This is a genomic window from Actinoplanes sp. NPDC049316 (genome assembly GCF_040677315.1).
In the GTDB taxonomy this organism is placed as follows: domain Bacteria; phylum Actinomycetota; class Actinomycetes; order Mycobacteriales; family Micromonosporaceae; genus Actinoplanes.
This window is the reverse complement of sequence record NZ_JBFAQM010000039.1, coordinates 1-53913: the sequence shown is the minus strand read 5'-3', so window position 1 is coordinate 53913 and position 53913 is coordinate 1. Positions and strand designations below refer to the sequence as shown.

The 53913-nt window shown below is 71.4% G+C and carries 68 protein-coding genes and 2 tRNA genes (1 of these 70 only partly in view); 40 read left to right on the top strand and 30 right to left on the bottom strand.

Annotated elements, in window-relative coordinates:
• On the bottom strand, positions 1 to 852 hold the start of the coding sequence (locus AB0K03_RS37090) for a transglycosylase domain-containing protein (RefSeq protein WP_364695440.1). Its footprint begins 1299 nt before the window's first position; 852 of the gene's 2151 nt are visible here — the first part of the coding sequence; it begins with the start codon at positions 850 to 852; its stop codon lies beyond the left edge, outside the window.
• A 63-nt stretch (positions 853 to 915) separates the two neighbouring features.
• On the opposite strand from AB0K03_RS37090, the gene cobC reads away from it, so the two are divergent.
• Genes cobC through AB0K03_RS37070 form a run of 4 tightly spaced genes read left to right on the top strand, consistent with a single transcriptional unit; the run spans position 916 to position 4635 of the window.
• Positions 916 to 1992: an Rv2231c family pyridoxal phosphate-dependent protein CobC gene (cobC, locus tag AB0K03_RS37085; RefSeq protein ID WP_364695437.1), complete on the top strand. Its 1077-nt coding sequence runs from the start codon at positions 916 to 918 to the stop codon at positions 1990 to 1992.
• Complete coding sequence (gene cobT, locus AB0K03_RS37080; protein WP_364695434.1) at positions 1989 to 3041, top strand: nicotinate-nucleotide--dimethylbenzimidazole phosphoribosyltransferase; 1053 nt, start codon at positions 1989 to 1991, stop codon at positions 3039 to 3041. Before cobC ends, cobT begins: the two co-directional genes overlap by 4 nt.
• Complete coding sequence (gene cobA / locus AB0K03_RS37075; protein WP_364695431.1) at positions 3038 to 4231, top strand: uroporphyrinogen-III C-methyltransferase; 1194 nt, start codon at positions 3038 to 3040, stop codon at positions 4229 to 4231. Before cobT ends, cobA begins: the two co-directional genes overlap by 4 nt.
• Before the next feature lie 29 nt (positions 4232 to 4260).
• The gene (locus AB0K03_RS37070) at positions 4261 to 4635 is read left to right on the top strand and encodes a VOC family protein (protein WP_364695428.1); all 375 of its coding nucleotides are present in this window, start codon (positions 4261 to 4263) and stop codon (positions 4633 to 4635) included.
• Here the strand turns inward: AB0K03_RS37070 and AB0K03_RS37065 are convergent.
• Positions 4624 to 6039, bottom strand: coding sequence for a trehalose-6-phosphate synthase (locus AB0K03_RS37065; protein WP_364695426.1), 1416 nt, complete (start codon positions 6037 to 6039; stop codon positions 4624 to 4626). The two genes, AB0K03_RS37070 and AB0K03_RS37065, sit on opposite strands and share 12 nt — an antisense overlap.
• Positions 6040 to 6168: 129 nt before the next feature.
• Between AB0K03_RS37065 and AB0K03_RS37060 the strand changes: the two genes are divergently transcribed.
• The 5 genes from AB0K03_RS37060 (at position 6169) to AB0K03_RS37040 (ending at position 10281) form a co-directional block, all read left to right on the top strand.
• A complete protein-coding gene (locus AB0K03_RS37060; RefSeq protein WP_364695423.1) occupies positions 6169 to 6690 on the top strand; it encodes a hypothetical protein in 522 nt (173 codons plus the stop codon).
• Positions 6691 to 6810: 120 nt separating this feature from the next.
• On the top strand, positions 6811 to 8487 hold the full coding sequence (gene ettA / locus AB0K03_RS37055; protein ID WP_364695420.1) for an energy-dependent translational throttle protein EttA: 1677 nt from the start codon (positions 6811 to 6813) through the stop codon (positions 8485 to 8487).
• A 6-nt stretch (positions 8488 to 8493) separates the two neighbouring features.
• Positions 8494 to 8901, top strand: a complete 408-nt coding sequence (locus AB0K03_RS37050) for a thioesterase family protein (RefSeq protein ID WP_364695417.1) — start codon at positions 8494 to 8496, stop codon at positions 8899 to 8901.
• A 3-nt stretch (positions 8902 to 8904) separates the two neighbouring features.
• A complete protein-coding gene (locus AB0K03_RS37045; protein ID WP_364695414.1) occupies positions 8905 to 9567 on the top strand; it encodes a hypothetical protein in 663 nt (220 codons plus the stop codon).
• 129 nt (positions 9568 to 9696) lie between these two features.
• Positions 9697 to 10281 carry a YbjN domain-containing protein gene (locus AB0K03_RS37040; RefSeq protein ID WP_364695412.1) on the top strand — a complete coding sequence of 195 codons (585 nt, stop codon included), beginning with the start codon at positions 9697 to 9699 and terminating at the stop codon, positions 10279 to 10281.
• A 54-nt stretch (positions 10282 to 10335) separates the two neighbouring features.
• Here AB0K03_RS37040 and AB0K03_RS37035 read toward each other — a convergent pair whose 3' ends face one another.
• From AB0K03_RS37035 to AB0K03_RS37020, 4 genes are all read right to left on the bottom strand, one after another.
• The gene (locus AB0K03_RS37035) at positions 10336 to 11595 is read right to left on the bottom strand and encodes a delta-60 repeat domain-containing protein (protein ID WP_364695409.1); all 1260 of its coding nucleotides are present in this window, start codon (positions 11593 to 11595) and stop codon (positions 10336 to 10338) included.
• A 56-nt stretch (positions 11596 to 11651) separates the two neighbouring features.
• Positions 11652 to 12041 (bottom strand): globin, encoded by a 390-nt coding sequence (locus AB0K03_RS37030; protein ID WP_364695406.1) that lies wholly within the window; start codon positions 12039 to 12041, stop codon positions 11652 to 11654.
• Positions 12038 to 13507, bottom strand: coding sequence for an MFS transporter (locus AB0K03_RS37025; protein ID WP_364695403.1), 1470 nt, complete (start codon positions 13505 to 13507; stop codon positions 12038 to 12040). The genes AB0K03_RS37030 and AB0K03_RS37025 overlap by 4 nt, the downstream gene beginning before the upstream one ends.
• Before the next feature lie 221 nt (positions 13508 to 13728).
• Positions 13729 to 14814: a mechanosensitive ion channel family protein gene (locus AB0K03_RS37020; RefSeq protein WP_364695486.1), complete on the bottom strand. Its 1086-nt coding sequence runs from the start codon at positions 14812 to 14814 to the stop codon at positions 13729 to 13731.
• A 226-nt stretch (positions 14815 to 15040) separates the two neighbouring features.
• Here AB0K03_RS37020 and AB0K03_RS37015 point away from each other — a divergent pair, with 226 nt between their 5' ends.
• Positions 15041 to 15583 (top strand): HNH endonuclease, encoded by a 543-nt coding sequence (locus AB0K03_RS37015; RefSeq protein ID WP_199516562.1) that lies wholly within the window; start codon positions 15041 to 15043, stop codon positions 15581 to 15583.
• Position 15584: 1 nt separating this feature from the next.
• Here AB0K03_RS37015 and AB0K03_RS37010 read toward each other — a convergent pair whose 3' ends face one another.
• On the bottom strand, positions 15585 to 16193 hold the full coding sequence (locus tag AB0K03_RS37010) for a class F sortase (protein WP_364695400.1): 609 nt from the start codon (positions 16191 to 16193) through the stop codon (positions 15585 to 15587).
• 202 nt (positions 16194 to 16395) lie between these two features.
• Positions 16396 to 16884, bottom strand: coding sequence for a hypothetical protein (locus AB0K03_RS37005; protein ID WP_364695398.1), 489 nt, complete (start codon positions 16882 to 16884; stop codon positions 16396 to 16398).
• 242 nt (positions 16885 to 17126) lie between these two features.
• On the opposite strand from AB0K03_RS37005, the gene AB0K03_RS37000 reads away from it, so the two are divergent.
• Both AB0K03_RS37000 and AB0K03_RS36995 read left to right on the top strand, forming a co-directional pair.
• Entirely contained in the window at positions 17127 to 17414 is a 288-nt protein-coding gene (locus AB0K03_RS37000; RefSeq protein ID WP_364695483.1) for a hypothetical protein, read from the top strand.
• Between the two features lie 70 nt (positions 17415 to 17484).
• Positions 17485 to 17892 carry a DUF5130 family protein gene (locus tag AB0K03_RS36995; protein WP_364695480.1) on the top strand — a complete coding sequence of 136 codons (408 nt, stop codon included), beginning with the start codon at positions 17485 to 17487 and terminating at the stop codon, positions 17890 to 17892.
• A 3-nt stretch (positions 17893 to 17895) separates the two neighbouring features.
• On the opposite strand, the gene AB0K03_RS36990 is transcribed toward AB0K03_RS36995, so the two are convergent.
• Positions 17896 to 18459, bottom strand: coding sequence for a Uma2 family endonuclease (locus AB0K03_RS36990; RefSeq protein ID WP_364695395.1), 564 nt, complete (start codon positions 18457 to 18459; stop codon positions 17896 to 17898).
• A gap of 132 nt (positions 18460 to 18591) precedes the next feature.
• Entirely contained in the window at positions 18592 to 21147 is a 2556-nt protein-coding gene (pepN, locus tag AB0K03_RS36985; RefSeq protein WP_364695392.1) for an aminopeptidase N, read from the bottom strand.
• Between the two features lie 127 nt (positions 21148 to 21274).
• On the opposite strand from pepN, the gene AB0K03_RS36980 reads away from it, so the two are divergent.
• The 5 genes from AB0K03_RS36980 to AB0K03_RS36960 all read left to right on the top strand — a co-directional run bounded on the left by AB0K03_RS36980 (position 21275) and on the right by AB0K03_RS36960 (position 24947).
• Positions 21275 to 21901, top strand: a complete 627-nt coding sequence (locus AB0K03_RS36980) for a DsbA family protein (RefSeq protein WP_364695389.1) — start codon at positions 21275 to 21277, stop codon at positions 21899 to 21901.
• A gap of 67 nt (positions 21902 to 21968) precedes the next feature.
• Positions 21969 to 22214, top strand: a complete 246-nt coding sequence (locus AB0K03_RS36975) for a hypothetical protein (RefSeq protein ID WP_364695386.1) — start codon at positions 21969 to 21971, stop codon at positions 22212 to 22214.
• 61 nt (positions 22215 to 22275) lie between these two features.
• Complete coding sequence (locus AB0K03_RS36970) at positions 22276 to 23466, top strand: DUF1015 family protein (RefSeq protein WP_364695383.1); 1191 nt, start codon at positions 22276 to 22278, stop codon at positions 23464 to 23466.
• The gene (locus AB0K03_RS36965) at positions 23467 to 24384 is read left to right on the top strand and encodes an alpha/beta hydrolase (protein WP_364695381.1); all 918 of its coding nucleotides are present in this window, start codon (positions 23467 to 23469) and stop codon (positions 24382 to 24384) included.
• A gap of 89 nt (positions 24385 to 24473) precedes the next feature.
• The gene (locus AB0K03_RS36960) at positions 24474 to 24947 is read left to right on the top strand and encodes a ribose-5-phosphate isomerase (RefSeq protein ID WP_364695378.1); all 474 of its coding nucleotides are present in this window, start codon (positions 24474 to 24476) and stop codon (positions 24945 to 24947) included.
• Between the two features lie 187 nt (positions 24948 to 25134).
• Here the strand turns inward: AB0K03_RS36960 and AB0K03_RS36955 are convergent, their stop codons facing one another.
• Together AB0K03_RS36955 and AB0K03_RS36950 are read right to left on the bottom strand one after the other, a co-directional pair.
• Complete coding sequence (locus tag AB0K03_RS36955) at positions 25135 to 25389, bottom strand: hypothetical protein (protein ID WP_364695376.1); 255 nt, start codon at positions 25387 to 25389, stop codon at positions 25135 to 25137.
• Positions 25390 to 25857: 468 nt separating this feature from the next.
• Positions 25858 to 27090 carry a GNAT family N-acetyltransferase gene (locus AB0K03_RS36950; RefSeq protein ID WP_364695373.1) on the bottom strand — a complete coding sequence of 411 codons (1233 nt, stop codon included), beginning with the start codon at positions 27088 to 27090 and terminating at the stop codon, positions 25858 to 25860.
• Positions 27091 to 27190: 100 nt separating this feature from the next.
• On the opposite strand from AB0K03_RS36950, the gene AB0K03_RS36945 reads away from it, so the two are divergent.
• Positions 27191 to 27952, top strand: coding sequence for a DNA-directed RNA polymerase II (locus AB0K03_RS36945; protein WP_364695370.1), 762 nt, complete (start codon positions 27191 to 27193; stop codon positions 27950 to 27952).
• A gap of 41 nt (positions 27953 to 27993) precedes the next feature.
• Here the strand turns inward: AB0K03_RS36945 and AB0K03_RS36940 are convergent, their stop codons facing one another.
• The 3 genes from AB0K03_RS36940 to AB0K03_RS36930 all read right to left on the bottom strand — a co-directional run bounded on the left by AB0K03_RS36940 (position 27994) and on the right by AB0K03_RS36930 (position 29369).
• Positions 27994 to 28515 (bottom strand): SRPBCC domain-containing protein, encoded by a 522-nt coding sequence (locus tag AB0K03_RS36940; protein ID WP_364695368.1) that lies wholly within the window; start codon positions 28513 to 28515, stop codon positions 27994 to 27996.
• A complete protein-coding gene (locus AB0K03_RS36935) occupies positions 28512 to 28832 on the bottom strand; it encodes a metalloregulator ArsR/SmtB family transcription factor (protein ID WP_364695367.1) in 321 nt (106 codons plus the stop codon). The genes AB0K03_RS36940 and AB0K03_RS36935 overlap by 4 nt, the downstream gene beginning before the upstream one ends.
• 162 nt (positions 28833 to 28994) lie before the next feature.
• A complete protein-coding gene (locus AB0K03_RS36930; RefSeq protein ID WP_364695365.1) occupies positions 28995 to 29369 on the bottom strand; it encodes a LapA family protein in 375 nt (124 codons plus the stop codon).
• A 148-nt stretch (positions 29370 to 29517) separates the two neighbouring features.
• Between AB0K03_RS36930 and AB0K03_RS36925 the strand changes: the two genes are divergently transcribed.
• The gene (locus AB0K03_RS36925) at positions 29518 to 30615 is read left to right on the top strand and encodes a CAP domain-containing protein (protein WP_364695362.1); all 1098 of its coding nucleotides are present in this window, start codon (positions 29518 to 29520) and stop codon (positions 30613 to 30615) included.
• A 98-nt stretch (positions 30616 to 30713) separates the two neighbouring features.
• Here the strand turns inward: AB0K03_RS36925 and AB0K03_RS36920 are convergent, their stop codons facing one another.
• A complete protein-coding gene (locus tag AB0K03_RS36920; RefSeq protein ID WP_364695359.1) occupies positions 30714 to 30896 on the bottom strand; it encodes a glycosyltransferase in 183 nt (60 codons plus the stop codon).
• Positions 30897 to 31172: 276 nt separating this feature from the next.
• Here AB0K03_RS36920 and AB0K03_RS36915 point away from each other — a divergent pair, with 276 nt between their 5' ends.
• The 9 genes from AB0K03_RS36915 to AB0K03_RS36875 all read left to right on the top strand — a co-directional run bounded on the left by AB0K03_RS36915 (position 31173) and on the right by AB0K03_RS36875 (position 36157).
• Positions 31173 to 32069, top strand: a complete 897-nt coding sequence (locus AB0K03_RS36915; RefSeq protein ID WP_364695356.1) for an SDR family oxidoreductase — start codon at positions 31173 to 31175, stop codon at positions 32067 to 32069.
• The gene (locus tag AB0K03_RS36910) at positions 32069 to 32428 is read left to right on the top strand and encodes an SRPBCC family protein (protein ID WP_364695353.1); all 360 of its coding nucleotides are present in this window, start codon (positions 32069 to 32071) and stop codon (positions 32426 to 32428) included. Before AB0K03_RS36915 ends, AB0K03_RS36910 begins: the two co-directional genes overlap by 1 nt.
• Positions 32429 to 33018: 590 nt before the next feature.
• Positions 33019 to 33543: a DUF6907 domain-containing protein gene (locus AB0K03_RS36905; RefSeq protein ID WP_364695350.1), complete on the top strand. Its 525-nt coding sequence runs from the start codon at positions 33019 to 33021 to the stop codon at positions 33541 to 33543.
• Entirely contained in the window at positions 33540 to 34286 is a 747-nt protein-coding gene (locus tag AB0K03_RS36900; RefSeq protein ID WP_364695347.1) for a DUF2637 domain-containing protein, read from the top strand. The genes AB0K03_RS36905 and AB0K03_RS36900 overlap by 4 nt, the downstream gene beginning before the upstream one ends.
• A 94-nt stretch (positions 34287 to 34380) precedes the next feature.
• Positions 34381 to 34569 carry a hypothetical protein gene (locus tag AB0K03_RS36895; protein ID WP_364695344.1) on the top strand — a complete coding sequence of 63 codons (189 nt, stop codon included), beginning with the start codon at positions 34381 to 34383 and terminating at the stop codon, positions 34567 to 34569.
• A 3-nt stretch (positions 34570 to 34572) separates the two neighbouring features.
• The gene (locus tag AB0K03_RS36890) at positions 34573 to 34755 is read left to right on the top strand and encodes a hypothetical protein (RefSeq protein ID WP_364695341.1); all 183 of its coding nucleotides are present in this window, start codon (positions 34573 to 34575) and stop codon (positions 34753 to 34755) included.
• A gap of 81 nt (positions 34756 to 34836) precedes the next feature.
• Positions 34837 to 35106 (top strand): hypothetical protein, encoded by a 270-nt coding sequence (locus AB0K03_RS36885; RefSeq protein WP_364695338.1) that lies wholly within the window; start codon positions 34837 to 34839, stop codon positions 35104 to 35106.
• Complete coding sequence (locus AB0K03_RS36880; protein ID WP_364695335.1) at positions 35103 to 35627, top strand: hypothetical protein; 525 nt, start codon at positions 35103 to 35105, stop codon at positions 35625 to 35627. The genes AB0K03_RS36885 and AB0K03_RS36880 overlap by 4 nt, the downstream gene beginning before the upstream one ends.
• Positions 35627 to 36157, top strand: a complete 531-nt coding sequence (locus tag AB0K03_RS36875; protein ID WP_364695332.1) for a hypothetical protein — start codon at positions 35627 to 35629, stop codon at positions 36155 to 36157. Before AB0K03_RS36880 ends, AB0K03_RS36875 begins: the two co-directional genes overlap by 1 nt.
• A 63-nt stretch (positions 36158 to 36220) precedes the next feature.
• Here the strand turns inward: AB0K03_RS36875 and AB0K03_RS36870 are convergent, their stop codons facing one another.
• Positions 36221 to 36424, bottom strand: coding sequence for a DNA-binding protein (locus AB0K03_RS36870; protein ID WP_364695329.1), 204 nt, complete (start codon positions 36422 to 36424; stop codon positions 36221 to 36223).
• Positions 36425 to 36591: 167 nt separating this feature from the next.
• Between AB0K03_RS36870 and AB0K03_RS36865 the strand changes: the two genes are divergently transcribed.
• Genes AB0K03_RS36865 through AB0K03_RS36855 form a run of 3 tightly spaced genes read left to right on the top strand, consistent with a single transcriptional unit; the run spans position 36592 to position 37297 of the window.
• Complete coding sequence (locus AB0K03_RS36865) at positions 36592 to 36849, top strand: hypothetical protein (RefSeq protein ID WP_364695326.1); 258 nt, start codon at positions 36592 to 36594, stop codon at positions 36847 to 36849.
• Positions 36846 to 37067, top strand: coding sequence for a hypothetical protein (locus tag AB0K03_RS36860; RefSeq protein WP_364695323.1), 222 nt, complete (start codon positions 36846 to 36848; stop codon positions 37065 to 37067). The genes AB0K03_RS36865 and AB0K03_RS36860 overlap by 4 nt, the downstream gene beginning before the upstream one ends.
• Positions 37064 to 37297 (top strand): hypothetical protein, encoded by a 234-nt coding sequence (locus AB0K03_RS36855; RefSeq protein ID WP_364695321.1) that lies wholly within the window; start codon positions 37064 to 37066, stop codon positions 37295 to 37297. Before AB0K03_RS36860 ends, AB0K03_RS36855 begins: the two co-directional genes overlap by 4 nt.
• Before the next feature lie 19 nt (positions 37298 to 37316).
• On the opposite strand, the gene AB0K03_RS36850 is transcribed toward AB0K03_RS36855, so the two are convergent.
• The 11 genes from AB0K03_RS36850 to AB0K03_RS36800 form a co-directional block, all read right to left on the bottom strand.
• Entirely contained in the window at positions 37317 to 37586 is a 270-nt protein-coding gene (locus AB0K03_RS36850) for a hypothetical protein (protein WP_364695318.1), read from the bottom strand.
• 51 nt (positions 37587 to 37637) lie between these two features.
• Positions 37638 to 37916 carry a hypothetical protein gene (locus AB0K03_RS36845; protein WP_364695315.1) on the bottom strand — a complete coding sequence of 93 codons (279 nt, stop codon included), beginning with the start codon at positions 37914 to 37916 and terminating at the stop codon, positions 37638 to 37640.
• Complete coding sequence (locus AB0K03_RS36840; RefSeq protein WP_364695312.1) at positions 37916 to 39880, bottom strand: phage tail tape measure protein; 1965 nt, start codon at positions 39878 to 39880, stop codon at positions 37916 to 37918. The genes AB0K03_RS36845 and AB0K03_RS36840 overlap by 1 nt, the downstream gene beginning before the upstream one ends.
• A 15-nt stretch (positions 39881 to 39895) precedes the next feature.
• Entirely contained in the window at positions 39896 to 40453 is a 558-nt protein-coding gene (locus AB0K03_RS36835) for a hypothetical protein (RefSeq protein ID WP_364695309.1), read from the bottom strand.
• On the bottom strand, positions 40450 to 40872 hold the full coding sequence (locus tag AB0K03_RS36830; protein WP_364695306.1) for a helix-turn-helix domain-containing protein: 423 nt from the start codon (positions 40870 to 40872) through the stop codon (positions 40450 to 40452). Before AB0K03_RS36830 ends, AB0K03_RS36835 begins: the two co-directional genes overlap by 4 nt.
• Before the next feature lie 3 nt (positions 40873 to 40875).
• Positions 40876 to 41619 (bottom strand): hypothetical protein, encoded by a 744-nt coding sequence (locus AB0K03_RS36825; RefSeq protein ID WP_364695303.1) that lies wholly within the window; start codon positions 41617 to 41619, stop codon positions 40876 to 40878.
• A gap of 137 nt (positions 41620 to 41756) precedes the next feature.
• Positions 41757 to 41969 (bottom strand): hypothetical protein, encoded by a 213-nt coding sequence (locus AB0K03_RS36820; RefSeq protein WP_364695300.1) that lies wholly within the window; start codon positions 41967 to 41969, stop codon positions 41757 to 41759.
• A complete protein-coding gene (locus AB0K03_RS36815; protein ID WP_364695297.1) occupies positions 41966 to 42430 on the bottom strand; it encodes a helix-turn-helix transcriptional regulator in 465 nt (154 codons plus the stop codon). The genes AB0K03_RS36820 and AB0K03_RS36815 overlap by 4 nt, the downstream gene beginning before the upstream one ends.
• Positions 42431 to 42516: 86 nt before the next feature.
• Entirely contained in the window at positions 42517 to 43245 is a 729-nt protein-coding gene (locus AB0K03_RS36810) for an ATP-binding protein (protein ID WP_364695295.1), read from the bottom strand.
• Entirely contained in the window at positions 43242 to 44144 is a 903-nt protein-coding gene (locus tag AB0K03_RS36805) for a hypothetical protein (protein ID WP_364695292.1), read from the bottom strand. Before AB0K03_RS36805 ends, AB0K03_RS36810 begins: the two co-directional genes overlap by 4 nt.
• A gap of 3 nt (positions 44145 to 44147) precedes the next feature.
• Positions 44148 to 44369: a helix-turn-helix domain-containing protein gene (locus AB0K03_RS36800; RefSeq protein WP_364695289.1), complete on the bottom strand. Its 222-nt coding sequence runs from the start codon at positions 44367 to 44369 to the stop codon at positions 44148 to 44150.
• A gap of 140 nt (positions 44370 to 44509) precedes the next feature.
• Here AB0K03_RS36800 and AB0K03_RS36795 point away from each other — a divergent pair, with 140 nt between their 5' ends.
• Entirely contained in the window at positions 44510 to 45226 is a 717-nt protein-coding gene (locus tag AB0K03_RS36795; RefSeq protein ID WP_364695286.1) for a helix-turn-helix transcriptional regulator, read from the top strand.
• On the top strand, positions 45207 to 46433 hold the full coding sequence (locus tag AB0K03_RS36790; RefSeq protein WP_364695284.1) for a site-specific integrase: 1227 nt from the start codon (positions 45207 to 45209) through the stop codon (positions 46431 to 46433). Before AB0K03_RS36795 ends, AB0K03_RS36790 begins: the two co-directional genes overlap by 20 nt.
• Positions 46434 to 46522: 89 nt before the next feature.
• Here AB0K03_RS36790 and AB0K03_RS36785 read toward each other — a convergent pair.
• Positions 46523 to 46593, bottom strand: a tRNA-Gly gene (locus AB0K03_RS36785).
• Positions 46594 to 46734: 141 nt separating this feature from the next.
• Here AB0K03_RS36785 and AB0K03_RS36780 point away from each other — a divergent pair.
• From AB0K03_RS36780 to AB0K03_RS36750, 7 genes are all read left to right on the top strand, one after another.
• A tRNA-Pro gene (locus AB0K03_RS36780) sits at positions 46735 to 46808 on the top strand.
• A gap of 40 nt (positions 46809 to 46848) precedes the next feature.
• Positions 46849 to 48198 carry a trigger factor gene (gene tig / locus AB0K03_RS36775; RefSeq protein ID WP_364695281.1) on the top strand — a complete coding sequence of 450 codons (1350 nt, stop codon included), beginning with the start codon at positions 46849 to 46851 and terminating at the stop codon, positions 48196 to 48198.
• A gap of 189 nt (positions 48199 to 48387) precedes the next feature.
• A complete protein-coding gene (locus AB0K03_RS36770; RefSeq protein ID WP_364695278.1) occupies positions 48388 to 49017 on the top strand; it encodes an ATP-dependent Clp protease proteolytic subunit in 630 nt (209 codons plus the stop codon).
• 11 nt (positions 49018 to 49028) lie between these two features.
• The gene (locus AB0K03_RS36765) at positions 49029 to 49691 is read left to right on the top strand and encodes an ATP-dependent Clp protease proteolytic subunit (RefSeq protein ID WP_249608932.1); all 663 of its coding nucleotides are present in this window, start codon (positions 49029 to 49031) and stop codon (positions 49689 to 49691) included.
• 276 nt (positions 49692 to 49967) lie between these two features.
• Complete coding sequence (gene clpX, locus AB0K03_RS36760; RefSeq protein WP_249608931.1) at positions 49968 to 51260, top strand: ATP-dependent Clp protease ATP-binding subunit ClpX; 1293 nt, start codon at positions 49968 to 49970, stop codon at positions 51258 to 51260.
• A 110-nt stretch (positions 51261 to 51370) separates the two neighbouring features.
• Entirely contained in the window at positions 51371 to 51901 is a 531-nt protein-coding gene (locus AB0K03_RS36755; protein WP_364695274.1) for a GNAT family N-acetyltransferase, read from the top strand.
• 293 nt (positions 51902 to 52194) lie between these two features.
• Positions 52195 to 52989 carry a carbon-nitrogen hydrolase family protein gene (locus AB0K03_RS36750; RefSeq protein WP_364695271.1) on the top strand — a complete coding sequence of 265 codons (795 nt, stop codon included), beginning with the start codon at positions 52195 to 52197 and terminating at the stop codon, positions 52987 to 52989.
• 145 nt (positions 52990 to 53134) lie between these two features.
• Here AB0K03_RS36750 and AB0K03_RS36745 read toward each other — a convergent pair whose 3' ends face one another.
• Positions 53135 to 53350 (bottom strand): hypothetical protein, encoded by a 216-nt coding sequence (locus AB0K03_RS36745; protein ID WP_364695268.1) that lies wholly within the window; start codon positions 53348 to 53350, stop codon positions 53135 to 53137.
• Positions 53351 to 53913 lie beyond the last annotated feature (563 nt).

Sequence of the window (53913 nt, the reverse complement as noted above, 5' to 3'; positions counted from 1 at the left end):
CGGGCTGGTCAGCTTCAGCTTGATCTTCGTCTTGCGCGCGGCGTCGGCCTGCGCCGCGGTGATCGAGCCCATCTTGCGCATCTGGTCGATCACGTAGTTGCGCCGTTCGGTGGCCGCGCTCCGGTCGTTGACGGCCGGGTCGTACGCCGTGGGCGCCTTGACGAGCCCGGCGAGCAGCGCCGCCTCGGTGAGCGTCAGCTGCTTGGGCGTCTTGGAGAAGAACACCTCGGAGGCGGCGAAGATCCCGTACGCGCGATGCCCGAAGTACGCCGAGTTGAGGTACCGCTGCAGGATCTCCTGCTTCGACACGCGCTTCTCGAGCTCGATGGCCAGGCGCATCTCCCGCAGCTTCCGCGCGGTGGTCTGCTCGGTGGCTTCCAGCGCCTCCTTGGGCGTCCGGGCGCCGTCGCGCAGCGCCATGCGGACGTACTGCATGGTCAGCGTGGAGGCGCCTTGGGAGACGCCGCCGGCCTGCTGGTTGGCGACGAACGCGCGGGCCACGCCCTTGGGGTCGACGCCGTTGTGCTCGTAGAACCGGGTGTCCTCGGACGCCACGATCGCGCTCGTGATGTACGGCGACATGTCCTCGATCTTCGTCGGCTTGCGGTGCTCCTCGTAGAACATGGTGAGCAGCGTCTTGCCGTCGCTCGCGTACACGTAGGTGGTCTGCGCGGAGGGCACGACCGTGAGCTGTTCCGGCATGCTCGCCAGCGCGTCGGCCCCGGTCTTGGCTCCGACGCCCGCCAGGGCGACCAGCGGGAAGACGAGACCGGCGATGGCGACGCCGGCGATCAGTCCGGCGCGGATGAGCGGGGCGAGTCGTCCAGCTTTGGCGAGTCCGGTCTTCGTCACCCCTCGAAGGTATGACAAAACGGCCGAAGTGAACTCCGGTTTCGCATCCGTCATGCTGACCCGGTGGAGAAGCACGGTCCCGATGAGCCCGTGGAGCTGGATCTGCACCATCACGGCGACGCGGAGGTGGCACCCGGCCTGGTCGACCTGGCGGTGAACGTACGGCGGCAGCCCCTCCCGGCGTGGCTGGCCGAGCCGATCAAGGCGTCCCTGAGCGACCTCGCGGCCTATCCCGACCCGACGCGCGCCACGGCGGCGACCGCGGCGAAACATCGGCGCGATCCCGCGGAGGTGCTGCTCACCGCGGGCGCGGCGCAGGCCTTCGTGCTCATCGCGCGGGCCGTCGAGGCGCGCCGGCCGGTGGTCGTGCATCCGCAGTTCACCGAGCCGGAGGCGGCCCTGCGCAACGCCGGCCGCGAGGTCGGTCGCGTGCTGCTGCGCGAGGAGGACGGCTTCCGGCTGGACCCCGCGCTGGTCCCGGAGGACGCCGACCTGGTGATCGTCGGCAACCCCACGAACCCCACCTCGGTGCTGCACCCGGCCGAGGACATCGTCAAGCTGGCCCGGCCGGGCCGGGTGCTGGTCGTCGACGAGGCCTTCGCCGACACGACGTGGGGCGAGGGGGAGGACGGCGAGCCCGAGTCGCTGGCGGGCCGCGCCGACGTGCCCGGCCTGATCGTCCTGCGCAGCCTGACCAAGACGTGGGGCCTGGCCGGCCTGCGGATCGGGTACGCGCTGGCCGCGCCCGGCATGATCGATCGGCTCGCGCGGGTCCAGCCGCTGTGGGCGGTGTCGACCCCGGCGCTGGCCGCCGCCGAGGCCTGCGCGTCGCCGCTGGCCGTGACAGCCGAGCGGGAGATCGCGGCGGCCCTCGCCGCCGAGCGGGCCCACCTCGTCGCCGGGCTGCGCAGCGTGCCGGAGGTCACTGTTGCGGGCGTCCCGGCCGCCGCCTTCGTCGCGCTGCGCCTGCCCGGCGCCGACCAGGTGCGTCTTGAGCTGCGCAAACGGGGGTACGCGGTCAGGCGCGGCGACACTTTTCCCGGGCTGGGCGCCGACTGGCTGCGAGTCGCCGTGCGCGACACTGCCACCAGCGACGCCTTCCTCGCGACGCTGACCGATGTGCTGAAGGAGCGACAGTGACCCTGGAGACGACCCTCGCCGCCATCGCGCCCCCCGATGAGCCGGCCATGGCCGCCGCCCGTGACCTGCAGTCCCGGCTGACCAAGCCGGCCGGCTCGCTGGGCGCTCTCGAGGAGCTGTCCGTACGCCTGGCCGGCCTCGCCGGATCCTGCCCGCCGCCGATCCCCGAGCCCGCGGCCATCGCGGTCTTCGCCGGCGACCACGGCGTGCACGCCCAAGGGGTGACGCCGTGGCCGCAGGAGGTCACCGCACAGATGGTGGCGAACTTCGTCGCCGGGGGAGCGGTGATCAACGCGTTCGCCCGGCAGACCGGCGCGTCGCTGATGGTGGTCGACGTCGGCGTGGCGATCCCGCTGCACGGCGGCGACAACCTGCTCGACGCGAACGTGCGGCGCGGCACCCGGGACCTGACCGTCACCGCCGCGATGACCGAGGACGAGGCGCGGGCCGCGCTGGAGACCGGCGTCTCGGTGGCCACGGCGCTCATCGACGGCGGCGCGAAGTGCCTGGTCACCGGCGACATGGGGATCGCCAACACCACCCCGGCGGCGGCGCTGGTGGCGGCCTTCACGGGCGCCGCGCCGGCCGGGGTCACCGGGCGCGGCACGGGCGTCGACGACGACACGTACGCGAAGAAGGTCGGCGTGGTCACCCGCGCCCTCGAGCTGCACCGGCCCGACCCGTCCCGGCCGCTTGCGACCCTGGCCGCCGTCGGCGGCCTGGAGCACGCGGCGCTGGCCGGCTTCATCCTCGGCGCGGCCGCCCGGCGGGTCCCGGTGGTGATCGACGGGGTCATCGCCGCGTCCGCGGCGGTCGTGGCGGCGGCTTTCGCGCCGCACGCGGTGGCCGCGATGGTCGCCGGGCACCGGTCGGTCGAGCCCGGCGCCACGGTCGCGCTGGCCCACCTGGGCCTCACCCCGCTGCTGGACTTGGGCATGCGCCTCGGTGAGGGTACGGGCGCCACGCTCGCCCTGCCCGTCGTCGCCGGCGCCGCCCGGGTGCTGCGCGAAGTGGCCACCTTCGACTCGGCGGGGGTCTCGGAGAAGTGAACCTCTACCCCTTGGCGCTGCGGCTGGAGGGCCGCCGGGTCCTCGTGGTGGGCGGCGGCGCGGTGGCGACCCGCCGCATGGCCGCCCTGTTGGCGACAGGCGCGCGGGTCGACGTGGTGTCGCCCGTGCTCACCCCGGCGCTGCGCGCTTACGTCGACGCCGGCCGCCTGACCTGGCACGAGCGCCGTTTCGAGCCCGCCGACGTGGACGGTGCCTGGCTGGTCCAGGTCGCGGTCGACGATCCCGGGGCGGCGGCGCAGGTGAGCATCGCGGCGGAGGAGCGCCGGGTCTTCTGCGTACGCGCGGACGACCGCGACGCCGCCACCGCCTGGACCCCCGCGGTGACCCGGCAGGGGCAGATCACGGTCGCGGTGACCGACGGCGGCGACCGGCGCAACGCGATGGCCCTGCGCGACCTCATCGCCGCCGCGCTGGAGAACAACGAGCTGACCGTGCGCGCGGCCGGACCGGGTCAGGTCTTCCTGGTCGGCAGCGGCCCCGGCGACCCGGAGCTCATCACGGTCAAGGGTCGCCGGCTGCTGAACCGGGCCGACGTGGTGGTCACCGACCGGCTCGTGCCCGGGATGCTCCTCGACGAGCTGCGCCCGGAGGTCGAGCTGGTCGACGCCGCGAAGATCCCGTACGGGCCGTCCGCCGCGCAGGAGGAGATCAACCGCATCCTCGTGGACCGCGCGCTGGCGGGCAAGTTCGTCGTACGGCTCAAGGGCGGCGACCCGTTCGTCTTCGGCCGGGGCGGAGAGGAGGCGCTGGCGTGTGCGAAGGCCGGCGTACCCGTGACTGTCGTGCCCGGGGTGACCAGCTCGATCGCCGCACCCGCGCTGGCCGGCATCCCGGTCACCCACCGCGGCGTGGCCCACGAGTTCACCGTGGTCTCCGGGCACGTCCCGCCGGAGAGCGACCAGTCGCTGGTGGACTGGGCGGCCCTCGCCCGGCTGCGCGGCACGCTGGTGGTGCTGATGGGTCTCAAGAACCTGCCGAAGATCGCGCAGCGGCTGCTGGCCGAGGGGCGGGCGGCGGACACGCCGGCCGCCGTGGTGCAGGAGGGCTCGACGACGTCCCAGCGGGTCCTGCGCAGCACCCTGGGGGAGGTCGCCGCGGCGACGGCCGCCGCGGGTCTGCGCCCGCCGGCCGTCGTGGTGATCGGCGATGTCGTTCCCGTGCTGGGATAGTCACCCTACGGATGGGGTAACGCATTCACATGAGTGAGCGACCGCAGATGACACTGGCGGGGGTCACGCTGGACGCCCCCGATGCGCGCGAGCTGGCGGCGTTCTACCAGCGGCTGCTGGGCTGGAGCGTCGTCCAGGACGAACCGGACTGGGTGACGCTCGGCGCGCCGGCCGGTGGGGCCGCGCTGTCGTTCCAGACCGAGAAGGCGTACGTGCGCCCGGTGTGGCCGGCCGGCCCCGGCGACCCCCAGATGAGCATGCACCTCGACGTCCACGTCGAGAATCTCGACGAGGCCTGCGCGCACGCCGAGAAGGCGGGGGCCACCCGGGCCGACTTCCAGCCGCAGGAGGACGTCCGGGTCTATCTCGACCCGGCCGGCCATCCCTTCTGCCTATTCCTCTGACGGCTGATCCTCGTCGGTCTCCGGCACGCCGAGCTCGTTGAGGAACGAGCGGGCCCACTCGGCGACGTCGTGCGTCCGCAGGTGCCGCTGCATGACGCGCATCCGGCGCTTCAGCTCGGCGGGCTCGGCGGCCACCGCCCGCAGCAGGGCGTCCTTGACCCCGTCCGGGTCGTGCGGGTTGCACAGGAACGCCTGACGCAGCTCGGTGGCGGCGCCGGCGAACTCGCTGAGCACCAGCGCACCACCGCGGTCCGAGCGGCAGGCGACGTATTCCTTGGCGACCAGGTTCATGCCGTCGCGCAGCGGGGTCACCATCATGACGTCGGCGGCGACGTACATCGCCGCGAGCTCCTGCTTGCTGTACGACTGGTGCAGGTAGTGCACCGCCGGCATGCCCACCTTGCCGAACTCGCCGTTGATCCGGCCGACCTCGCGCTCCACCTTCACCCGCAGGCTCTGGTAGTGCTCGACGCGCTCGCGGCTGGGCGTGGCGACCTGCACCATCACCGCGTCCGGCACCTTGAGCTTGCCGTCGGCGAGCAGCTCGCGGAACGCCTTGAGGCGCAGCTCGATGCCCTTGGTGTAGTCGAGCCGGTCGACGCCCAGGATGATCGTCTCCGGGTCGCCCAGCTCGGCCCGGATCTCCTTGGCGCGCGCCTGGACCTTCGGGTCGGCCGCCATCCGCTCCATCTCGGCGGTGTCGATGCTGATCGGGAACGCGCCGGCCTTGACCTTGCGGCCGTCGACCTGGATCGACTGGCCCTCGTAGCGCAGCCCCAGCAGGTGCCGGGCGAGGCGGACGAAGTTCTGCGCGGCGAGCCTCTGCTGGAAGCCGACCAGGTCCGCGCCGAGCAGCCCGCGCAAAATCTCGGCCCGGAACGGCATCTGCATGAACAGCTCGATCGGCGGGAACGGGATGTGCAGGAAGAACCCGATCCGCAGGTCGGGACGCATCTCCCGGAGCATCGCCGGCACGAGCTGGAGCTGGTAGTCCTGCACCCAGACGGTCGCGCCCTCGTCGGCCACCTCGGCCGCGGCCTTGGCGAAGCGCTGGTTGACCACCCGGTACGCCTCGCGCCAGCGCCGCTTGTAGACGGGCGTCTCGACGGCGTCGTGGTACAGCGGCCAGATCGTCGCGTTCGACTGGCCCTCGTAGTAGCGTTCGAGCTCCTCCGCGCTCAGCGGCACCGGGTGGATGTTGATCCCCTCGAGCTCGAAGGGCTCCGGCGCCTCGCCGTCACCGCCGGCCCACCCGATCCAGGTGCCGCGGTGCTGGACGAGCACCGGATGCAGGGCGGTGACGAGGCCGCCGGGACTCGGGCGCCATTGCCGCTCGCCGTCGACGATGACCTCGTCGACGGGCAGCCGGTTGGCGACTACGACGAAGGAACTTCGTTCGGCCACGCTGAGAGCACCTCCGGGTCGGTTTGGTTCCCCGTTGCCGAGCCTACTGTGCGTAGCCAGCCGGGGCGTGTTGAGGCATGTACCCGCCGCGCGGCACCGCTCTTGGCGGGCAGGTGCCATCCTTGGCCGGTGAGCCTGTCCGACGATCTTCCCCCGCCGCGGCGACCACTGTTCTTCCCTGTGGTCATCGCCACCGTCTTCCTGAGCATCATCGGGATGTCGGCGGGCTTCGCCCTCGGTACGCGCCACAACAACGCCCGCGACATCCGCGGCGTCAACAACGTCCCGGGGGACTACACGCCGACCGCGGACACGGGGATCGACTGCCCGCCGGAGATGCACGACACGGCCCGCCGGCTCGGCTTCGCCGGCACGCTCACCCAGGTCCTGCGGGTACGCGCCGCCGACACGGGCACCACCGTCTGGATCTGCCGGGACCCCGACGGCAAGCTCTTCTACCAGGCCAACCGCGGCGGCGAGGCGGCCAAGTGGATCGAGGGCGAGACCGCTCTGTTCCTGAGCGACGTCCGTCAGGACGGCGACACGTACACCGCGGTGGCGCACGACGGGAACACGTTCAGCGTCAACGACCACGAGCTCACGGTGGTCACCAAGCGCGGCACGGAGACGCACGACGTCGAGCCGGAGTGACGCCCGGCGGGGAATCCTTGTGCGCCGGGCGGGGTTGTTGTAAGCGGCCGGGGAGCGACCTGGAAAGATTGAGCTCCCATTCCGGCACCGGAAATCACGATCACGGAGGTAGGCCGCACCGTGGCCCAGTTCATCTACACCTTGGAGAAGGCGCGCAAGGCGCACGGCGACAAGGTCGTGCTCGACAACGTGACGCTGAACTTCCTGCCCGGGGTCAAGATCGGTGTCGTCGGTCCGAACGGCGCCGGTAAGTCCAGTCTGCTCAAGATCATGGCGGGCGTGGACCAGGTGAGCAACGGCGAGGCCCGGCTGATGCCCGGCTACACCGTCGGCATGCTCGCCCAGGAGCCCCCGCTCAACGACGCGAAGACGGTCCTCGGCAACATCGAGGAGGCCGTCGCGGAGACCAAGGCCAAGCTCGAGCGGTTCAACAAGATCGCCGAGCAGATGGCCACCGACTACAGCGACGAGCTGATGGAGGAGATGGGCAAGCTCCAGGAGGAGCTCGACCACTCCAACGCCTGGGACGTCGACTCCCAGCTGGAGCTCGCGATGGACGCGCTGCGCTGCCCGCCGCCGGACGCCGACGTCACCCAGCTCTCCGGTGGTGAGCGCCGCCGCGTCGCGCTGTGCAAGCTGCTGCTCGAGGCGCCCGACCTGCTGCTGCTCGACGAGCCCACCAACCACCTGGACGCCGAGAGCGTGCAGTGGCTGGAGCAGCACCTCGCCAAGTACGCCGGCACGGTCATCGCCATCACCCACGACCGGTACTTCCTGGACAACGTGGCCACCTGGATCCTCGAGCTGGACCGCGGCCGGGCGTACCCGTACGAGGGCAACTACTCCACCTACCTCGACAAGAAGGCGCAGCGTCTCGCGGTCGAGGGCCGCAAGGACGCGAAGCTCAAGCGGCGCCTCTCCGAGGAGCTCGAGTGGGTCCGCTCCAACGCGAAGGCCCGCCAGACCAAGAGCAAGGCCCGCCTCGACCGCTACGAGGAGATGGCCACCGAGGCCGAGAAGACCCGCAAGCTCGACTTCGAGGAGATCCAGATCCCGCCGGGCCCGCGCCTGGGCAACACGGTGATCGAGGTCAACGACCTGGTCAAGGGCTTCGACGGCCGCACGCTCATCGACCACCTGTCGTTCTCGCTGCCGCGCAACGGCATCGTCGGCATCATCGGCCCGAACGGCGTCGGCAAGACCACGCTCTTCAAGACCATCGTCGGTCTCGAGCAGCCGGACGAGGGCTCGGTGCGCATCGGCGAGACCGTGCAGCTCTCGTACGTGGACCAGAACCGTGAGGGCCTCGACGGCAACGAGACGGTGTGGGAGGTCGTCTCCGACGGGCTCGACCACCTCATGGTCGGCAAGGTCGAGATGCCCTCCCGGGCGTACGTGGCCGCGTTCGGTTTCAAGGGGCCCGACCAGCAGAAGCCGGTCAAGGTGCTCTCCGGTGGTGAGCGCAACCGCCTCAACCTCGCGCTGACGCTGAAGATCGGCGGCAACGTGATCCTGCTCGACGAGCCGACCAACGACCTCGACGTGGAGACGCTCGGCAGTCTGGAGAACGCGCTGCTCGAGTTCCCCGGCTGCGCCGTGGTGATCTCCCACGACCGGATGTTCCTCGACCGGGTCGCCACCCACATGCTCGCGTGGGAGGGCACCGAGGAGGACCCCGACAAGTGGTTCTGGTTCGAGGGCAACTTCGAGGCGTACGAGAAGAACAAGATCGACCGTCTCGGCGCCGAGGCCGCCCGCCCGCACCGCGTCACGTACCGCAAGCTCACGCGTGACTGAGTCGCAGTGACGAAGAGGTTCACCTACGAGGTGGCCGTGCGCTGGTCCGACATGGACGCGTACGGCCACGTCAACAACGCGCGCTTCCTCACCCTGTACGAGGAGGCGCGCGTCGCCATGTTCTTCGTCGGCGCGCGGGCCCAGGGGCTCACGTCGTTCGAGGACGGCATCGTGATCGCCCGGCACGAGATCGACTACCTGCGCCCGGTCGACTACGGCGACCCGGTGCGCATCGAGCTGTGGGTGTCCCAGCTGCGCACCGCCGCCTTCACGGTGTCGTACGAGCTGTTCGACGGCGACGTGCTGGCGAGCCGGGCGAAGTCGGTGTGCGTGCCGTACAACCTGGCCGAGGGGTTCCCGCGCCGGCTGACCGAGCCGGAGCGTGCCTTCCTCGAGCCGTACCTGGACGTCTGAGCCGTGGCCGAGCACGGCATCGCCGGGGTCGCGGACGCGGGCGCCTTCCTCGCCCGGCTGACCCGCCTGGACCGCGCGGTCCCGGTGCGCCTGCGGTCGGGAAGCCCCGGGCGGGTTGCCCTGTGGGCCCGGCTGCCGTGGGGCGTGCTGGTCACCCGGAACGTGGCCGGCCCCGGACCCGGTGACGCCACCGTCTCCGCCGCCGGCCTGCTGTCGGCGCTCGCCGAGGGCAGCACCGAGCTGCCGCCCCGGCGCGACGCGGACTGGCGCTGGCCGCTGCCGCCGGCCCGGGCGCAGGCCGTCGAGTCGGTCGCTTCCACCGAGCTGAGCCGTCTGGCCGCCGCGGCCGCGGGAACCCTGCGCGAGGTGACGGCGGGCGGGCTCGCCGGCCGGGCCGTGGGGCAGCGGGCGGTCCGCGACGCGTTGCTGGACCATGTCGCGCTCGTGGTGACTCCGGCCGGCGGGTCGGCTGTGGAGGTCCCGCAGCGCCTCGTGCAGGCGGTCTCGCGGATGGGCTTCCTCGGTCCGGCCGATGTGGACAACCCGGGTACGCGCGTGTGCGTAGCGGGACGCTGGGTGGGTCTTTCTGCACCATATGGAGTCGCGTGGCTACAGCCGGTCCAGAATTTGACTGTTATGTCTATAGGGGATCACCCGAAAGGGTGATGCTGCCTCGGTCGTCCGGTTCCGCCCTCCCTTTGAGGGGATGACCTCCGCGACCTGTACGGGTACCGTCGCCCCCGGGTCCACCGCTACGTCCGGCGGCTGACCTGCTGGGGAGTGAGGTGCACAACGATGCCGTGGTGGTCATGGCGTCCCGGTTCGTCCGGAGACAACGAACCCGACAGCGGCGGCGAGGTCGCGCTGCAGAGCAGCGTCCGTGTCGGCGTGCCGGCGCAGCGTGAACCGGAGCGGTCCGCGATGTCCTCCGCCGACCTGTCCTCGATCGACGAGCACGACCAGGTCGTCCCGGTCGACCTGGGCCGGATCGGCAAGGCCCTCGACCTGCTCGACATCCGGTTCCTCGCCGACGGCGGCGGAAGTCTGCTGGCGATGTGGGAACGGCACGCGGTGCTGTTCACGCTCGAGGGGCCCGACGACGAGATCCTGGTGATGCGGGCCCGCCCGCACGCGACCGTCCCGCCGGACTGGGCGGACCGCGCATACCGGGTCGTCAACGAGTGGAACCACACCCGCCGCTTCTGCAAGGCGTACGTCGGCGATCCCACCGAGCGGGGCCAGCTGCCGATCTACGCCGAGCTGCAGGTGCCGCTCGCGTCCGGGGCACACGACGCGCTTCTGGTGGAGATGCTCGACTGCGGTGCCGCGGTCGCCACGTCGTTCGTCGACTGGCTCCACGACGAAGGCGCCTTGTTGTAGCCGCGCACAGGAAAAGGCCGGGCCCGCAGGCCCGGCCTTCCTTGTCTTAGCAGCTCAGTTGCTCGGGAACATCCCGATCCGGCCGTGGTACTCCTTGCCCAGCTGGTCGGTGTCCGAGCCGACGATCAGACCCTCCGGCACCGCCTGGAACGCCCGCACCCCGACGCCTCGCTTGCGGGTCGGGTTCCACGCGAGGGCGCGGCCCGTCGTCGGGTTCAGCGCGCCGATTCCCTTGCGGGACACCGCGCCCGGGCCGGGGCCGTCCGCGTCGCTGCCGTACGGGTTGTCGAGGTAGCGCTGGTGCCCGCCGACGTACACGGCGCTGCCGGTGACCGCGACCGCGTAGAGCGAGTCGCCGCCGGTGCGCTGGACCCACGTCGGGTTGTGCTTGCCGCCCCCGGCGGTCTCGAAGCGCGCCGCCGAGTCGCAGAGCTTCGTGGGGGAGGAGGCGCGGCCGGTGGCCACGACGACGAAGTAGCGGCCGTCGGGGGAGAACTTCACCTGCCGCAGGTACGTGTCGAAGCCCTTCATGCACTCCGGCTTGTACGCGTCGGTGTACCAGCTCAGCACGCTCGCCGCGGCGCCCGACGTGTTGAACATGGCGATCTGCGTACGGCTGACCGAGCCGACCTTGAGCAGCGCCCCGATGATGACCAGCCGCTTGCCGTCCGGGGTGAGGTCGAAGTGTTCCACCCGCGTACGGTTCAGCCCCGGCGCCGACAGCTTGGCGTCGAATCCGGCGTCCACCTTGCCTGTGGCGGTGTCGAGGCGGGCCAGGCCGACCCGGCTGACGCCGCTGATGGCCGAGAACGTGCCGCCGACGTAGAGGCGGTTCCCGCGGACCGCCATGGCCCGCACGTCGCCCCAGTTGATCCGCGGGGTGAACCCGGCAACCCGCGCGCCGTTGCCCAGCCCGACCCGGGCCAGACCCCGCTGTGCCGCCCCGTTCACGGTCTTGAAGGCGCCGCCCAGGTAGACCGAGTTGTCCGCGGCGGGCGCGAGCGCGTAGACGGGCGCATCGACCTCCGGCGCGAACGGGCGCACCACACCGTCGTTCAGCCCGTACGCGAAGATGTTCCTGCGGTTGTAGGTCAGCTTGCCGGTGCTGTCCTGGACCTGGGTGAAGCTGCCGCCGACGACCACCGTGTCACCGACGACGGTGATGGCCCAGACGGTGCCCTCGACCACGTGCGGGGTGAAGTCGACCGGGTTGGCGGAGACCACCGACGGTTGGGCGAGGTCGGCCGCCGCGGGCGTGGCGCCCAGCAGGGCGGCGCAGGTCATGGCGGCGGCGGCGAACAGGCGGCGCGGCATCGAGGGCAGCTCCTGGGATCGGGACGGGAGTCACTCGATCAACGAGCGGCCGGCCCTCAGGGATGCGCCTCCATCGTGTTGACCATGAAGTACGCCGCCCGTTCGAGATACTCCCAGAGCGCGGTGTGCTGCGGCTCCGGCAGGTCCAGCGAGTCGACGGCCTCGCGCATGTGCAGCAGCCAGGCGTCGCGCTCCTCGGGGCCCACGCGGAAGGGCGCGTGCCGCATGCGCAGCCGGGGGTGGCCACGGCTGGCGGAGTAGGTGTTGGGACCGCCCCAGTACTGCATGAGGAACAGCGTCAGCCGCTCGGCGGCCGGCCCGAGATCCTCCTCGGGATACATCGGGCGCAGCAGCGGATCCTTGGCGACACCCTCGTAGAACCGGTCGACGAGCCGGCGGAAGGTGGGCTCGCCGCCGACCGCCTCGAAGAAGCTGACCTCGCTCACCCGTCCAGTCTGCCAGCCGCCGAGTGCCGGCCCCGGGCCGGTGTGACGCGCATTGCGGTCCCGCCGGGGTGCGCGTCGGTCGGGCGTACCGGAGTGCCCGCCGAGGGGCCCTGCGACGAGGCCGGGGGCTCGGTGGCGGCCTGCGCCGGGGCCGGCGCGGCGTCGGCCTCGGTCGGCGCCGGGGGCTCGCTCTCCGGTGCCGTCGTCCGGCCCTCCCACCGTACGGTCAGGGCCGCCATCAGCAGGAGGCCGCCGAGGCTCCACAGGCCGACGACCCGCGGGATCGAGGAGTGCTGGGCGAGCGCGCCGCTGACCATGACGGCGGCGCCCTGGGTGAGCTGCATCCCGCCCTGCATGACCCCGAAGGCCCGCGCACGGTAGCCGTGCGGCAGCGCCAGCACGAAGATGCCGTTCAGTGTGGGCATCAGCACGCCCTGGGCGATCCCGGACACCACGACGAGCGCGGCCGCGGTGGCGGCGTTCGGCGCCCACATGGTGACGATGAGCGCCGCCGGTGCGAGCAGCGCGAAGGGCCGTACCAGGCGGCCCTTGCGGGACTGCTGGACGAGGCGGCCCGCGGCGAGGCCGCCGATCACGAAGCCGACCGGCGCCGCGGCCATGAGCAGGCCCTGGTCGAAGCCGCGGCCGGCGGGGTCGTCGCGGAACAGTGCGGCCCAGCCGGCGGCCAGGCCCTCAGGAAGGATCGTGAAGGTGGTGAGCGCGAAGACCATCAGGGCGATCGACCGCAGCAGCGGCGTGCCGAAGACCAGCCGGAACCCTTCGCTGGTCTCCCGCAGCAGGTGCCGCCGTTGTGCCGCGCTGGTCGCCGCGGGCCGGGGCCGGACGCCGGCGGCGATGACGGCCGCCGAGACGAGGAACGAGAGAGCGTCCAGCGCGAGACCGAGCCGTGCGTTGAAGCCCGCCGCCAGCGTGGCGCCGGCCAGGTAGCCGAAGACCTGCGCCGCCTGGGACGTCGAGGCGTTGAGCGCCAGGCCGGTGACGACCTGCCGGCGCTCGAGGATCAGCGGGACGAGGGCGGACCGGGCCGCCTGCGTCGGCGGCGCGCCCAGCATCGCCACGAACATCAGCACGAGTATCGCGGGCACGGGCATCCCCGGCAGCGCGATCAGGGCGATCGGCACGGCGCGGGCCACGTCGCAGAAGATCAGGACCCGACGGTACGGATATCGCTCCGCGACGGCCGCCAGCACGGGACCGCCGACCACCCAGGGCAGATAGCTCACCGCGAACGAGGCGGCGGACAGCATCACCGACTGGCTCTGCTGATAGACGAGCACGATGATCGCCGCGCGCGCGAGATAGTCGCCGACCCAGCTGACGATCAGGGAGACGTACATCGCGCGGTACTCGCGGACCGCGAACACGTCCCGGAAGGTCACCAGGCGTTCCGGCTCCGCCGCGCCGCCGGCATCGGCGGACTGCGCGGCGGGTCGGTCGTCGGACACCAGGGCCCTCCATCGATCGCGACGGCCGGCGGGATCGCCGACGGCGGCCCGTCACGAACGCCTCCGGCCGGGTGGTCACCGCCGCCGCGTACGTGACGCTGCATGTGCAGATGCTTCTTGCACGATTCTGCCCGATCGTCCGAGCCGTGGCTAGGGCGTACGGGGGGAATGTCGGCCATTCGGTCGAGGGCGGACATCCCCCACTATGCCGTATCAGCAGCTCAGGTGGCACCTCCGGGTGCGCCGGAGGAGGAATCGGTCGACGGCTGCGAATACGTCGGCGGTACGGCCGAGCGGGGCAGCATCCGCGACACGGCGATGCGTTCGGCGATCCCGGACGTCTCCAGCGCCTCCGTGAGCCGGCGGCGCAGCTCGCGCTGGAGCACCGGCTGACCCTCCGCGGTGGTCTTCGCGATCGTCCGGATCACCGCGCCGTCGACGGTCAGCTGCTCCACGCCGACGACGTCCGGCTGCTCCAGGAACTCCGTCGAGTGCTCCGGCTCCTCGGCGAGCGCCAGCGCGGCGGTACGCAGCACGGCGATGGCCTCCTCGGAGTTCACGAAGCCGATCGGGATGTCGATGACCACCATCGCCCAGCCCTGGCTCTTGTTGCCGACCCGGACGATCTCGCCGTTGCGGATGTACCAGAGCACCCCGCGCATGTCCCGTACGGTCGTCACCCGCAGCCCGACCGTCTCGACCACGCCCACGGCGTCGCCCAGATCGACCGAGTCGCCGACGCCGTACTGGTCCTCCAGCAGCATGAACAGGCCGGCGATGAGGTCCTTCACCAGGCTCTGCGCGCCGAAGCCCAGCGCCACGCCGACGATGCCGGCGCTGGCCAGCAGCGGCCCGAGGTTGAAGCCCAGCTCGCCCATCACCAGCAGCGTGGCCATCGTGAAGACCACCGCCGTCACGAAGCTGCGCAGCACCGACCCGATCGCCTCGGCCCGCTGCCTGCGGCGCTCCGGGATGAACTGGTTCTCCGCGGCCTCGCCCTTGGCGGCCCGTTCACGCAACGGCTTGAGCAGTGCGGGCATCTCCGCGCGTGACGTCGAAGTCGTCAGCCGCCGGATCGCCCGGTGCAGAGCCCACCGCACCAGCATCGCGATCAGGACGATCGCGAGGATCCGCAGCGGCTTGACGATGAAGACGTAGCTGCCGTTGGCGAGCCACTGGATATCGGTCTTGTTGAAGATCCACGTGCACAAGGCGTCCGTCTTGCAGCTCTCCGAGACGTCCGGAGTGCCGTTGAAGAAGGGTTCGGTGCTGCTGGACGGTCCTGGGGTCGGTGGCGCGAGCGGAATCACGGGTGACCACCGTACCGGCCGCTCGTCCCCGGCCGAGAACCGGACATCTTCCCACGAGACCTCAGACGTTTACGCCCCGGCCACAGATTGTGCTCGCCAATTCGTCATTCATCAGGGACTATTGGCGCACGAGGACTCGCTCTCCGCGGGCCCCCGGCGAACTCTGCTGAGACGACAAGCACATCGGGAGCGGTACAAGCACCTACACCGAAGGGTGATCGCGATGCCTGACATACGACCCACAGTGGGCTCTTCCGCGTTGGTTCTGAACGCCACCTACGAGCCGCTGTGCGTCGTATCGGTGCGTCGAGCGACCATCCTCGTGCTGACCGCCAAGGCCGAATGCGTCTCCGACGGGGACGGCATTCTGCACAGTGCCCGCCACACCCTCCCGGTCCCGTCCGTCGTCCGCCTCACCCGGTACGTGAAGGTGCCGTACCGGACCCATGTCGGCCTTTCCCGCCGGGCCATCTTCGCCCGCGACGGGGGTCGCTGCGCCTACTGCCGGGGCTCCGCCGAGACCATCGACCACGTCTTCCCGCGCAGCCGCGGCGGCCTGCACGCCTGGGAGAACGTCGTCGCGGCCTGCGCCAAGTGCAACCACAGCAAGGGCGACAAGACCCCGGCCGAGCTCGGCTGGCGGCTGCACGCCGCGCCCCAGGCGCCGCGCGGGGTGGCGTGGCGGGTGCTGGGTCACCGCACGCCGGACCCCCGCTGGGCCGACTGGCTCGACCTGCCCACCCCGGTCGAGGCCGAGGCCGCCTGACCTACAGCTCCTTGGCGCCGACCAGGGACGCGAAGACGATGACGTTGTCGGAGTAACCCTTGCCGCCGCCGAGCCACGTGCCACCGCAGGTGACCAGGCGCAAGGACGGCCGGCTGTAGTCGCCGTACACCCGCTTGATCGGCAGCTTCTCCTTGCCGAAGTGCTCCACCGAGTTCACCTCGAACACCGCGGTCCGGTCGTCGGCGCGGACCACCTCGATCTTCTGACCGGGCCGCAGCTCGTGCAGGCGGTGGAAGACCGAAGGCCCCGTACGCGTGTCGGCGTGCCCGACGATCAGCGCCGGCCCGAACTGGCCCGGGGTGGGTCCCAGCTCGAACCAGCCCGCCTCGTTGTGCCGGTTCAGCGGCGGTACGGCCACCGACTCGTCCTTCGCCAGGCCCACGGTGAGCACCGGGGCCTCCACCTTGATGGCGGGGATGACCAGCCGTTGCGGCCGGCTCGGCTCCAGGACGGGGAACGCCCGCGGCGGCGGCTTGTCCGGTCCCTTGAACAGGTCGCCGAGGTCGAAGCCGGTCGCCGCCCCGACGCCGGCGCCCACCGTGAACAGTCCGACGAAGACGAGCAGCACCGCGAACAGGCCGAGCGGCATCGGACGGCGCCCGCGCACCGGCGGGGGAGCGGGTGTCCGGCGAGGGCCCGGCACGCGTGGAAGCGGCCGCGCGGAAGCACCAGCCGGGACGGGTGACGGCTTGACGACCACGTCGGCGGGGCGGCGCCGGACGACCGACTCCGGCATCCGCGGGCCGGCGGCCACCGGCTGCGGGCGTACCGGGCGGGACATCGGCGAGGCCTCAGCCGAGCCGGCGGCGGCGCAGCGCCACCAGGCCCAGGGCGATCCCGGCCGCGACGGCTGCCGCGCCGCCGCCGATCAGCATCGGCGCCGAGCGGCCCCCGGCGGTGCCACCGCCCCCGGTGGCCGGGCCGCGCGCGGGCTCCACTTTCGCCACCACGTGCAGCGTGTTCTTCGCCGTCTTGCCGTCCGGGCAGCGCAGGTTGATCGGGTAGTCGCCCGCCTTGGTGGCGGCGGGCACCCGGGTGGTCGCCGTCAGGAAGCCGTACCGGGGAGAGACCGTGACCGTCCCCAGCGGCCCGGACGTCACCGTCGCGGAGGTCAGGTTGTCCTCGCAGCTGGCGCGCAGGCCGACCTCGTCGCCGGCGCGGACGGTGCTGGGGTTCGCCTCGACGAAGACCGCGGCCGCCCGGGCGGGGGCTTGGGTGAGCAGAACGGCCGGCGATGCCAGGGCCAGCGCGGCCAGCGCGGCCGGGACGGATGGACGCATGACCTTCCCCCCTCCTGCCGTCCGCCGCGGTGGGGCGCGGACGACGCGTGAGGGTGATTTTCGCACCTCGCGACCGTTTTCGCGTGGCCGCGGAGATCCCACGTAGTGGGTCTTGACACCCGGCGGTCCGCCGCGGCCCGCATTCCGCTACCGTGATTGACGTTCGGATCACTGGGAACCACAGTGACGTAGCCCGGTCCTTTTGACGCCTGGGGGCGTTGAGGTTGTCGATATTCAGCACCATTCTGATCTTCGCGGTGATCCCGCTCGCGGCCATCGCCGTGATCTCGGCGCTCGCGGCGGCCGGTGGCCGGCGCACCCGGCGTGATCGCCGCTACCGGCCCGGCCGGCCGTACGACTTCCAGCCGATCTGGTTCCTGGCGTCACCCTCGCAGGTGAGCCCGGCATTCGGCGGGCGCACGTCCGGCGGCGCCGCGCAGCCCCCGGCGCTGGAGACCGGCGCCGTCGAGGTGCAGTCGGGCCGTCCCGTGCCGGCCGGAGTGGTTGGAGGCGCAAGTGACCGTTGGTGAGCAGCAGGCCATCGCGACCGGCGGCGGCGAGCAGCCGCTGACCGCCCTCGACGAGCCGGCCGGCCCCACGCTGACCGAGGCGCCCGAGCTCACCATGAGCGACGAGGGCGCCGCCGCGCTCGACGGGCCGTTCACGACCCGCCAGCTGTTGCGCCTGGACGAAGCGCTGCGGGTGGCCGACCAGCAGACCGGCCTCACGTTCAGCGTCTACATCGGCGACCTGGAGGAGCCCACCCGGGACACCGCCGAGGCGCTGCACCGTCAGCTCGACGGCGCCGCCAAGGCCGTGCTCGTCGCGGTCTCACCCAACCAGCGGGTCCTCGAGATCGTCACCGGCCCGGACGCGCGCAAGCGGATCAGCGACCGCGACGCCAAGCTCGCGGCGCTGTCGATGGCGGCCTCGTTCGCCGGCGGAGACCTCGCCGGCGGCGTGCTGGCCGGCCTCGACCAGCTGGCCTCGCACGCCGGACGGCACTGACCGCTAGACCCAGCTTCCCGGGGCCACCCGGAGCGGATACGGGGCGTCGACCTTCACCGGGTCGGCGCCCTTGATCGTCTCCTGGGGCTCATAGCCGTCCGGGCCCAGGGAGTAGGTGTGCAGCACCGGCTCCGGCGCCCGCTCGATCCGCCAGTAGCAGGCGATCCCGGCCTCGGCGTAGACCGCCGGCTTGAGCAGCCGGTCGCAACGCCGGCTCGGCCCGGTCTCCACCTCGGCCACCAGCGCGACGTCGGCCGGGTCCGCCCAGACCGCCCCGGACGAGCGCGGCCGCAGCACGGTCACGTCGGGGATCAGATTGCTGCGGCCCATCCCGATGCCGACCCGGTCGCACACCCACCACTCGTCGGGCGCCGCGCCGCGCAGCGTCCCGATCAGCGCCGCGACGACGGTCTCGTGCTCACGGTCGAGCGGCGGCGTGACGTGCAGGCTGCCGTCGATGATCTCGTAGCGGTGCCCGTCCGGCGGGAACAGGTGCAGATCCGGCTCGGTCCAGGGGCCGTCGGGGGCGGCCCATCGCACCGGGGAGCTCTGACCGATCACCACCACCGGACCACCTCCAACACCGCGGAGTGCCAGCGTACTCACGCAGGGTTGTTTCTAGCCCGTTTCGAGCCCGGAAGTCGCGCGGGCCGCGAGGAAAGAATCCTTCGCGGCCCGCTTTCCTGCTCAGCTCGGCTGTCAGGCCGTGGCATCCTTGGCGCGCGCCTTCAGCGCCCGCAGCACGCCGTCGCGGCCCTCGGCCACGAGCCGGCGCAGCGACGCCGGATGCCCGTCGACCGCCAGCCAGGCGTCGGTCAGGGCCACGGTCTCCTCGCTGACCTGGTACGCCGGGTACGCCAGCATCACGAACTCCTGTGCCGGCTCGCTGTCCGAACGGGCCCACACGTCATCGACGACCTCGAAGAACTTCGGGGCGTACGGCGCGGTCAGCGCCACCTGCGTCGACGACTGGAAGCCCTGCAGCAGCGAGCGGTTCAGCCAGTTCGGCAGCTTCTCGCCACCGGTCAGCTTGGCCCACACGGCCGCCTTGTTCTCGGGCGTCGGCAGCAGGGCCCGGGCGAGCGCCGCCTCCCGTTCGCCGCTGGCCGTACGGTCCGACTCGAGCTCGGCGCCGATCTCCTCGTCGGTGGCGGCGCCGCGCGCGGCGAGCGCCTCCAGCAGCGACCAGCGCAGCTCGGTGTCGACGGTCAGCCCCGCCGGCACGTCGCGGCCCTCGAGCCAGCCGCGCAGGATCGCCAGGTCCTGCTGGCCGCGGGCGGCGCCGATGAACGCACGTGCCCACGCCAGCTGGAAGCCGCTGCCCGGCTCGGCCGCCATCAGCGCCGTACGGGCCGTCTCCGCCAGCTGCGCCCAGCCGGTCGGCGCCCACTGCGGATCGGCGTACATGGTCAGCGTGGTCTGCGCCTGCCGCAGCGTCGCCGTGGTCAGGTTGATGTCGCGTTCCTTGGGCAGCCCGGTGCGGACCAGGGCGACGTAGTCGCGGGCGGCCAGCTCGGCGTCGCGCACCATGTCCCAGGCCGCCGCCCAGCACAACGCCCGCGGCAGCGACGACTCGAAGCCGTCGATGTGGCGCACGATCGTGGCCATCGACCGCTCGTCGAGGCGCAGCTTCGCGTACGTGAGGTCGTCGTCGTTGAGCAGCAGCACGTCGGCGGCCGGAACGCCGGCGAGCGCGGTGATCGGCGTCTCCTCGCCGGTCACGTCGATCTCCAGGCGGTCGCGGCGCACGAGCCGGTCGCCCTGCACGTCGTAGAGGCCGACGCCGATCCGGTGCGTGCGCAGCGTCGGATACTCCGCCGGCGCCTCCTGCTTGACGACCACGCTCTCGTACGAGCCGTCCGCGCCGACCGCCACGATCGGACGCAGCGTGTTGACCTGCGCGGTCTCGAGCCACTGGGCGGCGAACTTGCGCAGCTCCCGGCCGGATGCCGTCTCCAGCTCGGTCAGCAGGTCGTCGAAGGTCGCGTTGCCCCAGGCGTGCCGCTGGAAGTACGCGCGCAGCCCGGCGACGAACGAGTCCAGCCCCACGTACGCGACGAGCTGCTTGATGACGCTCGCGCCCTTGGCGTACGTGATGCCGTCGAAGTTGACCTCCACGGCCTCGAGGTCGGGCATCTCGCAGTACACCGGGTGGGTGGACGACAGCTGGTCCTGGCGGTAGCCCCACGTCTTGCGCACCGACAGGAACGTCGACCACGCGTCGGTGAACCGGGTCGCGCTCGTGTTGCACCAGTGGCTCGCCCACTCGGCGAACGACTCGTTCAGCCACAGGTCGTTCCACCAGCGCATGGTCACCAGGTCGCCGAACCACATGTGGGCCAGCTCGTGCAGGATCGTGTTGGCGCGCTGCTCGTACTCGTAGTCGGTGACCTGCGACCGGAAGATGTAGTGCGCCTCGGCGTGCGTGACGCAGCCGAAGTTCTCCATCGCGCCGGCGTTGAAGTCGGGAACCCACAGCTGGTCGTACTTCGGCAGCGGGTAGCGCACCCCGAACTGCTCGTGGAAGAAGTCGAAGCCCTGCTTGGTGATGAGGAAGAGCTCGTCGGCGTCGAGGTACTGCGCCATCGACGCCCGGCAGAACACACCCAGCTCGATGCCGTCGTGGCTGTCGCGCACCTCGTGGTACGGCCCCGCACACAGCGCCGTGATGTACGTGCTCATCCGCGGCGAGATGCCGAAATGCACCGTCTTGGCGCCGCCCGCGGCCTCCTCGGTGCTCGCCACCGGCATGTTGGAGACGACCTTCCAGTGCGCCGGCACCGTGGCGTGCCACGTGAAGACGCTCTTGAGGTCGGGCTGGTCGAACGCCGCGTACACCCGCTGGGCGTCCGCCGTCTCGAACTGGCTGTAGAGGTAGACCTCCTTGTCCACCGGGTCGACGCTGCGCTGCAGGCCCTGACCGCTGGCGGAGAAGTGGAAGTCGGCGTCGACGACGAGGGTGTTCTCCGCCGCCAGGCCGGTCAGCGTGAGGCCTTTCTCCGCCGACCAGGCGGAGGTGTCGACCGGGCTGCCGTTGAGCTCGGCGGAACGGATGCCGGCCGCAGCGACCTCGATGAACGTCTGCGCCCCCGGCTCGGTGCAGCGGAACGTGACCCGGGTGACCGTCCGGAAGGTGCCGTCGCCAGGGTTTCCGGCCCCATCGGTCAGATCCAGGGCGATGTCGTACCCCGTCACCTCGAGCAGGCGGGCCCGCTCGGCGGCCTCGACCTGGGTCAGGTTACGAACTCCGGCCACGATCACTCTCCTCCATGCTGGTCGGGGCGGCTCCGCCTCCGGCCTCGAGCTTTCCACGTCAGCCTATGTGGTTGACGCGTGGCGCATGTCACCGCCGGGCGCCGCCCGGCGGGTGCAGGATCGGGGGATGAGCGAACGTGCTGCCGTCGACATGTGGTTCGACCCCATCTGTCCCTGGGCCTGGATGACCTCGCGCTGGCTGCTCGAGGTGGAGAAGGTCCGTCCGCTCGACGTCCGGTTCAACGTGATGAGCCTCTCGGTGCTCAACGAGGGCCGTGATCTGCCCGAGGACTACCGCAGGATGCTGGACAACGGCTGGGGGCCCGTCCGCGTCTGCATCGCCGCCGCCGAGGCCGCCGGCCCGCAGGTGCTCCGCGACCTCTACACGGCCCTCGGCACCCGCATCCACCTGCAGAAGACCGAGTGGGACGAGAAGCTCTACAAGGAAGCGCTGACCGAGGTGGGGCTCGATCCGGCGCTGTCCGACGCGGCGTCCAGCGACGCCTGGGACGAGGCCCTGCGCGGGAGCCACAACGCCGGCATGAAGCCGGTGGGCACCGACGTCGGCACGCCGGTCATCCACGCGCCCGGCCCGGTGGACGGCGAGAAGGTGGCGTTCTTCGGCCCGGTCGTCACCCCGGCGCCGAAGGGCGAGGCCGCCGGCCGGCTCTGGGACGGCGTCCTGCTGGTCGCCGGTACGCCGGGCTTCTTCGAGCTCAAGCGCACCCGGGACATCGACCCGATCTTCGACTGAAGTCATCACGTCCGGGGGACGACGGTCGTTGTAAAGGTGAGAACCGTCACCTCGACCGGAGGCCGCCATGACCGAGTCCGACAGCGTCGCCACCACCACCATCGCGGTGCACCGTGGCGCCTGGGAGAACGTCTGCCCCTCGCTGCCGGCCGAGGTCGCGGCGATGATCGCGCCGCCCGTGACGGTCTCCAGCCTTCCGGTGACCGACGTGTCCGGGAGTGCCGACGCGCGGCGCCGGGCCCGGGAGGCCCGGTTCCGCGGCAACATGCCGTCGGTGCCCGCGTACGGGCGGCACCGGCGCGCCACGACCTGAAGGGTGGGACGGCGGCGGGCCCCTCACACGGCTGTCGGACCCCCTGGGTAGCGTCGCGGTCATGACGGTCGTGCACCCGATCAGCCGGGCCTGGATCACCACTGGCGGCACCGGCGCGCAGAACTACGACGAGTTCGCCGACGACGCGGAGATCACCGCGATCATCGCGGACAACCCGCACAGCGCGCTGGCCATCGAGATGCCCCACCGGGCGCCGGGGTCGGTGGGCAGGGCGTTCCTCGACTGCCTGCCCGCCGCCGCCGCGCGCCTCGCCGACGAGAAGGCCGACGGCAGCTACACCCCCGCCGAGCAGGTCGTCGTGCTGTATCGCATCAGCGCGCCGGGCGAGCCCTCCGCGTACGGTCTCTGGGCGATGGTCGACACCGACCAGATCTCCACCCGGGCCGACGAGCCGGGTCTCGTCATCCGCAACGAGGACGTGTTCATCGCCAAGGTGCGCGAGCGGGTCGCCCTGGCGGAGACGCTGCAGACCCTGCTGTCGCCGGTCCTGCTGCTGCAGACCGGCAAGGGTGACGAGCTGCACGCCGCGCTCGCCGCGGCCACCGACAAGGCCGGCGCGCCGGCCGCGACCGACGTGGACCAGAGCGGCCGCACCCACGCGATCTGGGTGGTTCCCGAGGGCCCGCTGCAGGACGAGCTGACCGGTCTCGCGGGCGGCGGCGACCTGGTCGTCGCCGACGGCAACCACCGCAGCCTGGCCGCCCAGACCGGCGGCCTGCCGCGCTTCCTCGCCGTGGTGACCACGCCCGCGTCCGTCGCCATCCAGCCCTACAACCGCCTGGTCAGCGAGCTTCCGGTGGCCGACCTGGTCCAGCAGCTGACCGCGGCCGGCGCGCGGGTCGAGGAGCTGCCGCGCCCCGCGGCCATTCCCGCCAAGGGCACGATCGAGCTGTACGCGGACAGCAAGTCGTATGCGGTGGTCCTGCCTTCCGCGCAGGGCGCGCCGGCGGTCGACAACCTGGACCACGCGCTCGTCGAGCGGGTGCTGCTGCGTGACGCGCTCGGCCTGGACCCGGGCGACAAGCGGATCTCGTACGTCGGCGGCGACTACCCGGCCGAGTGGCTGCGCGGCGAGGTCGACGCCGGCCGGGCGGAGCTGGCGATCCTCATCGCCCCGGTCACCGTGGACGACTTCGTGGCCGTCAACCTGGCCCGGCAGAAGCTGCCCCGCAAGAGCACCTGGTTCACGCCGAAGGCCCGCGGCGGCCTCGTCCTGGCCCAGCTCGACTGAATGTTGCATCCCCAGGTGGAGGCGTCGCTGGCGATCCGGCGGCGCCCGCCCGCCGACCTGCTGGCGGCCGAGCCGTACGAGCAGCTCCTCTTCGCCCGCCGGGCCATGGAGGAGTCCAACGAGGCCGAGTGCGGCCCGGCGATCCCGCTGCCCGTGGTCGTCGACGTGGACGCCGGCGGCGTGCCGTGCCGCCTGTACGCGACCAGGGCAGGCGCACCCGTCTTCGTCTACGTGCACGGCGGCGGCTGGTGCTACGGCAGCGTGGAGACGTTCGACCGGCTGTGCCGCCGCATCGCCGACCGGTCGGGCTGCGCGGTCCTGTCGGTGGACTACCGGCTCGCGCCCGAGCACGTCTGGCCGGCCGCCCTCGAGGACGTGGAGACCGTCCTCACATGGGTCCGTAAGGAGGGCGCAGGCTTCGGCGTGGACCCGTCCCGCATCGCGATCGGCGGCGACAGCGCGGGCGGCCAGCTCGCCACGGTCGCGGCCCGGCGCCAGCGGGACGTGGCCACACCCCTGGACCACCAGGTGCTCATCTACCCGGCGATCGACCCGATGACGGCCTCGGAGTCCTACGACGAGGTCGGCGGTCACGGCCTGGACCGCGCCTCGATGAGGCTGGCCTGGGAGACGTTCGTCCCGTCCCCCGCCGACCGGTTCAGCCCCGACGTCGCCCCGCTCGCGGCCGAGGACCTCGCCGGCATGCCACCCACCCTGCTGATCACGGCCGAGTACGACGTCCTCCGCGACGAGGGCGCCGACTACGCGGACGCGCTGCTCACCGCCGGGGTGCCGGTCGTCCACGTCCGGTACGCGGGGGTCAACCACGGCTTCGTCCGCAAGCTCGCGCTGTTCGACGCGGCCCGCGCGGCAGCCGATCACATCGCAGTGACCCTGCGTGCGGCACTGACCTTCTGACCGGGCCCGGCCCGTACGGCAGCCGATCACCCGGTCGTGACCCTGCGGGCCGCGCTGACGTTCCGAACGGCGTTTGACAGACTGCGGTCATGCGCGTCTACCTCGGTTCCGACCACGCCGGCTTCGAGCTGAAGAGCCACCTCGTCAACCACCTCGCCAAGCAGGGGTACGAAGTCGTCGACGTCGGCCCGCACGTCTTCGACCCGGAGGACGACTACCCCGCGTTCTGCCTGAACACCGGCGCGAAGGTGGTCGCCGACCAGGGCAGCCTCGGCATCGTCATCGGCGGCTCCGGCAACGGCGAGCAGATCGCCGCCAACAAGATCCCCGGCGTCCGCTCGGCGCTGGCCTGGAAGGTCGAGATCGCCCAGCTGGCCCGCCAGCACAACGACGCCAACGTCCTGGCCCTCGGCGCCCGCCAGCACACCCTCGACGAGGCGTCGGCCATGGCGGAAGCCTTCCTGACCACCCCGTTCTCGGGCGACGAACGCCACGCCCGCCGCATCGGCCAGCTCGCCGAGTACGAGAGCACCCGCGACCTGCCCCCGCTCCCCGCATCCTGACCGGCGTGCCCGGGCCGGCCTCCACCGCCGGCCCGGCCCGCGTCATGTCCGGCCCGCCATCCCGACCGGCCCACGATCCCGGCGCCGGCCGCCATCCCGGCGCCGGCCGCCATCCCGGCCGGACCCGACGACCATCCCGGCCGGACCCGACGACCATCCCGGCCGGCCGGGCGTCCGCGCGCCGGGTCTAGCGTCCGCGGGGCAGATCTTCCCGGGGCACCCAGTTGCGCCGCACGATCACCAACTCGGTCTCGGCCGCGGCGACCTGCTCCTCGGTCGGCCGCGCGGCGTCCCGTGCCCGCATCGCGGCGGTGACGCTGACCTGCGAGGATCCGGATCCGACCAGCCCGCGCAACCCCCGCTCACCCGTCTCGTCGCCGGCGCCGGCCCGCGGCCCGGCGGCCACCCGGCCCCCACCTGCGGAAACAGGCCTGGACCCCACCCCGGCCCCCGAGGTCGGCCGCGCCCCGGCCCCCGAGGTCGGCCGCGCTCCGGCGCCCGAGGGCGGTCGCGCCCCCGCGCGAGATCCCGATTCAGTTCCGCTCCCGACTCCCGCACCGGACGTGGGCCGAGGCCCGGCACCGCCCGGCCCGGGCCGCGGCGCCCGCTGTCCACCCGGCGCAGCGCTCCGAGCGGCGACAGCGCCTGGATCAGCGCGAACCGCCATGGGCTCGTCCTCCGGATCATGAACCGCGGCCGTCTCGGCGACGGCACCGCCCACCGCCGGCCCGGCATCCGCGCCGACGTCGCCGGAGCCGCTCAGGACCGACGGATCACCGGTCGAGGCGCGGTCGGACGGCTCGGCGGGCGCGGCGGCGGCCGTGTGGGAGGGACGCACGCGACGGCGTCGACGCTCGGTAGGTTCGCCCATGACGCCGAACCTACCGCCGGGCGGCGCCCCGCAGACACCTCAGAAGACCTCCGTCGGGTACGGCTTCCGATGCCACCCGAACGCCGTCGCGGCCGCGCGCAAAGTCCCCGGGGTCAGTTCCCGTACCCGCCCGGCGTCGGCGAGCGCGCTCAGCGAAACCGCCCCGAGATAGGCCGTGCCGAGTTCCAGCACCGAGCATTCCAGGTCGGCGGGGTCGTCCGTACGCGTACACGTCGCGGCGCCGGACCCGTCGACGGTCAGCCGCCACCGGCCGGTGTTCTCGGTCAGCAGGGGATCCGTCACGTCGAGCACCACGTCCACCGGCGCCGCGTACGCCCGCGCCGCCAGCGCCCGCGGCACGTCGATGACCCGGATCCACAGCGCGTCCGCCAGGCTCGTACCCAGCCGGCGCGGCTCGTCCACCAGGTACTGCAGCGGCTCGTCCACGGCGGCGAAGTCCACGGAGACCCTGCGCGCCAGGTCGATGCCCATCAGGAAGCGCCACAGAGTCAGGTACGTCGCCGGGTCCGCGGCCACGACCTCGCGGACCTGCACCTCGCCGTCCGGCCCGTGGGCGTCCCAGCGGCCCTTCGTGCGCCAGAGCGCGTACCCGGTGGGGCCGTTCGCCGTCTCGTGGATCACGCCGTGCCGCACTGTGGCGCCCTCGCGCTGCGATTCGAGGTCGGACAGCACGAACCGCCACCACCGCTCGTCGCGGCTCGACCAGCCGACCTGGGTCGAGCGCAGCTGCTCGTACACCTTGCCGAGCTCGGGGATCGCCTCGAGGGGTTCGACGAGCCGGAGCCGGCCACCGTCGGCGGGGAGCGGCAGGCTCACCTCGCGGCTCATGACGTCCATGCGCAGCCGCTGCGCCGCCGGGCCGTACCCGTACCGTGGATAGATCTTGGTCTCGCTCGCCCAGAGCACCGCGACGGGCTCGCGGCCGCCGGCCGCGATCTCCCGCAGCTGCCGGTGCATCATCCGGTTGAGCAGCCCGCGGCGGCGGTGGGTCGGCGCGACGCCGACCAGCGTGACGTGCGCGGCCGGGACGACCGCTCCGGGCACGGTCAATTCCCTCGTGTACGCGGCCACCTGCCCGACCACGGTGCCGGCGTCGTCGGCGACCAGCGTCCGCTCGGGCTCCCACACGGAACCCTCGACGTCGCGTTCCCCGGACGTGGGTGTGTGGTGGAAGACGTGGCCGAGCAGGTCCGAGATGGCATCCCAGTCCTCCGCCGCGCCGATCCTGATCGTGATGCCGGAGGCGTCCATGCTGTTTTGTGTAACGGACGGCGTGCGTGAGGGCGAGCGATTTGTTGGCTCGTTACTCTCGAAGCAGGGCGGCGACGGGCCGTGCCGGGGGAGGGGAACGATGCCGGAGCAACCGCAGTGGTCCGAGCGGACCCTCGACATGCCGCCGCAGGATCCCTGGGCCGATCCGCCGACGACCGACATGCCGCCTCGCGCGCACCGCCCGGGCGCCGGCTCTCACCCCGACCCGACCCGGCAGTATTCCGCCGCTGAGCCGACCCGCGCCGCGCAGCACCCGCCCGCGGATCCGGCCCGTGCCGCGCAGCGTTCGCCCGCCGACCCGACTCGTGTCTCGGCGCACGCATCCGCGGACCCGACCCGCATCGGCCAGCCGAGCGCCCCGCCGGCGCCCGCGCCGTCACCGTTCTCCAGCGGCCGGGCCGCCGTCACCCCGCGGCCGCAGCCGCAGCACTTCACCGAGCACGAACCCACGGGTACGGGCTGGCCCGGCGCGGAACCCCCGGCCCAGCATCACCCGCTGAGCTGGCACATCGCGCAGTTGCGCCGCGGCGGCGAGTGGAGCTTCGCCGGCCTGCTGTTCGCGTTCGTGTGCTGGGGCATCTGGGCCATCTCGTCGGACGGCGACCTGACCGCCCCGATCATCGTCTTCCTGGTGTCCGTGCTGGTGGCCGGCGGCGTCTTCGCGCTGTCCCGGCTGGTCGGCCGGCTCGTGCTGGAACGTCAGCTGGGCCGCACCCGCCACACCGCCAAGGGCTCCCACATCGTCGCGGGCGTGTTCCTGGCGGGTGTCGGCATCGCCCACCTCCGCCAGACGGAGTGGGTCATGACCGCCTTCAACTGGGTCGTGGACCTCTTCAAATGACAGCGACGTGGCCGGGGCGCAAACCCCGGCCACGCGTCGTACTATCCGCGCCCGCTCATCGCCGTACCGGTCTCCAGCAGCGACTTCAGGTCGCTGAGCACCCAGGCCCAGCCACCGCCGCCGGCCTCGTCGAGCGGCGACCCGGCCACCATCGTCGAGGTGGCGGGCGCCCCGGTCAGCTCGTGCGTGACCGTGAGCCGGCACACCCCGGGCTGCGACTTCAGCTCCTCGATCAGGTAGGTCAGCGTCGTGAACGGCTCGGCCGCCGTCGTCGGGTCCATGAGCATCCGCCAGGTCTGCTTGAGCAGCCGCGGCGGGTCGGCCTCGAGCACCTCGCCGTCGACGATCGTGTCGGGCATCGGGAAACCGTTCTCCTTGGCGTACGCGCGCATCTCGTCGGTCGCCTCGGAGCGGTACGAGCCGCCCGGCTTGAGCTCGAAGTAGGCGGGCGCGGCGTACCCGTATTTCGCGGTCCATTCGGGGTCGGTGATAGCGGTCCAGATCTTCTCCGGCGTGGTCTTGATCCAGACCCGGAAGACCTGGGTGGTCAGCGGCTCGGTCATGTCTCGTCCTCCAGCGCGTTCTTGAGGTCGGCGAGCGCCGTGACGTGACGCTCGGTGTATTTGTCGATCCACCGGTCGTGGATCAGCCGGATCGGCACGGGGTTGAGGAAGTGCAACTTCTCCCGGCCGGACCGGCGCGCGACGACGAGATCCGCTTCCTCCAGCACTTTCAGGTGCTTGGCGACGCCGAAGCGCGTCATCTCCAGCTCGGACTCCAGCTCGGTGAGGGTGCGTCCGTCCCGGGCGAAGAGCAGGTCGAGCAGGAAGCGCCGGGTCGGGTCGGCCAGCGCCTTGAACACCCGGTCGTCGTCCGTCATGACGCCAAGTTAGGTGACCAAAAGGTCACATGTCAAGCCCGGCGAGGCCGCGCCCGGCATGCGGGTCCGACCGCGGGCCGCGCAGAGCGCAGGACAGGTCGGCGGTGGGCGCGCCGGGCCGGCGGCATGCCGTCGCGGCTGCCGCAGGGCTGGGGGGTGAGGTCAGCGGCGGCGGGCGGGGCGCCGGATCCGGCCCAGGGTCGCGGTGACCGCCCGCGCGATCACGACCCCGGCGACCCCCGCCAGGATCAGGGCCAGCGCGAGCGAGACCTGTCCGCGCATCCACAGGAACCCGATCTCGACCCCGCCGGTGTTCTGCGCCACGAAGACGATCAGCAACATCAGCGCGAGCGCTCCGGCCCAGACAGCCGGGCGTGCGCCGGGCCGCCGCGTTCCCGGCCGCCGCGCCGGCGCCTCGCCCGCCGGTCCGAGCCCGGCGAGCGTCTGCGCCAGCTCATCCGGCAGGGGAGGTGCGGCGTCCGTCTTCCGGTCCGGGTCCGCGGGGGGCACCGGCCACTGCTCCGATGGGTACGCCATAACTGACAGTGTTACTCACGACTGCGCTGTGTCAGGGGCGTACACGCGGCTCCGCAGAATTAAGAACGAGCTAATAGACCTTGGTCTAATCCGGACGTTACGGTCTCCGCCGGATTGCCCCCACCCCCACACAACGATTCGGATCACCATGCGCAGACCCGTCCTCATCGTCGGCGGCATGGCCGTCGTCACCGTGGTCGCCGGCATCGCCGTCGCGGCGAGCGCCAGCGCCGGGACCACCACGTACGAGGCCGAGGCGTCCGTCAACACCCTCAGCGGCGGAGCCACCACGATCGACTGCCGGCGCTGCTCCGGCGGCTCCCGCGTCACCGGCATCGGCCGCGAAGGCGTCCTGACCGTCACCGGAGTGGTCGCCGAGCAGACCGGTCCCACGAAGCTCGCGGTCACGTACACCGCGGAACGCAACCGTACGGCCCAGATCAGCGTCAACGGCGCGGTGCCCACCGCGATCGTCTTCCCCGGGACGCGGGGCTCCGGCCGCCCGGCCACGCTGCGGATCACGGCCACCCTCCAGGCGGGCGAGAACACCCTCGCCTTCGGCAACCCGGTCGGGCCCGCGCCGGACGTCGACAAAATCGTCATCACCACGGACGGGACGCCGCCTACCCCCGTACCGACGGTCACCGCCTCGGGCGATCCCGGCGCGACCGCGACCGCATCGCCGGCGCCGAGCCCGACCGCGTCGACCGGCCCGGTCTCGCCCCCGCCGACGCCGCCCACCGCACCCGCCGCGGAGCCGACGGGCTCGCCGGAGCCGACGACGCCGCCCACGACGACCCGGCCCCCGGCCACGACACCGCCGGCGAGCCCCACCGCCGTCCCGAGTCCCACCGGCAACACCGCCCTCGAGGCCGAGGTCGTCCGCATCGTCAACGACGAACGCGCCAAGGCCGGCTGCAAGACACTGACCGCCGACGACCGGCTGACCGCGGCCGCGCGTGGCCACTCGGCGGACATGGCGGCCCGCAACTTCTTCAGCCACACGACGCCGGAGGGAGTGGAGTTCGCCACCCGGATCACGAACGCCGGCTACCGCTGGTCCGGGGCCGGCGAGAACATCGCGAAGGGCCAGCGCACCCCCGCCGAGGTGATGACCGCCTGGATGAACAGCAGCGGCCACCGGGCGAACATCCTCAACTGCGGCTTCAAGAACATCGGCGTCGGCGTGGCCGCGGACGCCCAGGGCGCGCTCGTCTGGACCCAGGACTTCGCCAGCCCGCTCTGACCGTCAGCCCACGTAGCGGCGCGCCTTGCTGCGCCGCTGCGCGGCATCCAGCGGAGCCAGCCGCGACTCGACCTCGGCGGGTCGCGGCCGGCGCAGCGTCACCAACCACGGCAATCCGCGTACGGCATCCAGCACCGCGAGCGCGGACGCACCCCGATCCGCGGGTACGCGTCCAGCAGCTCCGCCGCCACCCGCAGCGACCCGGGTTCCCACCACGTGTCGTCGTCGCAGAACGCCACGTACGGCGTGTCCAGCCGGCGTACGCCGATGGTGCGTGCCACGGCGCCGAGGCCTCGCTCAGGGCGACCACGACGACGCCGGGGAAGCGGGAGCACACCGCCTCGGCGGTGCCGTCGGTGGACCCGTTGTCGACCAGCACGATGTGCGGCCGCTCCGGCAGCTCGCGGAGCCGCGCGACGGCCGCGACCGCCTCTCCGGGCAGCGATTCCACGTGATGACCACGACCCCGATCCGACGATCAGTCATGCCCGCCGCTGTTCCCCGAAACCGGCGATCCATGGCGGTTAACCGCGCCACACGTGGGCAAGCGTCACCGCATGACCCAGGACCAGTACACGATCCAGGACCCGCGCTCGCAGTACCCGTCCCCCGAGCTGAAGGGCGGCGACCAGCCGCACCCCGGCAACACGCGGACGATGCCGGACAAGCCCGACCACGGCGAGGAGACGTACCGGGGGAGCGGCCGGCTCACCGGCCGGCGCGCGGTCATCACCGGCGGCGACTCGGGCATCGGCCGGGCCGTGGCGATCGCGTACGCCCGCGAGGGCGCGGACGTGCTGATCTCGTACCTGCCGGAGGAGGAGCAGGACGCGCAGGACACCGCGCAGCTGATCCAGAAGGCCGGCCGGACCGCCGTGACCGTGCCGGGCGACATCCGCGACGAGGCCCACTGCCAGGCGATCGTCGACCGGGCCGTGAGCGAGCTCGGTGGCATCGACATCCTGGTCAACAACGCCGCGTTCCAGATGGCCCAGCCGGGCGGCATCAGCGACATCACGACGGAACAGTTCGACCGGGTCATGAAGACCAACCTGTACGCGATGTTCTGGCTGTGCCGCGCCGCGCTCCCGCACCTGCCCGCAGGCGCGTCGATCATCAACACCGCGTCGATCCAGGCGTACCAGTCCTCCAGCGCGCTGCTCGACTACGCCACCACCAAGGGCGGCATCGTCGCCTTCACGAAGGCCCTCGCCGAGGACCTGGCGGAGAAGGGCATCCGGGTCAACGCGGTAGCCCCCGGCCCGATCTGGACACCCCTGATCCCGGCGACGATGCCCGACGAGAAGGTCGAGTCCTTCGGCGCCGACACCCCGCTGGGCCGCGCCGGCCAGCCCGCCGAACTCGCCCCCGCGTACGTCTACTTCGCATCCCAGGAGTCCAGCTACACCACGGGCGAGGTCCTCGGCATCACCGGCGGCAAGCCGGTCAGCTGATGACGACGCGAATCACGGGCTCCTTCCCGTTCACCGCGCCCGCGGAAGTGGTCTTCGACGTCCTCACCGACCCGGACCGCACCTACCGCTGGCTCCCGGAGGGCATGACAACCGAACCCCGATCCCACGGGTACGCCGTGAGCAAAGACCCCGCCCACCTGAGCATCCAATGGGCCCGCCCGGACGGCACAGGCCTCACCGCCACCGCGACGGTCCGGGACGCCCCGGCGGGAGGCAGCATCCTCGACGCGGAACTCGAACTCCCGGACACCCTGACAACCGCCGACGCCAACTCCATCCTGGCCGACACAATGACCCGCCTCCAACGCGACGTCAGCGACAACTTCAACGCCGGCTGACCCCCGTCCCTGAACTCTCTGGAGGCCCCGGCCGCTGCAAGCCGGCCCCACCCGGGAGGTGGCACCGACCGCACCGGGGGGCTTGGGTGTTCGGCCGCCGGCCGCTGCAAGCCGGCCCCACCCGGGAGGCGGCACCAACCGCACCGCGGGGTCTGGGGGCTCGGCCCCCAGACAGAATGCGAAACGCCCACGTCAACGCACTCCGCTGACATGGGCATCCCAAAGTTGAGCGGGCGACGAGAATCGAACTCGCGTAATCAGTTTGGAAGGCACAAGAGCGCGTGCATCGCTGCGCATGCTGTGCATCGCCGTGCAGGTCAGAGGCTAGATCCGCTCCGCGCTCCATTGATTCACGTGCGTCGTGCGCATCCTGTGCAGCTAGTGCTGTGATACGCCCCGTGATACGTCGTGAAAGGTCGATGCGTTCCGTGCGCAGCATGCACTTGATGCACACAAGTGCGTGATCCGACTTGCGAGCGTATCAAAATGATGCTTCACTGATCTGGTCCGCAAGGCACTAACTAAAGCGGGCCCGGCAGGGGCTGCAACCCCTGTTGTTCCGGGCCCTTGATCGCCCCAGGAGGCGACCCGTGACCATCGTATGCAATCCCACCGTGCCCGGAACCGCCCCGGCCCTCGACCTGCGCGTGCAGCGGCCCGCCGGCGGCCCGTGGAACCTCACCGCCCACCGCGGCGGCCAGACCATCGCCGACCTCACCCGCACCGTCAACACGCCGGGGGAGGCCTTCGCCGCCGCCCAGCGCATCACCGACGCCGCCGCGATCGCCGCCGGCCCCTGCCCCGCCTGGTGCGTCACCGGCCCCCACGAGCCGTACCCGACCGACCGCCTCGACGACGGCGCCCGCCTGCACACCGGCACCGACACCGTCCTGGCCGTCGGCGGCGGCTGCGGCCCGCTCCAGCTCGAGGTCAGCCCGCAGTGGATGCAGGGCGGCGACGAGCCGCCGCAGGTCCGCGTCGTCGTCGCCGAGGACCACCAGGAGCAGGCGGAGATGCTGCTGACCGTCGAGCAGGCCGAGGGCCTGGCGGCCGAGCTGCTCGCCGCGGCCGTGAAGCTGCGGGCCACCGCCGCGACCGCCCCGGCCGCCCGATGACCCTGGTCCAGCTGCGGCGGATCCGCTGGGGTGTCCGCGCCGTGCTCATGCTCGGCGTGGCCGCCTCGGTGGTCGCCAACGTCCTCCACGCCATCCCGAACCCGATCAGCCAGTCGATCGCGGCCTGGCCCCCGCTCGCCCTGCTGCTGACCGTCGAGCTGATCTCGCGGATCCCGGTCCACTCCCGGGCCCTCGGAGCAGCCCGGGTCGTGGCGACGACGGTCATCGCCGGGATCGCGGCGTGGGTGTCGTACTGGCACATGGCCGGCGTCGCATCCCGGTACGGCGAGACCGGCGCCGCCCCGTACCTGATCCCGATCTCCGTGGACGGCCTGATCGTGGTCGCCTCGATCTGCCTGGTCGAGCTGGGCGGCCGGATCCGCACCGCGGACACCACGACCGGAGTCGATCACGATGGACCGCTCATGGTCCGGCTCGACTACCCGGCCCCGATCGGCCCCATGCCCGCCCCGGGGCGCGTAGTGGACCACGAGGACCAGGCGGTCCCCGACCCGGTCCAGGCGGCCCCGGAGCGGACCCGGGCGGCGAGGGTCAGGCGCCGGCTCACCGCCGCCGAGCGGATCACTGCCGCGCACAGCAAGAACCCCGACGCCACGCACCACGAGATCGCCGCCGCGGCGAGGGTCTCGCTGACCAGCGTGAAGCGGCACCGGCCCCGGCGCACACCAGACCAAGACCAGACAGCGCCGGAGGTCCCCGAGCTGGTCCACGCGCCTGCGTGACGGCTCCCGTCGCCGCCCCCGGATTCACGCCTGCAAGCAGCCGGGGGAGGCGTGCGGAAGCCGCCAGAGCAGGCGGCCCAGCAAGGAGACACCCATGAAGTACAAGGACCTCACCGACGCGCAGCAGCAGCTGGTTGCCCGAATCCAGGACGCGACCGACTGCGGTTTCACCGACGAGCTCTTCGCGGAGCTCCGCGCCACCGACGCGCCGGCTCAGGACAAGGCCGCGGTGGCCGAGTTCCTCGGCGGGAGCAGCGCCGCCCGCGAGTTCCTGGAGGGCTGAGCGGTGCACGGAGACCCGCGGGACTTCATCAACGCCCGCGTCGTCCGGGCCGACGGCAGCGAGCCCCTGGGCGCCGCCGGCGTCGTCGAGGACGCGCAGATGGACCGGCCCGACGGCGACGTCCTGCTCGTGCGCTGGGCGACCGGCACCCGGTGGGAGAAGCCCACCGGCCTGCGCGAGATCTGACCTCACCCGATACGCGCGGCGCCCGGCCTCGGATTCCAGCCCCGGCCGGGCGCCGCCACTCCCGACAGGAGCAACACCACGATGCCAGAAACACACGCCGACGGGCCGCAGCGATACCGGCTGCGGATCTTCGACGGCAACTACGAGATCCTCACCGACCGGCTCTTCCAGGTCGTCCTCGACCTGGCCACCCCGGCCGGCCAACTCGCCGCCGACGCTGCACTGACGCCCTGGTGGCGGGCCGCGTGCCGCCTCGCCCGCCTCCGCGGCGAGCAGGCGGACGCCGTACGCCTCCAGGTCCACGAATGGGGCACCGGCGGCCCGAAGGTCTTCGACTGGATCCCCCGATGAGCGGCCACGCGATGTCCCCGACCGGCGTCGCCGTCGTGCTCCTGCTCGCCCTGGTCGTCGACTACATGTCCGTCGGCCCCGACAGCCTCCGCGACCGCCTCGCGTTCCTCCTTGCCGTGCCCGGCTTCCGGGACGGCTTCAACGGCAGCCCACTCGACGCGTGGACCGTGCAACGCCTCCACGACGCCATCGGTTTCCTGCTCGAGCAGACCGACGGGGCGTACATCGCGGGCGCGTCGATCAACGTCCTGATCGGCGCCGGCGTCGGCATCCTCGCCCTCTACACGGTCGGGTGCCTGCTGCCGGTGAAGGCCGCGTCGAAGCTGGGCCGGTTCGCCGCCATGACCTTCCCGACCTCGGCCATACGCCGGCTGAACTGGAAGCTGTGGCTGTGCGCGTTCCTCCTCGGGATCCTCGCCGACCTGGGCCGCGGGGTGATCGGGGAGGCCACCGAGGGCGCCGTCGTGGCCCTGACCGATCTGGTGGGGCCGCTGCCGATCCTGCTGTTCGGGGCCGCCTGATGCTCACCATCGTGATGACCGCCGCGCAGGCGGAGCCACAGCGGGGCTGGGGAGGCCCGCTGGCCATCCTCGCCGCTTTCGCCGGCATCGGCCTGATCCACCTTTTTATGGAGCGGCGCCGGAGCCCCTCCCCTACCCCACCGCGGGGGCGGCGTTCCGGGGTCAATTCCCAGGTCACGGCGGGGTCTGACCCTGTTGACCCCGGTGCTGACCCCGGCTGGTGGGGTCAGATCGTCGAGGTCAACGGGGTACGGATGCGCAAGGTCAGGCAGGTGTGGCGCACCGGCTCGACCCGCCTGCCTGAGAACGCCGCGGAGCCTCCGGAGGACGACGGCGTGGACCTCGCCCTGGACGGGCCCGGGGAGGCCGCCAGCGAGCCGCAGAGCCTCGACGCGTGGCTGGCCGAGCACGACGGCCAGGCCGGCACCAACGAACTCATCCGCCAGGCCGCCGCCCGGTACCGGGTGTCGGAGTCCACCGCGAAGCGAGCGCTTCGCCAGGTCCGGCGGGGCCCCGGCCGGGCAGGCTGAGGGACAGGATCAGGGGGCAGATCCCGTACGGCGCTCAGCGCTGCGGGATCTGCCCCCTGCCCGTCAGCTCTCTGGGTCTTCGGCGAGTTCCGGCCGGTGCTCCCGAATCCACACCTCGACCTCCTCGGCGTCCCACACCGAGCCCATCGTCAGCGTCTGGTACGGCGCCGGGAAGTCCCGGTCCCGGGTGATGGCGTGAGCACGCGACCGGGTGACGCCGAGCCGCGCCCCGATCTCCGCCGTGCCCATCAACCGCACTCTCCGCACAGATCAGACGCTATGCGCGGTCGCCCACGCGCATAGTCCATAGTCACGTCTGTGGATCGCTGCTCTGTACGATGCGCATGGACATGTGTACTGTCCGGTCTTCGGGGCCGGCGCCCCGCCGAGGGGCCCGCAGAAACCCCGCCTGGCAGCCGACCGGAGGAGACGGAATGCCTCGCGCCCGCCACATCACCCACGAACGCCGCCGCCTGTTCTTCAGGCCATGGAGAGCCACCTGCCGCTGCGGCCTTGGCGCCTGGCCGTGCCCGGCCGCCCGCGCCCCGCTCCCGGCCACCGATCCAGCCCCGCCCGCCGGCGGCAGCGCGGCGTGGGACACCCGCACCCAGCAACTACCCCAAGTCACCCGCGAACGGCCGCTGCTGACCCCCGGCCAGGTGTGGCGCTCCCAGAAGGGCGCACGCCGGTGAACGACGCCGACTACGAGGTGGGCGACCGGATCACGTTCGTCCCGACCAGCCACGACCCGGTCGAGATCAGCACTCACCGCCACGCGATCGTGACGGCCGTCCACGAGCCGGCCGACCCGATGGGCTGGCCCACGTACGAGGTCGGGCACGCGGGCATGGTCCGCCGGTACGGGCCCTTCAGCAGCGACCAGCTGGTCCGCGGCTGGGACGTCCCGTGACGGACCGCGAGCACGTGCCTTGCCGACCAGGCTGGGACTGCTGGTCCTGCGACCGGCCGTGGCCCTGCGACCCCGCCCGCGAGGACCTTGCCCTCCAGCTCGACCCGGTCGAGCTCGCGAAGTTCATGGGCGAGCGACTGGCCGAGGCCGCCCGGGACGTCCCCACCCTCCAGCCGGGGGAACTGTTCGAGCGTTTCCTCCAGTGGACCTGGAAAGTTAGGCGCCAGTGAGCCCGCGTTGCGTCCCGGCCTACTCCCGGAGTGCGGCGCGGGCTTCCCGCTCCACCCGGCGCCGGCGGCGCTCCCGCATGCCCGCCAGGGCGTCCTCCCGCACGGTGGTCACCGTGTGGTCCGCGTACAGCTTGGCCAGCTGGGCCCGTGTCAGCACGATCGTGTTGCCGTAGTGCACGTGCTCGATTCGCCGGGCGCGGCAGTCGTCCCGCAGCGACCGGAGGCTGAACCCGGTCAGCGCGGCGACCTCGGCCAGCGGGAATGGCTTGAGCGCGTCGGTGTCGTCCACGCGCCCAGCCGATCACCCACGGCACAGCGGCGGCGGGAGTTCCCGCGAGGCTCACTCCAGCGGTGGGAGCGGGGTGAGGTCGGCCCACAGCCGCCACACCCCATCCTCCGCCGCCCATCCGTCCGGCTCCGGCCCGTGCAGCGCCATCGTCCGGCACACCCGCGTCGCCCAGTCCAGCGCCAGCTCGAACGTGAACCGGTCCAAGTGCGGGGCGATGGCCACGCCGTACCGGTCTCCATCCGGGCCCGGCTCGACGATCGCGCAGGCGACGTCCTCCGGCCGGCCAAGCTCCCGTTCGAACACCAGGACCTGCTGGTAGAGCGTGCCCATCAGGCCACCTTCAGGAATTCGCCCGGGGTCTGACCGTGCTGAAGGGCGCCCTCGAAGATCTCCTCGCGGATCTTGTCCCCGTTCGGAGTCTCGTGGACCACCCGGACCGTGACCATGCCGGATCCGCCTGTGCCGTCCTGGCCCGGCCGCAGCGGCTGCACCGAGGCGCCCGTGGGCAGGAACAGCCGCTCCCGGCCGCGCTCACCGACCTCGGCCATGCCGCCCTGGAGGATGTTCCCGCCGGCGGCCAGATACGGCAGGTCCGGCGTCGACAGGGTGAGGCTGGGGATGCTGATTCCCGCGATGCTGCCGCCGCCGATCGTGAAGCTGAGGTTGTTCCACTTCCCGACCAGGAAGTTGATCATGTTCCGGTACGACGACTTGATGCCGTCCCACAGACCGCTCGCCGCCCGACTGATCCGCCCCGGCAGACCACGGAACCAGTCGATCAGACCGGTCCACTTCTCGACGATCCAGTCCTTCACCCGGGTCGCGCCGGCCTTGATGGAGTCCCAGTGCTGGCTGATGTACCGCACCGCGAGCCCGATCGGCCCCGTCAGGAACGTGAGGATGTTCTTCCAGTTGTCCTTGATCCAGTTCCACACGGCGAGCGCGGCACCCTTGATCAGCTCCCAGGCGCCGATCCAGAAGTTGCGGAACGCCTCGGAGTTGTTCCACAGCAGGATGATCCCGGCCACCAGCGCGGCGATCGCGATGACGATCAGCCCGATCGGGTTGAGGGAGAGCACCACGTTGAGGGCGGTCTGGACGATGGTCCACACCTTGATCGCGCCGACGATGGTCGCGATCGCGATGGCCAGGATGCCGAGGCCCTCGGCCAGGGGCACGACGACGTCTTTGTTCTCCTTCAGCCACCCGGCGATAGCTTGCAGCGTGGGGATCGCCTTGGCGAGCTCCTGAACCAGGGCCTGGGACGCCTGCCGCTTGAAGGCCTCCAGCTGCTGCGACGCGCTCTGTTCGAGGGTGTCGGCCATCTTCCCGGCCGCACCGTCGACCTTGCCCATCGCGGTGACCGCCGAGCTGGGGTCGAGGGCGAACAGCGCGGCGCCCATGTCCTCGGCCTTCGTGCCGAACAGCGCCACCGCGGCGGCGGATTGGGCGGCTGGGTCCTTCATGGCGCGGAGCCGGTCCAGCACGGTGGCCAGGCCCTGCTCGGCCGCCGGGCCGCCCTGGGCGATCTGGTCGGTCATCTGCTTGGCGTTGAGGCCGAGCGCCTCGTACCCGGCCGCCACCCCCTTGGTGCCATCGACGGCCTTGATCGAAAATTCTTTGATGGTGTCGGCCACCGTGTCGACGTCCCGGGCGCCCGCCTTCAGACCCTGGGTCAGCAGGCCGGTGGCGGTGACGCCGTCCAGGCCCAGCTTCCGGAACTGCACGCTGTACTCGGAGTATGTGTCGAGGAGGTCACCGGCCTGGTCGCCGGTCTGCTGGAACCCCCGGGTGACGATGTCGAACGCCTCGGAGGCGTCCTTCGCCAGGCCGTTGCGGATCAGCTGCCCGGCCGCCCGGGTCGCCGCCTGCACGTCCACGTCGAACGTGCTGGCGAGGGCCTGGGCCTGGCGGGTGATCTCCTCGATCGTCCCCTGGTCAGCGTCCTCAGGCAGAAGCCCCGAGGACATGACCGCCCGCACGGACTCCATGGCCGCGCCGGCGCTCTCCGCGAAGCCGCGCCCGTACAGGTTCCCGGCGACCTTGCCGAGGTCCTCGGCGTACGCGGAGTCGCCCAGCTGGGCGGTCAGCTTGGCCTGGGCGGCGTCGAGCTCCAGCCCGGATGCGATCCCGGCGGCCAGCGCCGCCGCCGCGGCGCCGCCCGCGATCGCCGCCGCCGGGCCCAGCTTGTCGGCCCAGCTCTGGAACCGGCCGTGCGCCTTCTCCAGACCCTCGTCGAACTTCGCGCCGTCGACGCCCAGGACCGCGACCAGCTCACCGAGCTTGAGCGCCATGATGGATTCCTTTTTCTATGGTTCCACGATAAGTGCAAGGAGGTCGATCTTCGCGTCGGCAGCGTTGCCCCGGGGCACAGGCGGGATGACCGTGCTGGAGCTGCCCGGGAGGGCGTCCTGCTCGCCGTACTGGGCGGCGAGGCTGTCCAGGGCGCGCCGCTGGGCGACGAGGGTTTCGCTGCGGCCGAGGTGGCTCTTCAGGGCCTCGATGAGCTCGGCGAGTCCGGCGGTGATCTCGGCGGCGCGGCCGGTCAGGGTCATCGCCTCGGCGGCGAGGTCCTCGGCGGTGCTGTCGAGCTGGGCGGCGGCGGCTGGGTACATGGCGCGGCGGCGGACCGTTCGGGCCGCAGCGGCCGCCTCATCGGCCGCGCGGGCCTTCTCCGTCAGCTCCTCGATCAGGGCGCGGGCGCGGCTGATCTGGTCGGGTTGCCGGTCCCAGTCCGGGCGGCCTTCGAGGGCGGCGAGGAGGGTGCGGGCGTCGGCGAGTTCGCGGCGTGCGTCGTCGATGGCGTGCTGCTCGTCGACGAGCTGCCAGCCGCGGATGAGGTCCGCGACGTCGGCGGTGAGGTTCATGGTGCCTCCGTGGTGCCGTGGCGCCAGGCGTCTAGGGACGCCCGGTCTACGAGCCAGGCTCTGCCGACCCGGCGGCACCGCAGCACACCGGACCGGCAGAGCCGGCGCGCGTACTCGACGGAGCACCCCAGGAGCGAAGCGGCGTCGACCGCGCTGATCTCCACGATGGGCGATGCGGCGGCGGGGGTTCCGTTATCGGAACTTGGTGCGGGTTGGGTGCCGCGGGCGGCGGCGTCGAGCGCCCATACCAGGGCGGTGACGCCCGGCCCGGGTGGGAGACCGTCCCGGCGTGCCCGGCCGGCCAGGTGACCGAGCAGGGCGGCGCGGACGGCGCCGGCGAGGGCGGGCGGCACGATGACCCCGCCGGCGGGCGTGAGGAGCTCCTCCGGCTGGGTGTGGTCGTGCCGCCCGTACCGCACAGGTCAGGCCGCGTCCGAGCCGGAGTCGCCGTCTCCGGCCAGGGCCGCCGTGGTGGCCTCCGCCTCCTGCTGCGCGTACTTCACCCGGAACGCGGTCGTCAGGTTCCCGCCTCCGCCCCGGACGTGGTCGACGACGGTGTGGACGACCGGGTGCGCGCTGGCGGCGTGCAGGCGGAGCCTCGCGGCGGTGCCGAAGCCCTTGTCGTCGCCGAGGCCACGGGCGGTCGCGATGTCGATCTCACGGCGCACACCGGCCATGTCGAGGGGCTGCGTCGCGCGGCCGGCGAGGCCGCCTGGGCGGGTGCGCGCCGCCTCGAGGTACGCGGGCAGCTCGGCGGCCAGCGCGGTGAGGGTGGCGTGGTCGCGGCGGTCGGCGGCCTCCTTCAGGATCTCGCGGTGGGAGCGGCCGGCTTCGAGCTGGGGCCGGACCCTCGCCCAGGCGCGGCCGGTGCGGGTTTCGTGGAGGAGCTGGGTGTTGGTGTCCCCCTGGGGCTGGGCCAGTTCCTCGGCCGCCGCGGCCAGGACGTCGCGGGCGTCGTCGGCGTCCTTGCGGATCGTCGCGAGCTGCCGGTCGAGGTCCTCCTGGAGCTTGGCGATCTGCTCCGCCTTGTGCTTGTCGGACCAGTTCTCGTTGGCCCGGATTTCCTCGATCTTGGTGGTGGTGGTCTTGGCGGCGGCGCGGGCCTGGTCGGGGGCCTCGGTGAGGACGGTCCAGGCCTTCTGCCGCTGCTGCAAGGTGATGGTCACGTGAGTCTCTTTCGGTGTGTGGTGGCCGGCCGCGGACGCGACCGGTACGCCGACCCAGGACGGGCCGGAAGTCGGGTCAGATCATCAGTTTGTGAATCTGACAGCCATGCCGTGAGCTGCGGAAATAGGTGCCCGTATCACGGCTTTCTCACAGGGTCAGGAGGTGGCAGGAACCGGTTCCTCGCCTTGTGCGGATTCAGCACCCGGTCCAGCTGGCGCCCCAGGCGAGCCGCGGCGGCATGACGCTTCTCCGGAGGCGCCGCGAGCACCTCCTTGGCCAGCTCCGCGAAGCGGTCGAACTCGATCTGCTCCTCCGCCGTGGCCGGCCGCTCCCGGCGGCGCCGGCTCACCGCAGCCTCGCCGCGGCGGCAATCAGGCGGTCGGCCTCAGCGAGCCGGGCGGCCATCGCCGCCTCACGGCGAGCCAGCTGGGCGCGCAGGAAAGGCAGGGCGGCCTTGGACGCTGCCCGGTACGCGCGCCGGTGCCGCCGGCGACGCCAGCGCTCCCGCCGAGCGGACGCCTGCACCAGCGAGCCGCCGGCCGCAGCCTCCAGCTCCAACCGGAGCGCGGCCGTCTCCCGCCGCCGCCCGGCCGGGGACCAACCCGGCGGCACCGACAAGGCGTGCGCCAGAGCCGCCAGCAGGGCCGTGGTCGGCCGCAACTGCCCGGCCTCAAGGCGCTGCACCGTACGCCGGTCACAGCCCGCCAGGACGGCCAGAGCAGGCTGCGACAGCCGGGCGGTGGCCCGAGCACGGCGAAGGACAGCACCGACAGAGGCCCGCAGCCGCTCCCGCTCGGCTACGTCCGGCACGCCCCCGCGAGGAACCAGTGGGGCCGGTTCCAGCGGCGTACACGCGCGGCTGCGCACGAGGCTCCGGCAGGGCCCGCCGGCGGGGGTCACGGGCGGGCTCCGCGGCGGCGGTCGGGTCCGTCGAGGACGACGATCGTGCAGGTCTGGGCGAGTCGGGAGGCGATGCGGTCGCCGAGGGTGTCGCGGAGCTCGTCGGGCGTGAGGTTGGTGGTGATGATCGTGGGCTTCATGTCGAGGTACCGGCCGTCGAGGACGCGGTAGGTGATCTCCTCGGTCCACTCGGAGAGCTTGGCGACGCCGATGTCGTCGAGGAGGAGCAGGCTGGCCTGTCGGTACTGCCGTAGTTCGGCTTCGAGGTTGAGGTCGGGGCGGGGGCGGAGGCTGCCGAAGAGGTCGGCTTCGCGGATGGCGAGCCAGTCGCGGCCGGCCAGTTCGGGTGCGAGGGCGCGGAGGGCGCCGTACGCCTGGTGGGTCTTGCCGGTCCCGGTGGGGCCGATGAGCAGCAGCGAGGGGCCGCTGTCGGGGTCGGCGGCGGCCTGCTGGATCCATGCGAGGACCTGGGGGTCGTCGGCGTGGGCGTGGCGGAAGCGGGCGGGGAATCGGCGGTCGCAGTCGCGGTTGATGCGCTCGGTGCGGATCTCGGCTCGGGCGTTGGGGTCGGCGGCCTTGCGTTCGCTGGCGCAGGGGCCGCAGTAGGTGCCGCTGTTGCCGGGGTGCTCAGGGCACTCTCCGGGCTTGGCGACGGGTGGCGGCCCGAGGGGGCGCAGGTCGCCGCGCCGGCGTGGCAGGAGGGCGCTGAAGTGGGTGATGGTCATAGCGATCCCTGGTGGTAGGCGGAGTGGTCGGTTCGCGCCCGGTACGGCTGGTGGGCAGCTCGGGTGGGGCTGCTGGGTGTGGGGCGCTGGTTGTTCTGGGCCGCTCGCTGGGCGGACATGCGCTGCAGCTGGGCGTCGAGGCTGTTCCAGCCGGCGCGTCCCATCGCGTCGGCGGCGACGGTGAGCTTGTCGATGGGGACGCCTTCGCCGATGAGGCGGCGGGCGTCGCGACCGACCTTGCCGACGATGGCGCTGGTGGGTCGGTCTTGGCCGGCGCCGGTAGCTCCGTCGATGAAGGCGGCGACGACCGTGCCGGCGTTCTCCCTGAGGGAGTCCTTCGGAGGGTCTTGTGGAGGGTCCGTAGAGAGTCGTGTCCCGGTTTTGTGACCGGTTTCCGCAGATTCTGTGACCGGTTTCGGCGAAAACTGTGACTGGTTTTGCCCGAAATCAGGACCGGTCACAGAATCCGGACTGGTCCTGATTTCGGGACCGGTCACAGTTTCGGCACCGGTCACAGAATCCGGACTGGTTTCCTGTGGCAGCGCCAGCAGGTAGACGGTGATCTGCTTGTGCCCCGGGCGATGTCCGCCCGGCTCCAGCCAGCCGACGCGCACCAGGTCGGCGTTCGCCCTGGCGATGGTGTCTCGCGAGCGGATGCCGGTCTGGTGCATCAGCCGCTCACGGACGACCCAGGCGCGGTCACGTTCGGCGCAGCCTCGGGCGTGGTTGCCGTAGCAAAGGGCCGTGATCTTCTGGGTGCTCGTGAGCGCCGACTCCCAGACCGCGTCGAGGTAGACCTGGTCTGGGAACAGCGGCGGACGTCCCAGGGCAGCCTGCTCCCGGTTCCTCTCGGCGACGCGACGCCGCAACCGCTCTGCTCCGGCCGATGTCGTGTCCACGGGTCAGACGCTCACCGGTGCCGTGGGCTCCAGCTGGTACTGGGCGAGGAAGCGAGCGGTGGGGATGACGATCTTCGTACTGATGCGGATCGAGGGGATCTCGCCGCGCTGGATCGCGACGTAGGCGTGGCGCACCGAGATGCCGAGGATTGCGGCCGCCTGCTTGACGGAGATCGTCGGGTTGGTCGAGGCGTCCGGGATGGCGCGGGTTGCCGTTGCGGGCACAGCAGTCTCCTCATGCCGAAGGATCAAAATGATTCGGAGAACGGGCCATGTTGATCCGTCCTGAGCACAAGGATGCACATGATGCACAGGGATGGCAAGCCTGCCTTGCCTGCGAATCATTTTGATGTGACACTGACGCGGTGACGGAGACGGACCAGATCAGCCCCGGGGCGCTGAGCGACCAAGTCGCAGCGGCCATCGCGCGCATCAGGAATCAGCGGCGCATGCCGTACACGGAGTTGTCGACCCGGTTGGAGGCGATCGGCCGGCCGATTCCCGTGCTCGGGCTGAGGCGCATCGAGAAAGGGGAGAGGCGCGTCGACGTCGACGAGCTGGCCGCTCTGGCGCGAGCGCTCGGCGTTCCCGCTATCTCGCTCATCTTCCCCCTCGGTACGGTCGGCCCGGTCGTCGAGGTGCTGCCCAACCGCCTGGTCGAGGCGGAAGACGCCATGCTCTGGTTCATCGGCGAAGGGCCGCTTCCGCTCAGCGCCGAGGAGATCGAGCAGGTCGGCTCCGGTAACCGTGATTCGGTGTCCGGCCTCCACGAGGCGTACGCCCGGCCGGACGCAGGATGGGAAGCCGCGGCCGCGCCCGTCCTGCTGCGCCGCCGGCACCAGGCCCTGGTCGACGACTGGTACTCAGCGCCCAAGATCGGCCGAAGGCTGGCGTCCGACCCTGCCTCCTTCGAGCAGATGGTCTTCAAGCTCCGCGCGGCCGCGGAGGACGGCATCCGCGACGTGCGGGCGGAGATGCGTAGGCACGGGCTGACTCCGCCGCGACTGCCCGGCGAGCTGGCCCACTTCGACAACGGCAGCCGAGCGGAAGGGAGCCGCGTGGATGGCGGCAAGGAAGAGTGACCCGATCAAGAAGGTCACCCTGAAGGACGGCACCACCCGATACCGGTTTGTCATCGACGTCGGGAAGAAGCCGGACGGCAGACGCGACCAGAAGACCTACACCTACGACTCGCTGAAGCAGGCCCGCGCCGAGCGGGCCCGCATCATCTCCGACCGGGCCGCCGGTACGTTCGTCCGGCCAGACAAGGTCACCGTGGCCGCCGCCATCGACAAGTGGCTCGCGGGCAAGCGGAACCTGAGACCCGGCACCCGCAGGACGTACACCGATTCCCTCGCTCACGCCGCCGCGCGCATCGGCCACCTCGAGATCCAGCAGGTCACCAAGGCCGACATCGACTCCATGGTGACTCACCTGCTCGCGCACGGCCGCCAGCTCGGCAACGGCCTCACCGCCAGCCTGTCGGCGCGCACGGTCAACGCCATGCTCATCACGCTGACCGCGGTGTTCGAGGACGCCGTACGCCAGGGCGCCCTGGGGCGCAACGTGGTCAAGCTGGTCGAGCGACCCACGCAGGCCAGCAAGGAGATGACCACCTGGACCGCGGAGCACGCCGCCGGGTTCCTGGCCCACGTGGCCGGCGACCGGCTCCGGGCGGCCTGGCAGTGCAGCCTCTACGGCCTCCGGCGGGGCGAAGTCCTCGGGCTGCGGTGGTCTGATGTGGACCTGGTCGCCAAGACGCTCACCGTGCGCTGGGCCCGCGTCGCGGTGGGCAGCGAGGTGGTCGAGGGGCCGCCGAAGACGGAGCGCGGCCGGCGGAAGCTTCCGCTCGACGACGGCCTGGTCGCCGCGCTCACGGCTCTCCAGCTCCGGCAGCGGGAGGAGCGCGACGAGGCGGGATCGGCCTACGCCCGTCCCTGCAATCTCGCCGACGGGGTGACGGGGGAGCGGTGCACCGGTGACCACGTCTTCGTCGACGAGGTGGGTCGGCGGTATCGGCCGGACTGGTACGGCAAGCGGTTCGAGGCGCTCTCACGGGCGGCCGGCCTACCGGTGATCCGGCTGCATGACGCCCGGCACACCTGCGGCACGCTGATGCACCTCCGAGGCGTTCCGACGGCGGTCATCTCGGCGTGGCTGGGGCACGCGAGCGCGGCGTTCACGATGAAGACCTACGTCCACAGTCAGGACGAGGCACTGATGGCGGCGGGCGCCCTGCTGAACCAGGCGTTCAACCCGGTCGGTGAGCCGGCAAAACCGTCCGTGTGAGAAAACGGTGAGACGCCGCCCGATGTGTGACTTCGGTACGGCGTCTCGGTGACAGAGGATCTTGCCTCTGACCTGCTAAAACTTCCTTGAGCGGGCGACGAGAATCGAACTCGCGTAATCAGTTTGGAAGACTGAGGCTCTACCATTGAGCTACGCCCGCGCAGCGTCGCACCGAGGTCCGACGCCGTGGCTAGAGTACTGAATCCCCTCGCCGGACGCGAACCGGATCCCCCGCGTGGCGCACCCGGGCGACGCCGAGGCACACGCCACACGGACGACCGCATACACTTGCCTGCGGCCTCGGGGTGTGGCGCAGCTTGGTAGCGCACTCGCTTTGGGAGCGAGGGGCCGTGGGTTCAAATCCCGCCACCCCGACTTTCACCAACACACGAAGAGATCCGCAAGGAGTACGCCTGTGAAGAGCACCGTCGAGACTCTGAGTCCGACTCGGGTGCGGCTCGCCATCGAGGTGCCGTTCGATGAGCTCAAGCCGAGCCTGCAGAAGGCGTACCGCGAGATCGGTTCCCAGGTCCAGATCCCCGGCTTCCGGCGTGGCAAGATCCCGGCCGCCGTCATCGACCAGCGCGTGGGCCGTGGCGCGGTGCTCAACGAGGCTGTGCAGGAGGCGATCCCGCAGCAGATCCTCGCCGCCGTGCGTGAGCACGAGGTGAAGACGCTCGGGCGCCCCGAGGTGGAGATCACCGAGTTCGCCGACAACGAGCCGCTGAAGTTCACGGCCGAGGTCGACGTACGCCCCGAGATCACCGTGCCGGACCTCAGCACGATCAAGGTCGAGGTGCCCGCCGTCGAGATCGGCGACAACGAGATCGACGAGCAGATCAACGGCCTGCGCGAGCGCTTCGCGACGCTCAAGACCGTGGATCGTCCGGCGGCCGAGGGCGACTACGTCCAGCTCGACCTGCGGGCGACCGTCGACGGCGAGGAGGTGCCGGGCGGCTCGGCCACCAACATCTCCCACGAGGTCGGCAGCAAGCAGCTTCTCCCGGGCCTCGACGAGGTCCTCGTCGGCCTGGTCGCCGGCGCCGACACGACCTTCACGACCCAGCTCGTGGGCGGCGACTACGCCGGCCGTGACGCCGAGGTCGCGGTGACCGTCCGTACGGTCAAGGACAAGCAGCTCCCCGAGATCGACGACGAGTTCGCGCAGATGGCGAGCGAGTTCGACACCCTCGACGAGCTGCGCGCCGACCTCAAGGAGCGGCTCACCAAGGTCAAGAAGGTCGAGCAGATCTACGCCGCCCGGGACGAGGCGCTCAAGCAGCTCGTCGCGGCCGCGGACATCCCGGCGCCGGAGGGCATCGTCAAGGACGAGGTCGAGGGTCGCAAGCAGGCCATGACCGACCAGCTCGAGCGCATCGGCGCCACCCTCGAGGACTACCTCGCCTCCGAGGAGAAGACCGAGGAGCAGATCGACTCCGAGCTGGCCGAGGCGGCCACCGAGGGCGTCAAGATCCAGCTGCTGCTCGACACGATCGCGGACGCCGAGGACATCCAGGTCTCCGACGACGAGTTCGGTCACGAGATCGTGCACCGGGCCCAGCGCGCGCAGATGCAGCCCCAGCAGTACTACGACCAGCTCGTGCAGTCGGGTGCGGCCGCGGCCGTGTTCGGCGACGTGCGCCGCGGCAAGGCCCTGGCGAACGTCATGGAGCAGGTCGAGATGAAGGACACCGAGGGCAACGTCCTGACCCTCGACGACCTGCGGGCGGCGAGCGAGGACGAGCACGCCGGGCACAACCACTGACGGTTCGGCGAAAGGGCCGCCGCGCGTGCGCGGCGGCCCTTTCGATGTTCCCGCCAGGCCCCGGTGCGCTGTCAGCGAACACCTGCCCGAGGGGGAAGCTGATGCGCATCTGACCGGTTAGGTTGGTCGTACGACGGAGAACCTGCCGGCCGGATCCTCGGCCGACACAGTCAGCTGTGAAGGGCTGCCATGACCGATCTGCACATCCCAGCGAGTCCCACGCTGCGTGGTGACTCCCTCAGTGGCAACCTCGACGATTCGGTCTACAACCGCCTTCTGCGCGAGCGCATCATCTTCCTCGGCAGCGAGGTGACCGACCAGGTCGCCAACCGCATCTGTGCTCAGCTGCTGCTGCTCTCCGCGGAAGACCCGGAGCGCGACATCAACCTGTGGATCAACTCGCCGGGTGGTTCCGTCTACTCCGGCATGGCGATCTACGACACCATGCAGTTCATCGACAACGACGTCGCCACGGTGGCCATGGGCATGGCGGCGTCGATGGGTCAGCTGCTGCTCTGCGCGGGCACGAAGGGCAAGCGTTACGCGCTGCCGCACGCGCGGATCATGATGCACCAGCCGTCCGGCGGCATGGGCGGCACCGCCGCCGACATCGCCATCCAGGCCGAGCAGATGCTGTACACCAAGCGCATGTTCCAGGAGCGGGTGTCCTTCCACACCGGCCAGGACCAGGCGACGATCGAGGCCGATTCCGACCGGGACCGCTGGTTCACGGCGCAGGAGGCCAAGGACTACGGCTTCATCGACAAGGTGATCACCGGGGCGACACAGGTCCCCGAGGGCGCCGGAACGCTGAACTGAGGAGCTGAGCTATGACTGACCTGACCATGCCTCCCGGGTTCGCTCCGGTGCACAACCGCTACGTCCTGCCCTCGTTCGTCGAGCGCACGTCGTACGGCGTGAAGGAGTCGAACCCGTACAACAAGATGTTCGAGGACCGGATCATCTTCCTCGGCGTGCAGGTGGACGACGCGTCGGCCAACGACGTGATGGCCCAGCTGCTGACGCTGGAGAGCGCCGACCCGGACCGTGACATCCTCATGTACATCAACTCGCCCGGCGGCTCGTTCACGGCCATGACGGCGATCTACGACACGATGCAGTACGTCCGTCCGGACATCAGCACGGTCTGCCTCGGCCAGGCGGCCAGCGCGGCGGCGGTGCTACTCGCCGGCGGCACGCCCGGCAAGCGGATGGCGCTTCCGCACTCGCGGATCATCATCCACCAGCCGGCCACCGAGGGCGGCTACGGGCAGGGATCGGACATCGAGATCCAGGCCCGCGAGATCCTGCGCATGCGCACCCAGCTCGAGACCCTGATCGCCAAGCACTCGGACCGTCCGGTCGAGCAGGTGAGCAAGGACATCGACCGCGACAAGATCATGACGGCCGATGAAGCCAAGGAGTACGGCATCGTCGACACCGTCCTGGCCACCCGCAAGAAGAGCTTGCAGGCCGCCGGCGTCGGTAGCTGACATGCCTCCGGGGTCCCGCCGCTCCGGCGGGCCCGCCCGGGGGTGAGTACGCGGTGTCAGGGGTCGGTCGGGTCGCGCTAGACTGACTGGCCCCTGACACGCCCGTTTTGGGGGGTCGGAGAACTGCCCCTCAGCGGGTAACGTCGAGTCGGCAACCTCAGTAACGCGAGTCGGCAGACGATGAACTCTGCAAGACGATGATGTGGCGACGAGGAAGATCGTCCTCAAGGCCGGGGCCGGCAGTTCAGTCGGCCGATGAGCGCAGGGAGAACGTAGGTGGCACGGATCGGTGACGGCGGCGACCTACTGAAGTGCTCGTTCTGTGGGAAGTCGCAGAAGCAGGTCAAGAAGCTCATCGCGGGCCCTGGGGTCTACATCTGCGACGAGTGCATCGACCTCTGCAACGAGATCATCGAGGAAGAGCTGGCCGAAACCGGCGAGGTGAAGTGGGAAGAGCTTCCCAAGCCGATGGAGATCTGCCAGTTCCTCGACAACTACGTGGTGGGGCAGGAACAGGCCAAGAAGGCCTTGTCGGTCGCGGTCTACAACCACTACAAGCGGATCCAGGCCGAGTCGAGCGGCGCCCCGGGTGCGGGCAGCGACGTCGAGGTGGCCAAGTCCAACATCATGCTCATCGGCCCCACCGGCTGCGGTAAGACGCACCTGGCGCAGACGCTGGCCCGGATGCTCAACGTCCCCTTCGCCATCGCGGACGCCACGGCGCTCACCGAGGCCGGCTATGTCGGCGAGGACGTCGAGAACATCCTCCTCAAGCTCATCCAGGCCGCCGACTACGACGTCAAGCGCGCCGAGCAGGGCATCATCTACATCGACGAGGTCGACAAGATCGCCCGCAAGAGCGAGAACCCGTCGATCACCCGGGACGTCTCCGGCGAGGGCGTGCAGCAGGCCCTGCTGAAGATCCTCGAGGGTACGGTCGCGAACGTCCCGCCGCAGGGTGGCCGCAAGCACCCGCACCAGGAGTTCATCCAGATCGACACCACGAACGTGCTGTTCATCGTCGGTGGCGCATTCGCCGGGCTGGACCGGATCATCGAGTCCCGGATCGGCCAGGGCGGCGTGGGCTTCGGCGCCCACCTGCGCTCGGTGTCGGAGCGCAACACCGACGACATCTTCAGCAAGGTCATGCCCGAGGACATGCTGAAGTTCGGGCTGATCCCCGAGTTCATCGGCCGGCTCCCGGTCATCACGACCGTGCGGAACCTCGACCGTGAGGCGCTCATCAAGATCCTCACCGAGCCCCGCAACGCGTACGTCAAGCAGTACCAGCGGCTCTTCGAGCTGGACGGCGTCGAGCTCGAGTTCGACACGGGCGCCCTCGAGGCCATCGCCGACCAGGCCATGTTGCGTGGCACCGGCGCCCGCGGCCTGCGCGCGATCATGGAGGAAGTCCTCCAGAACGTCATGTTCGAGGTGCCCAGCAACCCGGACGCCGCCCGTGTCCTCATCACGCGCGAGGTCGTCGTCGAGAACGTGATACCGACCATCGTTCCGCGCGAGTTCGTCGGCCGCCGCGCCCGTCGTGACCGCGAGGAGAAGTCCGCCTGACGCCCCCGTACGGGCTGCCGGAGGTCTTGGCCCGGGTGGAGCGCGGCGAGCGCCTCCCGACCGATCCCTGGCTCGATCTCGTGCCGTCACCGTCGCCTGACAAGGCGGCGGTGACGGCCTTTCCGGGGCACATAGTGGTCGCGGCGGACGTCGACCGTCCCTGGCTCGATGCCCGGCTGCCGGACGAGGACCTCGCCGCACCCCTGTCCCCGCGCTTCCTGACGGCCCTCGAGGACCGCTTGGGCCTCGTCTGCGGCTGCATCGACGCCGTCGTGTTCGCCGCCGCGCTGACCGGCCCGCCCCCGGTCGACCTCACCCCGATCGACGACAGCTCCCACCCCCGCGTGGCCCGTGCCCGCCTGTTCCGCAGCGACGTCCGCGTCTGGACGCACGGCGCCGCCGTCCTCGTCATCGGCCGCGGCCTCGCAGGTCGCTGGGAAGCGGCCATCGAGGTGGACGCCCGCGCCCGCAACACCGGCCTGGGTCGTTCCCTCGCGCTCGCAGCCCGGCACCTCGTGCCCGGCCACAGCCCGGTGTGGGCCCAGATCGCTCCCGGCAACGCCTCCAGCCTGCGCGCCTTCCTGGCCGCCGGCTACCAGCCCGTGGGCGGCGAAGTCCTGCTCACGCCCCACGGCGCCTGAACCGTCCCGCATGCGCCGCCGTGACCCCTTGCCTGATCCCCTCGCCGCAGGACCGAGCGCTTCGCCGTCGCTTCCCCCGAAGCCGGAGACCGTTCCCCGGTCGCTTCGCGCGGTGCCTGACACCCTTCCCGGTCGCTTCGCGCGGTGCCTGACACCGTTTGCCGGTCGCTTCGCGCGGCGCCTGGGACCGTTCCGTGGTCGCTTTGCGCGCTGCCTGACACCCGTTTCCCGGTTGCTTTCCGCGGTGCCCGAGACCGTTCCCCGGTCGCCCGTCCAGCCGTACGCTGACTCGCATGCGCGTCGCCGTCTGCCAGCTGAACGCCCGCGAGGACCGTACGCACAACCTCGCTGTGGCCCGCGACCTCTTGGGCCGGGCCGCCGCAGCCGGGGCGACCCTCGCGGTCCTTCCCGAATACGTCGACTACCTGGGACCCGGCGCCGGCATGCCCAAGCCCGAGCCCGTCGACGGCGAGTTCGCGGCGTTCTTCGCCGCGGCCGCACGGGATCTCGGCATCTGGGTCCACGCCGGCTCCTTCCACGAGGCCGGCCCGGACGCCGACCACACCTTCAACACCTCGCTGATCTTCAATCCCGCGGGTGAGCTGGTGGAGACCTACCGCAAGATCCATCTGTACGACGTGGAGATCCCCGGCCGGGTGTCCTATCAGGAGTCCCGCTCGGTGGCCCCCGGCGACCGTACGGTCATAGCCGACGTCGACGGCGTGCCGACCGGCCTCTCGATCTGTTACGACCTGCGCTTTCCGGAGCTGTACCGCCGCCTCGCGATCGACGGCGCCAAGGTCTTGGTGGTGCCCGCGGCGTTCATGATGCATACGGGACGCGACCACTGGGAGGTCCTCCTGCGCGCCCGGGCGATCGAGAACCAGTGCTACGTGGTGGCCGCCGGCCAGATCGGCGACCACGAACCCCACCGCACCTGTTACGGCCGCAGCATGATCATCGACCCCTGGGGAACCGTCCTGGCTCAGGCCCCCGACACCGTAGGCGTCGTCACCGCCGACCTCGACCTCACACGCCTGGATCAGATCCGTACGGACCTCCCCAGCCTCGCCAACCGCCGCCTCTAGCCCACCCGCCCCCATCCCTCACGTACGGCCTTGCTCACCCGTCCGAGGTACGGCCCGCCACCTCAACGGCTCTCAGTCATGCCAGCCGCCCCGTACGGCTCCGTGGCCCGAATCCGCTCGTCCCCGAGGGAACCTTGTCCGATCCCTACAGGGTCTGGACCAGGTAGCTGACCACCGCGACGCACACCACAGCACCGCCCGCGAGGAGCATCGCCCCACCCATCCGGGACGGCCCTCTCAGGATCAGGCGATGGACCGACACCGCGACCGCCGCCAGCACCAGAATGCCGATGACCAGCTGAGACAGGGGCATCAACTGGTCGAACAGCGCGTCGGCGGCGAGCGCCGGGTCAGCAACCATGCCTGCCACTCTGGCACGGTCCCGCCCCGAACGGCGCGTACGCCTCCACCCCCGATTTGCATTCCGGGGGAGGGGTCGCGTAACTTTCTCTCTGCCCGAGGGGAACCCGGACGGAACGGCACGAACGTGACGCTTCTCCAGACTCCCTGAAGGCAACCGGAAGCGGGCGCTATGCTTGCGGAAGGAACCGGGCGAAGCAGGCGGCAGAAGTTGCGCCAGCGAGAACGACCGGGTAGAGTAGCCAGGCCAGCGGGAACCGGGCGGATCGATCACTCGATGATCTCCGGACGGCTGCTGAGCCATCCGACAGCACTCACACCCTAGCGGGGCGAGCGTTAGTGCGGAAAACACTTGGGCGATGCTACGAAGATCCTCGGATCTTCCAAGACTTCGGTCTTGCGCTAGCGAAGTCGACCAGGTAGGTTGGAGCGGTTGCCCCGAGCGGGTCGCCTGAACGGGCGAAGCCGAACGGTGTGTGGTTGTTCTTTGAGAACTCAACAGGGTGCTTGATAAGCCAGTGCCAATTGATGATTTACCCCGGCCGGGCTTGATTGTCTGGTTGG

Excerpts from the sequence above, each read along its gene's own strand:
- AB0K03_RS37070 (WP_364695428.1), top strand. The coding sequence starts at position 4,261 with ATGAGTGAGCGACCGCAGATGACACTGGCGGGGGTCACGCTGGACGCC.
- AB0K03_RS37040 (WP_364695412.1), top strand. The coding sequence starts at position 9,697 with ATGCCGTGGTGGTCATGGCGTCCCGGTTCGTCCGGAGACAACGAACCC.
- AB0K03_RS37035 (WP_364695409.1), bottom strand. The coding sequence starts at position 11,595 with ATGCCGCGCCGCCTGTTCGCCGCCGCCGCCATGACCTGCGCCGCCCTG.
- AB0K03_RS37015 (WP_199516562.1), top strand. The coding sequence starts at position 15,041 with ATGCCTGACATACGACCCACAGTGGGCTCTTCCGCGTTGGTTCTGAAC.
- AB0K03_RS37010 (WP_364695400.1), bottom strand. The coding sequence starts at position 16,193 with ATGCCGCTCGGCCTGTTCGCGGTGCTGCTCGTCTTCGTCGGACTGTTC.
- AB0K03_RS37005 (WP_364695398.1), bottom strand. The coding sequence starts at position 16,884 with ATGCGTCCATCCGTCCCGGCCGCGCTGGCCGCGCTGGCCCTGGCATCG.
- AB0K03_RS36980 (WP_364695389.1), top strand. The coding sequence starts at position 21,275 with ATGAGCGAACGTGCTGCCGTCGACATGTGGTTCGACCCCATCTGTCCC.
- AB0K03_RS36975 (WP_364695386.1), top strand. The coding sequence starts at position 21,969 with ATGACCGAGTCCGACAGCGTCGCCACCACCACCATCGCGGTGCACCGT.
- AB0K03_RS36970 (WP_364695383.1), top strand. The coding sequence starts at position 22,276 with ATGACGGTCGTGCACCCGATCAGCCGGGCCTGGATCACCACTGGCGGC.
- AB0K03_RS36965 (WP_364695381.1), top strand. The coding sequence starts at position 23,467 with ATGTTGCATCCCCAGGTGGAGGCGTCGCTGGCGATCCGGCGGCGCCCG.
- AB0K03_RS36960 (WP_364695378.1), top strand. The coding sequence starts at position 24,474 with ATGCGCGTCTACCTCGGTTCCGACCACGCCGGCTTCGAGCTGAAGAGC.
- AB0K03_RS36950 (WP_364695373.1), bottom strand. The coding sequence starts at position 27,090 with ATGGACGCCTCCGGCATCACGATCAGGATCGGCGCGGCGGAGGACTGG.
- AB0K03_RS36945 (WP_364695370.1), top strand. The coding sequence starts at position 27,191 with ATGCCGGAGCAACCGCAGTGGTCCGAGCGGACCCTCGACATGCCGCCG.
- AB0K03_RS36940 (WP_364695368.1), bottom strand. The coding sequence starts at position 28,515 with ATGACCGAGCCGCTGACCACCCAGGTCTTCCGGGTCTGGATCAAGACC.
- AB0K03_RS36935 (WP_364695367.1), bottom strand. The coding sequence starts at position 28,832 with ATGACGGACGACGACCGGGTGTTCAAGGCGCTGGCCGACCCGACCCGG.
- AB0K03_RS36930 (WP_364695365.1), bottom strand. The coding sequence starts at position 29,369 with ATGGCGTACCCATCGGAGCAGTGGCCGGTGCCCCCCGCGGACCCGGAC.
- AB0K03_RS36925 (WP_364695362.1), top strand. The coding sequence starts at position 29,518 with ATGCGCAGACCCGTCCTCATCGTCGGCGGCATGGCCGTCGTCACCGTG.
- AB0K03_RS36915 (WP_364695356.1), top strand. The coding sequence starts at position 31,173 with ATGACCCAGGACCAGTACACGATCCAGGACCCGCGCTCGCAGTACCCG.
- AB0K03_RS36910 (WP_364695353.1), top strand. The coding sequence starts at position 32,069 with ATGACGACGCGAATCACGGGCTCCTTCCCGTTCACCGCGCCCGCGGAA.
- AB0K03_RS36900 (WP_364695347.1), top strand. The coding sequence starts at position 33,540 with ATGACCCTGGTCCAGCTGCGGCGGATCCGCTGGGGTGTCCGCGCCGTG.
- AB0K03_RS36895 (WP_364695344.1), top strand. The coding sequence starts at position 34,381 with ATGAAGTACAAGGACCTCACCGACGCGCAGCAGCAGCTGGTTGCCCGA.
- AB0K03_RS36885 (WP_364695338.1), top strand. The coding sequence starts at position 34,837 with ATGCCAGAAACACACGCCGACGGGCCGCAGCGATACCGGCTGCGGATC.
- AB0K03_RS36880 (WP_364695335.1), top strand. The coding sequence starts at position 35,103 with ATGAGCGGCCACGCGATGTCCCCGACCGGCGTCGCCGTCGTGCTCCTG.
- AB0K03_RS36875 (WP_364695332.1), top strand. The coding sequence starts at position 35,627 with ATGCTCACCATCGTGATGACCGCCGCGCAGGCGGAGCCACAGCGGGGC.
- AB0K03_RS36865 (WP_364695326.1), top strand. The coding sequence starts at position 36,592 with ATGCCTCGCGCCCGCCACATCACCCACGAACGCCGCCGCCTGTTCTTC.
- AB0K03_RS36845 (WP_364695315.1), bottom strand. The coding sequence starts at position 37,916 with ATGGGCACGCTCTACCAGCAGGTCCTGGTGTTCGAACGGGAGCTTGGC.
- AB0K03_RS36840 (WP_364695312.1), bottom strand. The coding sequence starts at position 39,880 with ATGGCGCTCAAGCTCGGTGAGCTGGTCGCGGTCCTGGGCGTCGACGGC.
- AB0K03_RS36835 (WP_364695309.1), bottom strand. The coding sequence starts at position 40,453 with ATGAACCTCACCGCCGACGTCGCGGACCTCATCCGCGGCTGGCAGCTC.
- AB0K03_RS36810 (WP_364695295.1), bottom strand. The coding sequence starts at position 43,245 with ATGACCATCACCCACTTCAGCGCCCTCCTGCCACGCCGGCGCGGCGAC.
- AB0K03_RS36790 (WP_364695284.1), top strand. The coding sequence starts at position 45,207 with ATGGCGGCAAGGAAGAGTGACCCGATCAAGAAGGTCACCCTGAAGGAC.
- AB0K03_RS36770 (WP_364695278.1), top strand. The coding sequence starts at position 48,388 with ATGACCGATCTGCACATCCCAGCGAGTCCCACGCTGCGTGGTGACTCC.
- AB0K03_RS36765 (WP_249608932.1), top strand. The coding sequence starts at position 49,029 with ATGACTGACCTGACCATGCCTCCCGGGTTCGCTCCGGTGCACAACCGC.
- AB0K03_RS36750 (WP_364695271.1), top strand. The coding sequence starts at position 52,195 with ATGCGCGTCGCCGTCTGCCAGCTGAACGCCCGCGAGGACCGTACGCAC.
- AB0K03_RS36745 (WP_364695268.1), bottom strand. The coding sequence starts at position 53,350 with ATGGTTGCTGACCCGGCGCTCGCCGCCGACGCGCTGTTCGACCAGTTG.